Source organism: Streptococcus sp. 22.1 (assembly GCF_016648645.1).
GTDB lineage: Bacteria > Bacillota > Bacilli > Lactobacillales > Streptococcaceae > Streptococcus.
The window spans coordinates 1-57,671 of record NZ_JACLQK010000010.1 but is presented as its reverse complement, the minus strand read 5'-3'; the positions used below and the strand labels follow the sequence as shown (position 1 = coordinate 57,671).

The window sequence follows — 57,671 nt, the reverse complement described above, 5'->3', positions numbered from 1 at the left end:
TTATGCTGAGCAAGGTGTTCTTGATGTTATTACGCAAGGCCAAGGGCAAACACAAAGCTCTGAGGTCAACTTCCCTACTGGTAAGAAGATATCTTCAGTAGATATCTACTCTCGTACTTATAAATCACCAAGTCAGGCTGATGCGAGAGATCGTTCTTACTATGGAAATGACCCATACACAGCTACCAAGAGTCGCTACCAATACCCATCAATGGTGACAAGTTCTGCTATTGCAGGTTTGATTGGTTTGGTCTTGTCTTATGCCTTGGCAATTCCATTGGGATCATACATGGCACGCTTTAAAAACACACTCTTTGATAGTGTGTCAACAGGTGTCTTGACTTTCTTGCTTTCACTACCAACCATCGCCTTGGTTTATATCATCCGTTTGATTGGTTCTGAGATTGGTCTTCCAGACTCCTTCCCTATCTTGGGTGCAGGTGACTGGCGTTCATACGTCTTGCCATCTGTTATTCTCGGTCTCTTGTCAACACCAGGTCTTGCTATTTGGATTCGTCGTTATATGATTGACTTGCAATCACAAGACTTCGTTCGTTTTGCACGTGCCAAAGGGTTGTCAGAACAAGAAATTTCGAATAAACACATTTTCAAAAATGCTATGGTTTCCTTGGTTTCAGGGATCCCAGCATCTATCGTTAGTGTTATCACAGGGGCAACCTTGACAGAAACAATCTTTGCCTACCCTGGTATGGGTAAAATGTTGATTGACTCTGTCCGTGCTTCAAATAACGCTATGGTTGTGGGTCTTGTATTTATTTTCACAGCCCTCACCATCTTCTCATTGCTTGTGGGTGATATCCTTATGACTATGATTGACCCACGTATCAAATTGACATCTAAAGGAGGTAAATAATGGCTTCAATTGATAAAAGTAAGTTCCAATTTGTAAAGCGCGATGATTTTGCCTCTGAAACAATTGATGCGCCGGCCTATTCATACTGGAAATCGGTGATGCGTCAGTTCTTCAAGAAAAAGTCAACAACTGTCATGTTGGGAATCTTGATTGCTATCATTTTGATGAGCTTTATCTACCCAATGTTTTCAAAATTTGACTTTAATGACGTGTCTAAGGTTAATGACTTTAGTGTACGTTATGTGCATCCAAATGCTCAATACTGGTTCGGTACGGACAGTAATGGTAAGTCTCTCTTTGACAGTGTTTGGTTTGGAGCTCGTAATTCTATCCTTATTGCTGTTATCGCTACCTTCATTAACGTTGTTATTGGTTTAGTCGTTGGTGCTGTTTGGGGGATTTCTAAGACCTTTGATATGATTATGATGGAAATCTACAACATCATCTCAAACATTCCTGCCCTCCTTGTCGTTATCGTCTTGACTTACTCATTGGGTGCAGGTTTCTGGAACATGATTTTTGCCATGACTGTCACAGGTTGGATTGGTATTGCTTATACTATCCGTATTCAAATCATGCGTTACCGTGATTTGGAGTACAACTTGGCTTCTCGTACTTTGGGAACACCAACTCCTAAGATTGTGGTTAAAAATATCATGCCACAACTTGTATCAGTTATCGTGACTATGGCTAGTCAGCTCTTGCCAGGATTTATCTCTTACGAAGCCTTCCTTTCTTACTTTGGTTTGGGGCTTCCTGTTACAACGCCTAGTCTTGGTCGTTTGATTTCAGACTATGCACAGAACGTTACAGTCAATGCTTATCTCTTCTGGATTCCATTGACTACCTTGATCCTCGTTTCCCTCTCTCTCTTTATTGTCGGTCAAAACTTGGCGGATGCCAGTGACCCACGTACGCATAGATAGGAGTCCAATATGACAGAAAATAAAAATGTAATATTATCGGCTCGCGATATCGTCGTGGAATTTGACGTTCGTGACCGTGTTTTGACAGCCATTCGAGGAGTTTCCCTTGATCTGGTTGAAGGTGAAGTTTTAGCCTTGGTTGGTGAGTCTGGTTCAGGTAAATCAGTTTTGACTAAGACTTTCACAGGGATGCTTGAAGAAAATGGTCGTGTAGCTAGCGGTTCTATTGATTATCGTGGCCAAGATTTGACCAAACTTAAGAGTCACCAAGATTGGGCACCTATTCGTGGAGCTAAGATCGCGACTATCTTCCAAGATCCTATGACCAGTCTTGACCCAATTAAGACTATCGGTAGCCAAATTGTTGAAGTCATTGTCAAACACCAAGGAAAATCAGCTAAAGAAGCTAAAAAAATGGCCATTGATTACATGGACAAGGTTGGTATTCCTGATGCTGAAAAACGTTTCAACGAATATCCTTTCCAATACTCTGGTGGGATGCGTCAACGTATCGTCATTGCCATTGCCTTGGCTTGTCGTCCTGATGTCCTTATCTGTGACGAGCCAACAACTGCCCTTGACGTAACCATTCAAGCTCAAATCATTGACCTCTTGAAATCACTTAAAGAAGAGTACGGTTTCTCAGTGATTTTCATTACCCATGACCTTGGTGTGGTAGCAAGTATCGCTGACAAGGTTGCTGTTATGTATGCTGGTGAAATCATCGAGTACGCAACTGTTGAGGAAATTTTCTATGAGCCTTGTCACCCATACACTTGGAGCTTGCTTTCAAGCTTGCCACAGTTGGCTGACGATAAGGGTGAGCTTTTCTCTATTCCAGGGACACCACCATCACTTTATACACCAGTTGTTGGAGATGCCTTTGCCTTGCGTTCAGACTATGCCATGCAAATTGACTTCGAGGAAAAAGCACCACAATTCCAAGTTTCAGATACTCACTGGGCTAAGACCTGGCTCTTACATGAGGATGCACCAAAAGTTGAAAAACCTGAGGTTATCCAAAATCTACATGAAAAAATCCGTACTAATATGGGATTTGCACATTTAGGAGATGAGGAGGAAGGCAATGCCTGAGAAGTTAGTTGAAGTAAAAGATGTGGAGATTTCCTTCGGTGAAGGAAGCAAGAAATTCGTTGCTGTCCACAATGCTAATTTTTTCATCAACAAGGGTGAAACCTTTTCCCTCGTTGGTGAGTCTGGTAGTGGTAAAACCACTATCGGGCGTGCCATTATTGGTCTAAATGATACAAGTAATGGTGAGATTATTTTTGACGGTAAGAAAATCAATGGACACTTATCTCACTCTGAGAAAAACGACCTTATCCGTCGTATTCAGATGATTTTCCAAGACCCTGCGGCTAGTTTGAATGAACGTGCAACGGTTGATTACATCTTGTCAGAAGGTTTGTATAACTTCCATCTCTATAAAGATGAGGAAGATCGTAAAGCCAAAATCAAGAAAATCATCAAAGAAGTGGGGCTTCTTGAGGAACACTTGACACGTTACCCTCACGAATTTTCTGGGGGACAACGTCAACGTATCGGGATTGCACGTTCCTTGGTTATGCAACCTGACTTGGTTATCGCTGATGAACCAATCTCAGCCCTTGACGTGTCAGTCCGTGCCCAAGTTTTGAACCTGCTTAAGAAATTCCAAAAAGAGTTGGGATTGACTTACCTCTTTATCGCTCACGACTTGTCAGTGGTCCGTTTCATTTCTGACCGTATCGCTGTTATTTACAAGGGGACAATCGTGGAAGTTGCTGAGACAGAAGAACTCTACAACAATCCTATCCACCCTTACACCAAGTCACTCTTGTCTGCTGTTCCTATTCCAGACCCAATCTTGGAACGTAAGAAAGTCTTGAAGGTTTATGATCCAAACCAACACGACTATTCTGTTGATAAACCAGAGATGGTTGAAGTACGTCCAGGACACTTCGTTTGGGGTAACAAGGCCGAGATTGAGACTTATCGTAAAGAACAAAGTAAATAAGTCTTTTCAATGCAAAAAAAAATCGTGTTCCAAAAGGAACACGGTTTTTCTTTAGTCCAAATTTAAGCGTTTGGTCATGATATAGTAGGTACCAAAGTAACTTGCCGCGATGAGAATGAGAGACTGAACTAGACTAATGATATATGACGAGTTATTAATTGCAGTATATGTTGCATCTCCGGTCAAGGCTGCACCGAGTCCAAAGAAGAAACCAATAAAGAATAGGATAGCCTGAATGGCGAAAAAGGCGACAAATCCCATAAGAACTTTGTTAGTGTTGAAGAGGTTTCCGATACTAATACAGAGGTAATAGAAAAGGATACCAGCAATCATTGACAAGATTGTAGAAGGGATGAATAGGTAGAAAGCGCCTATCTCTTTTAGGATTTGGCCAAAGTAGCTGGTAGCTAGGAGGATATCTTTCATATCAAGGCAGAAAGCAGCTATAATTCCAATCGAAAGAAGTATAACGAGTGATGAAATGATATCTAAAATAAAGGCTACCAAGAGTTTAGACAAGATTAATTGGTGGGCAGAAACTGGGAGCGTATTGGTTAGATAGCCTTCTCTTCCAAAGACAGTCTTTGCAAAGCGTCTAATAATAAGGACTATTGTCGCTATATAAATAGTTCCCCAAACAATAATAGTGGCAAAAACCATCAGTGTGAAGAAAGCAAAAAAGAGTAGACTAGGTTCTTGGTGGCTCTGTTCAGTTACAAAAATAAATTTTTGAAGCATTAAACCCAAGGGGATTGAGAGTAGGATGGCAATACCATAGATGCCGAGATACCATTTACGGACCGATTGTAATTCATACTTAACTAATTTCCAAAACATGCTCATACCTCCTAGTTGTGGAACATCTCTCTAAAGAGTTTGTCGATTGATTTGCCATGGGCTTGACGAATATTATCAGCGTCCCCTTGAAGTTCAATCTGACCGTATTTTAAGAAGATAACTTCATCTAGGACGGATTCAATGTCTGCAATCAAATGAGTTGAAATGATAACAGAAGCATCTTCAGAGTATTGGTTGATGATGGTTTTAAGGATGTAGTCACGTGACGCAGGATCGACCCCACCGATAGGTTCATCAAGGAGATAGAGTTTAGCCTCACGACTCATAACCAAAATCAACTGAACTTTTTCTTTGTTACCTTTTGAAAGGTCTTTAAGGCGCAAATCAGGCTGGAGCTTTAAATCCTGCAAGAGTTGCAAGGCAAGAGGATAGCGGAAGTCAGCATAGAAATCTTGGAAGAAGTCCAAGTAGTATTGGATAGTCTTACTCTCATCTAAATAAGTTGTATCAGGTAGATATGCTACTTGAGCTTTGGTGATAGGTGATGGCTGAAATCCATTAATAGTTACTAAACCAGAAGTTGGTTGAAGGAGGCCATTCAAAATCTTGATGAGAGTTGTTTTACCACTACCGTTTGGTCCTAAGAGACCAATGATTTTACCAGACGGGATGGACATGGTTACATCTCTAAGGGCTGGAATACCATTATAGGTCTTGGTGAGATTTGTTAGAGTTACAATATCAGTCATCGGTCTATAAGTCCTTTCCTGTTTGTTCGATGTAGTCAGTAATGATGGCTTTGATTTCAGGTGAGCTAAAACCAATGGCTGCCATCTCAGTGACAAAGTTTTTCATGAGACTTTGGGCAATCTCATGTCGTTTTTGATCAATAAGTTTTTCATCTTCAGTAACAAAGCGACCAGAGGTACGGGCAGAATAGACCAGCCCCTCTTTTTCAAGTTCTTGGAAGGCTCTTTGTACGGTGTTGGGATTGACCCCGGCTTCCTGAGCAAATTCCCTTACAGGTAGGAGTTGTTGTCCCATACTCAATTCCTTGGAAGCTATCTTCAGTTTGACGCGATAGGCGATTTGGAGATAGATTGGCGATTTTTCATCAAATGTCCAAGCCATAAGAGACTCCTTTCTAAAAGTATAATAGTATTATTCTTGTACTATCGTAATGATACAACTAAAATGATGAATTTGCAAGTAAAATACCATATTTTCTCTAATTTCTTTGGCTTTTCCCAAACTTATATTCCTATTTTTGGTACAATAGGGGCAAGTATATTCGACCTGAAGGGAGATTATTTTGAAAATTTTAGCAACAGATATGGATGGTACCTTTCTAGACCATCTTGGTGCCTATGACAAAGCACGTTTGGATAACCTTTTGGATGCTTGTGAAGCTAAAGATTATGTTTTTACCGTAGCTTCTGGCCGAGCCCTCTTGGCCTTGGAGGAGCTTTTTGATGGGTTTGTGGACCGTATTGCGATTATTGCGGAAAATGGGGCCTTGGTTCAGTACAAGGGTGAGGTCTTGTTCGAGTCCAAGCTAGAACCTAAGGATTATTTGCAAATTGCAGATACAACTTTATCCCTGCCAACTTGTGAGGGAATTCTTTTGTCAGGCCGTCGTGGTGCCTATGCACCAAATGATGCAGATCCAGCCTATCTTAAGGCCATGGAACGTTACTATGAAAATGTCATGGCAACGGACCTTGAAGCGGTCACAGATGATATTTTCAAGGTAACTGCTAAGTTCCAAGGAGATACCATCATGGAACGTGGTGACTACCTCAACACGATTTTTGAGGATATGACAGCTGTGACAACTGGCTTTGATTCTATGGATATCATCCTTAAAGGTGTGGACAAGGGCTTTGGTCTTTACCATCTTTGCCAAGAGTTGGGGCGTCAGGCTTCAGATGTTGTAGCCTTTGGTGATAATCTCAATGATATGGAGATGTTGACCTTTGCGGGTCGTGCGGTTGCTACGGAAAATGCGCGTGATGAGATTAAGGCAGTAGCAGATGAGGTGATTGGTCACCATAAAGATGGTGCAGTCTTTGACTACATGGAAGGATTGGTGGGCTCAGATGTCTGAGATTAAATTACTAGCCTTGGACCTAGATGGAACCCTCTTTACTAAGGATAAGCAAGTAACAGCTGAAAATAGAGCTGCTCTGAAGGCGGCAGAAGCTAAGGGAGTTCATGTGGTCATTACGACTGGTCGTCCTCTGCCAGCTATTACTCATATCTTGGAAGATTTGGGCTTGTTGGATGATAAGCACTATAGTGTGACCTTCAATGGTGGCTTGGTTCAGCGTAATAATGGGGATATTCTCATAAAGAAAGAGATGAGTCGAGAAGATTTAAAGCAGATTTATGCTGTCTTCGAACCTCTAGGGCTCCCTATGGATGTCATCAGTGATGGCATTGTCTATGGTGTGCCAAGTAAAGGCAATCATTCTCTCTATCGTCAGGCTAACCCTACCTTGACCTTCGTTGATGTGGAGAGTATTGATGACATTCCTGAAAATATCGTCTATAATAAGGTAGTTACGGTCTGTGAGGAGGCATTTTTGAATGCCCAAATTCAAAAACTACCTAAACAGCTATACCAGAATTTTGAAGTTTTTAAGTCTCGTGAGATTATCCTTGAAGTCATGCCGAAAGGGGTTCATAAAGCTGTAGGCTTGAAACTTTTGTCTGATTATCTTGCCCTTGATAAAAGTCAGGTTATGGCTATGGGAGATGAGGAAAATGACTTGACCATGTTGGAGTGGGCTGGTCTTGGTGTAGCTATGGCAAATGCTGTTCCTAAGGTTAAGGCTGTTGCCAAGGCAGTAACGACAAAAACTAATGAGGAATCTGGAGTGGCTGAGGCCATCCACAAATATATTCTAGAGAAATAAGGAGAACCAAATGGGTCTATTTGATCGATTATTTGGACAAGAGGAGAACCAGTCACAGGAAACTGTAGCAAAACAGGAAATTTCAGAAACTGAGGCTCTTGATAATCAAGACTTGTCAACAAGTGAAGAAACAAGTGAAAGTCAAGCAGAACAGCTCAGTGAGTCAGAGACTCAAGTAGAAGAGATTTCGTCTACAGAATCTGTTGAAGAAAGCGAAGTAGCGTCTGATGAAGACCTTTCTGTTGATAATCAGGCATCAAGTGAATCAGAGGGCGTATCAGAGTCAGAAGAAAGCCAAGTCGCTGTGGATAACCACTTCGCAGATGTCATGGCTGATTACTATGCTAAAAAGGCTCAGGTAGCTGCTGCTGCAGAAAAAGGTGAAACGGTTACTTTTGAGGCTGTTCAAACTCGTAAAGTTGAGGAAAAACCTGAAGAAGTTCAGGCTTCAAAAACTGAAACAGAACAAGAAAAATACAATCGTACCCTTAAGAAGACGCGTACAGGTTTTGCTGCTCGCTTGAATGAATTCTTTGCGAATTTCCGTCGTGTTGATGAGGAGTTCTTCGAAGAATTGGAAGAAATGCTGATTCTTTCCGATGTTGGTGTTAATGTTGCAACGCAATTAACGGAAGACTTACGTTATGAAGCCCGCCTTGAAAATGTCAAAAAGACTGAAGATTTGCAACGCTTGATTATCGAAAAACTTGTGGACATTTACGAGAAGGATGACGTCTATAAGGAGCAGATTAATTTCCAAGATGGTTTGACAGTCATGCTTTTCGTTGGTGTCAACGGGGTTGGTAAGACAACGTCTATCGGTAAGTTAGCGCATAAATACAAACAAGAAGGCAAAAAAGTCATGTTGGTAGCTGCCGATACCTTCCGTGCAGGAGCGGTTGCTCAGTTGGTTGAGTGGGGACGTCGTGTTGATGTGCCAGTAGTGACTGGTGCTGAGAAGGCTGACCCAGCTTCAGTGGTCTTTGACGGTATGGAAAAGGCTCTTGCTGAAGGAGTTGATGTCCTTATGATTGATACTGCGGGTCGTTTGCAAAATAAAGACAACCTTATGGCAGAGCTTGAAAAGATTGGTCGTATTATCAAACGTGTGGTTCCAGAAGCACCTCATGAAACCCTCTTGGCCTTGGATGCATCAACAGGTCAAAATGCCCTTAGTCAGGCTAAGGAATTTTCAAAAATCACACCTCTTACAGGCCTTGTCTTGACTAAGTTGGACGGTAGTGCCAAGGGTGGTGTGGTTCTAGCCATTCGCCAAGAGTTGGATATTCCAGTGAAGTTAATTGGTTTTGGTGAGAAAATTGATGATATTGGTGAGTTCCATTCAGAAGAATTCATGCAAGGTCTCTTGACTGGTTTGGTTTAAAAGAGTGTTTAAAAAGAGTGAGTACTGGGAAAAGGGATTCACTCTTTTTAATGGTGTCCTCACCTTGAAAAAAGTCACTTTTATTGGTAAAATAGTAAGGAAAAACGCATGCTTTGAAAAGTGAGCTGTAACTTAATCACTGAACAACCCCTAAGCCGTGGAAAGAAACTCCTAGTTCCTGTTTTTACGGTGAGTTATAAGAAGATTTTTAATCTTAGTTTAAGGAGAAGACATGTCTGAACGTGGACTTTTGATTGTTTTTTCAGGACCTTCTGGTGTCGGAAAAGGAACTGTTCGTCAGGAAATTTTTTCAACACCTGACCATAAATTTGAATACTCAGTGTCAATGACCACACGTGCCCAGCGTCCTGGTGAAGTTGATGGGAAGGATTATTTCTTCCGTTCACGTGAGGAATTTGAAGAGCTTATTCGTAATGGTCAAATGTTGGAATATGCTGAGTATGTAGGTAACTACTACGGAACACCTTTGACTTATGTCAATGAAACCTTGGATAAAGGTATTGATGTTTTCCTTGAAATCGAGGTTCAAGGTGCCCTTCAGGTTAAGAAAAAGGTCCCAGATGCTGTCTTCATCTTTTTGACACCACCGGATTTAAACGAGCTTCAAGAACGTTTGGTTGGTCGTGGGACAGATTCTGAGGAAGTTATTGCTCAACGTATCGAGCGTGCGCGTGAAGAAATTGCTCTCATGAGCGAATACGATTATGCCATTGTTAATGACGAAGTGCCTTTGGCTGCTGAGCGTGTCAAACGTGTTATTGAAGCAGAACACTTCCGAGTTGACCGTGTGATTGGTCGCTATCGTAATATGATTTCAGAAAAGAAATTATCAGATAAATAAATTAGAATAGGTATAGAATTATGATGTTGAAACCCTCTATTGACAAACTTTTGGATAAAGTGCCTTCAAAATATTCATTGGTTATTTTGCAAGCCAAACGTGCTCACGAATTAGCCGCTGGTGCTGAACCAACTCAAGAGTTTACGTCAGTAAAACCAACCCTTCAAGCCCTTGAAGAGATTGAATCTGGTAATGTGACTATCCACCCAGATCCAGAATCTAAACGTGAATTGGCACGTTTGAAAGTGATTCAAGCACGTCTTGCTGCTGAGGAAGAAGAACGTAAAATCAAAGAACAAATCGCTAAAGAAAAAGAAGAAGGCGATAAAATCTAAAATCAAAGTCTTGCTTTGGTTTATGAGGAGAGAGGAGCTGAGGCATAGTGTCTCAGCTTCCTTCTTTATGACGATAATAGACAGCTCATATTTTCTTGAGCTTGGAAGATACTGGTCTTAAGGAAGTGACAGGAGGAAATTTATGGTTTTAGTAGCACATATTATTGTCGACGTTCCTCTGATGCAGACGGACAGACCTTATAGTTACCTGGTACCGGAAGCCATGCAAGAACAAATCGCCATCGGTATGCGGGTTCATGTGCCTTTTGGTAAAGGAAATCGTCTACTTCAAGGTTTTATTATTGGCTTGGAAGATCAGGAAAATTTAAGAGATCTTCCTGAACTAAAACCCATCGCTGAGCTTTTAGATTATGAGCCAGTGCTTAATCAGGAACAGCTGGATTTGGCTGATCAGATGCGACATACGGTCTTTTCTTATAAGATTTCCATCTTGAAATCAATGCTACCCGGTCTCCTTAATTCGCAGTACGATAAGGTTATCATGGCAACTGATAAACTGGGTGAAGAGGAAAAAGCGACTCTCCTTCAAGGGCAGAATCATATTCTTTTCTCGCAGTTGTCAGAGGTACAACGTCAAGCCATTCCTCGTCTGGTCCAGTCTGGGCATGTAACGGTTGATTACCTTGCTAAAGATAAGCAGAATATTAAGACTGAGAAGCATTATAGTGTTCAAAAGGGTATTCTCGAGACTTTGGCTATTTCGCAAAGGGCTAAGAAACGATTGGAGTTGCGAGACTTCTTGCTAGAAAAGAGTGGGTCTGGCAAGTTGACGGATCTCCACAAGCTTTTTTCACGAGATGTGGTTAAGTTTTTCATTGAAGCTGGTGCCTTGGTCATCACCGAAGTTGAGGTCAATCGTGCCGATAGCTACTTTGAAAAGGTAGAAAAGACAGATTTTCTTGAGCTCAATGCTCAACAGGCACATGCTGTTGAAAAAATGACGCACCAAATTGGACAAGGTGGCAAACCTTTCTTATTGGAAGGAGTGACGGGATCAGGTAAGACCGAGGTCTACCTGCATCTTATCGAGAGGACCCTGGCTATGGAAAAAACCGCCATTGTCTTGGTGCCAGAGATTTCCCTAACACCCCAAATGACCAATCGCTTCATTTCACGTTTTGGGGACTTGGTGGCGATTATGCATTCAGGCTTGTCAGACGGTGAGAAATTTGACGAGTGGCGTAAGGTTAAATCTGGTCAGGCCAAGGTTGTGGTAGGAGCGCGTTCGGCTATCTTTGCTCCTTTGGACAATATCGGGGCAATCATTATCGATGAGGAACATGAGGCTACTTATAAACAAGAGTCCAATCCTCGCTATCATGCTAGAGATGTTGCCTTGCTTAGGGCTAAGAGTCATGGAGCTGTGCTTGTCCTTGGGTCAGCAACACCCTCTATTGAGACACGGGCGAGAGCTCAGAAAGGGGTTTACCATTTTCTTGAGTTGACACAAAGGGCTAATCCTAATGCTAAAATTCCGCAGGTGGAAGTGGTGGACTTCAAGGATTTTGTGGGCCGTCAAGAGGCGAGTAATTTTACGCCACCTCTTTTGGAAAAAATCAGGGAACGTTTGGCACGTAAGGAACAAGTCGTATTGATGTTGAATCGTCGTGGCTATTCCTCTTTTGTCATGTGTCGAGACTGTGGCTATGTGGATGATTGTCCGAATTGTGATATTTCACTGACCTTGCACATGGATACCAAGACCATGAATTGCCACTATTGTGATTTTCAAAAAGCAATACCACATGTCTGCCCTAACTGTCAGAGTCGTCAGATTCGCTATTATGGGACTGGGACACAAAAGGCTTATGACCAGTTAACGGAACTCTTGCCAGAAGCCAGAGTGATTCGTATGGATGTTGATACGACACGTAAGAAAGGTGCTCACGAGAAACTCTTAGAGACTTTTGGAAATGGTAAGGCTGACATTTTGCTTGGGACTCAGATGATTGCCAAGGGCTTGGATTTCCCAAATGTTACCTTGGTAGGGGTCTTGAATGCAGATACATCGCTTAATTTACCAGATTTTCGTTCGGCTGAGCGTACCTTCCAACTTTTGACTCAGGTGGCTGGTCGTGCTGGTCGTGCTGACAAGGAAGGGGAAGTTATTATTCAAACCTATAATCCTAGTCATTATGCCATTCGGTTTGCGCAACAACAGGATTATGAAGCTTTCTATGCCTATGAGATGGGGATTCGACGTCAGTTGGCCTATCCGCCATATTTTTATACGGTAGGAATCACGCTTTCTCACAAGGATGAAGAGTTTGTCGTCCGCAAGAGCTATGAGGTTATGGCTTATTTAAGAGAGTACTTGTCAGACAAGGTGACCTTCCTGGGGCCAACGCCTAAGCCTATTGCCCGAACACATAACCTTTATCATTATCAGATTATTATCAAATACCGTTTTGAGGATAACTTGGAAGAAACGCTTAATAGGGTCCTTGACATGACTCAGGAACCTGAAAACAAGGACCTGCGTTTGATTATCGATCACGAACCTCAGAATTTTACCTAATCTAGAAAAGGAAGAATATGACAAAATTAGTATTTATGGGAACGCCTGCCTTTTCAGCGACTGTGCTGGAAGGACTTTTGACAGATGAGCGTTACGATATTGTTGCTGTGGTGACGCAACCAGACCGTGCTGTCGGCCGTAAAAAAGAAATTCGCATGACACCGGTCAAGGAAGTAGCCTTGGCGCATGACTTGCCAATTTATCAACCGGAAAAATTGTCAGGGTCAGAAGAAATGGCGCAATTGATGGCGCTTGGTGCTGATGGGATTGTTACTGCAGCTTATGGACAATTTTTACCAAGCAAGTTGCTTAATAGCATGGATTTTGCGGTGAATGTCCACGCTTCTCTCTTGCCAAAATACCGTGGTGGGGCACCTATTCATTATGCCATTATCAATGGGGATGCAGAAGCAGGTGTGACAATTATGGAAATGGTCAAGGAGATGGACGCTGGTGACATGGTTAGCCAAAAGTCCTTGCCAATTCTTGACGAGGATAATGTTGGTAGCATGTTTGAAAAATTGGCCGTCTTGGGTCGTGACCTTTTGCTCGAGACCTTGCCTGCCTACATTGCTGGAGAAATCAAACCTGTTCCTCAAGATGCCAGTCAGGTAACGTTTTCGCCAAATATTAGTCCAGAAGAGGAGCGCCTTGATTGGAACAAGCCGGCTCGTGACATCTTCAATCAAATCCGTGGCATGTATCCATGGCCTGTGGCACATACCTTGCTTGACGGCAAACGTTTCAAGATTTATGAAGCGGACTTGGTAGAAGGCCAAGGACAGGCTGGTCATATCATTGAAAAGACCAAGAAGAGTTTGGTAGTTGCGACTGGTCAGGGAGCCATTTCACTTAAGACAGTTCAGCCTGCTGGAAAGCCTCGTATGGCTATTGCTGATTTCCTTAATGGGGTCGGACGCAATCTTGAAGTAGGTGATGCATTTGGCCAATGATTGGAAAAAAACAGCCCGTGGACAGGCACTTGAAGTCTTAGAAGAAGTCTTCCAGGAAGGAGCTTACTCAAATATTGCTCTCAATGCCCATCTGAGCAAGTCGCATCTGACAGATAAGGACAAGGCCTTGGTGACGGAAATTGTCTATGGGACCGTGGCTCGTAAGATTACTTTGGAGTGGATCCTAGCCCATGTCATCGAGGACCGTGACAAGCTTGAACCTTGGGTCTATGACTTATTACTTTTGAGTCTCTATCAGTTGGCCTATTTAGATAAGATTCCAGCTCATGCGGTGGTTAATGATGCCGTTTCTATTGCCAAAAATCGTGGCAATAAAAAGGGGGCTGAGAAGCTGGTCAATGCGGTTCTTCGTAAACTATCTAGCCAGCCTTTGCCAGATCCAAGCACAATCAAACGTGTCAATAAACGCTATTCTGTTCAGTATTCTCTACCTGTATGGTTGGTTAAAAAACTTATCGACCAGTATGGAGAGGATCGTGCCCTTGCTATTTTCCAAAGCCTTTTTGTGAGAAACAAGGCTAGTGTGCGTGTAACGGATGCGTCACGTTTGGAAGAGATTGCGGAGGCCACTGGGGCTGAGTGTTCAGTATTATCCCCAGTCGGGCTTGTTAAGTCTTCAGGTTACTTTGCTGGGACAGATTATTTTAAAGAGGGCTTGTTGACCATTCAGGATGAGACCAGTCAACTGGTTGCACCAACTTTAGGGATTCAAGGTGAGGAAGAAATCCTGGATGCCTGTGCGGCACCTGGTGGTAAGACGGTACATATGGCCTCATATTTGACGAGTGGACATGTGACGGCGCTTGACCTCTATGATCATAAGCTTGCTCTTATCGAAGAAAATGCTCAACGTCTTGGATTAGCTGACAAGGTTAAGACTCAGAAATTGGATGCTAGTCAGGTACATCAAGTCTTCGCCGCTGATAGTTTTGACAAGATATTAGTGGATGCACCTTGTTCGGGAATTGGGCTCATTCGTCGGAAACCCGATATCAAATATAACAAGGATCTCCAAGACTTTGAGTCCCTTAAGGCTGTGCAGTTGGATATCCTATCCAGCGTTTGTCAAACCCTACGAAAAGGTGGTATAATAACATATAGTACTTGCACCATCATAGCAGAAGAAAATCAAGAGGTGATTCAAGCCTTTCTTGAGAGCCATCCTGATTTTGAGCAAGTTGCCTTAGACCATCCATGTAAAGACATCGTGGTCAATGGCTGTTTGGCAATTACCCCCGAACAGTATCTAACTGATGGTTTTTTCATCGCACAGTTGCGTAAAAAAGCTTAGGGTTACAGAGGAGGAAATGCTGACGCAAGTCAGAAAGAAAACTATGGAAATATCATTATTAACGGACATTGGCCAAAAACGGTCAAATAACCAAGATTTTGTTAATAAATTTGTCAACCAAGCTGGTGTTACCCTTGTCGTTGTTGCAGATGGGATGGGCGGACACCGTGCTGGAAATATTGCCAGTGAGATGTCAGTGACTGATCTTGGTCGAGACTGGATTAACACTGATTTTCGTGAGTTGAGTCAGATTCGTGATTGGATGATTGCTGCCATTGATGCAGAAAATCGTAAAATTTATGAACTTGGCCAAAACGAAGAATATAAGGGAATGGGAACAACTATCGAGGTTCTTGCCTTTGTTGATAATGCTGTGATTTTCGCCCATGTTGGGGATTCACGTATTGCCCTTATCCGTAATGGTGAGTATAAGCAATTGACGAATGACCATTCTTTGGTCAATGCTCTTATCAAGGCTGGTCAGTTGACCGAAGAAGAAGCAGCGGTTCACCCACAACGTAATATCATTACGCAATCTATTGGGCAAGCTGCTCCGATTGAGGCTGACCTTGGTGTTCAACAATTGGAACCAGGGGACTATATTTTGGCCAATTCAGATGGTTTGACCAACATGATTTCAGTCGAACAGATTGTTCATATTGTCAACAGCCCTGGTTTCGTCGAAGAAAAAACGAGTCGTTTGGTAGCTGCAGCCAATGAGGCAGGTGGACTTGATAATATTACCGTTGCTCTCATTAAGATAGAAAGTGAGGAAGGATAATGATCCAAGTTGGCAAATTATTTGCTGGACGTTATCGAATCCTTAAATCTATCGGACGTGGTGGTATGGCGGATGTTTATCTGGCTAATGACCTGATTCTGGATAATGAAAAAGTGGCTATTAAGGTACTTCGTACCAATTACCAAACTGATCAGGTGGCTGTGGCCCGTTTCCAACGTGAAGCGCGTGCCATGGCAGAACTCAGTCATCCTAATATCGTTGCTATCCGAGATATTGGCGAAGAAGACGGCCAGCAGTTCTTGGTGATGGAGTATGTGGACGGTTCGGACTTGAAGAAATACATTCAAGACCATGCGCCACTTTCTAACCAAGATGTTGTGCGTATCATGGGGGAGGTCCTTTCCGCCATGACTCTTGCCCATCAAAAGGGCATTATCCACCGTGACCTTAAGCCACAAAACGTTCTTTTAACTAAGGACGGTACAGCCAAGGTCACAGACTTCGGAATTGCGGTTGCCTTTGCAGAGACCAGTCTAACTCAAACGAACTCTATGTTGGGTTCTGTCCACTACCTCTCACCAGAGCAGGCTCGTGGATCTAAAGCGACTATCCAAAGTGACATCTATGCTATGGGTATTATGCTTTTTGAAATGTTGACAGGTCATATTCCTTATGATGGCGATAGTGCAGTAACCATTGCACTCCAACATTTCCAAAAACCACTACCATCGATTTTGGCAGAGAACCGTAACGTTCCCCAAGCTTTGGAAAATGTGGTTATTCGAGCAACAGCCAAAAAACTAGAAAATCGTTACAATAGTACTTTGGAAATGAGCCGTGACTTGGTAACGAGTTTGCATCCTAGTCATCGACGTGATGCCAAGGTAGTCTTTGATGATATGACGGATACCAAGACCTTGCCGAAGGTTGATCCAGTTCCATCAGCAAGTCTTGAGAAAAAGGCGGTTGCTGCTGAACCATCAGAGCCTACACCTGCTCCAAGTAAACAACCAAGGAAAAAAACGACACCAGCTAAGAAGAAAAAGAAGAAGAACTTCTTCTCAACCTTACTCAAGGTTTTTCTAGGACTTGTCTTTATTGGTATTATCATCTTTGCCTATTTAGTCTTTACCAATCCTGATAATGTCCAAGTACCTAATGTGGTCGGTCAGGAGTTGTCCATAGCTCAGACTAAAATTGAGGGTGCTGGATTTAAGGTAGGAGAAGTCAAAGAAGTGGAAGATGACTCTGTCGATACGGGTAAGGTCATCAAGACCGATCCTATAGCTGGAACCACACGAAAAGAAGGATCAAGCATTGATGTCTATGTTTCTTCTGGTAGTAAAGGTTTCGCTTTGAAAGACTACAAGGGTAAAAACTATAAGGATGCCATTGAGGACTTAACTTCGAATTATGGTGTTTCTGAGGACCAAATTGATATTCAGCATGTCGAAGACGACAGTGCTGAAGAGGGAGAAATCCTATCTCAAAGTCCAGGGAAAAACAAGTCTTTCAATCCTAAGGATAGTAAGGCTAAGATTAAGTTCCGTGTGGCAACTCCTAAGACAGTTACCATGCCTGATGTGACTGGTTTAACGGTTTCAACAGCAGTTCAAACCTTGAATCGTAAGAATATCTCAAGTAGTAGCATAGAGTACCACGACTATAATACTGGTGCTAAATTAGATAAGGATAAGATTCCTAGCAGTACGGAGGTCCTTTATCAAGATCCACAAGCTGGTACAAGTGTTGATGGTACAGTGATTCTCTATGTTTCGGTTGCAACAGCAAGTTCAAACCTTCAGTCTAGCTCAAGTAGTACGACACATTCGTCATCAACAAGCTCAAGTACTGACAGTACAACTTCAAGCACTGAAACCTCGACAGAGGCTACTCACACAGAACTACAATAGATTAAAAAACTTAGACATAATGAAGAGAGGTTATTTAATCTCTCTTTTTTGCTACCTAGAGATCTTGTCGATAGCCTAAAAAGCCTGCTTGCCAGAGGTCAGAGATTCTTTTATAATGAAGACATCACATAATAGGAGAGACGCTATGAGAAACCGTAGAAAACTGAGAAGGTATATCATTACCTACGATATTGTCATGACGGTCCTAGCCCTGATTTCCATTGGCTTGGTTATCTTTGATTTAGTTGGCTTAATTTCAATTGGAAGGCGACCTTTTAGAGTGATAGATCAGTCTATAACGCTCATATTTGCCATTGATTATGCGATTCGTTTCTCCTTAGCACCTCGTAAGCGAATCTTTGTTAAAGCACATGTGTTGGACTTGTTGGCTATTATTCCCTATAATGAAGTCTTTACCTTCCTCCGTTTTTCAAGAGTGGGACGCTTTGCCAGGTTGGCTAAACTCTCACGTTTAATTGGTTTGAGTAGCAAGCTCAAGCATATTTCCAATCGTATCAATCGCAGAAATGGCTTTTATTTTCTACTTTCGGTTAATAGTATTATCATTCTTATCAGTAGTGCTGTTATTGCCCGAGTAGAACACCATAATTTTATAGATGCTATTTGGTGGTCTGTAGCAACGGTGACTACGGTTGGTTATGGAGATATCGTCCCTAAAACGCTTGTAGGTAAGGCAGTCGCTGTTATTCTCATGTTTAGTGGGATTGCCACTCTAGGGTTGTTAACTAGCTCTCTTAATAATATTTTTGTGCGGTCAGGTCGTCAGACTGAACGAAAATTAGCCGAGCTTAAGAAAGAATTAGCAGAGCAGCGTGTCATACTGGAGGAAATCAGAAGTACAGTGCTAATGATAAGAAGCAAAATGGACGATACTGACGATTAAGATTTTTGAATGAAAGACTGTGTTTCCTGTAATGGAGGCACTTTTTTGCTTTCTTCTGCCCCTTTTCTATCTTGGTTACTCAGTGCTCAAACTGGGTCTTTTTGTCAATTACCTTAAAATTTGATAGAATGAAGCCTGTATACTTTTATTTGAGAGGTCCTTATGACCAAATTTAATTTTTTCTTAGTGGTGGAAGCCCTGCTTTTGACTCTGGGCCTGATTACCATTTTTAATAATGATATTACTAGTTTTATTTTCATATTGGTTTTAACCTTGTTAGCGGTTCGCTTTTTTAATAAAGAATCCAAAAGTGACTTTGTCTTGACCATCTGTTTGATCTCACTTTTTCTGGTTTCCATGTGGAATATCTATGTGGTGCTTGCGATTTTAGTGGGTGTGGCCTATGTCATGATTAACCATTTTTCACAGGTCAAGAAAAAGAATCGCTACGCTCTCATTCAATTCAAGGAAGACGACTTGGATCCTCAGGCTGTGCGAAATCAGTGGATTGGAACTCGGATGGAACCTGTCAGTGATCGCTATGACTTTGATGATATCAATATCATTCGTTTCTTTGGGACAGATGTGATTGATTTGACCCAGGTTATCGTCTCGGGGCGAGATAATGTTGTGATTTTGCAGAAACTTTATGGTCCGACGACTATCTTGGTACCAATCGATGTTTCCGTCAAGCTCAATATATCAGCGATTTATAGCTCTGTCACCTTCTTCAATGAAGATGAGTACGACCTCCGTTACGAAAGATTGACCTTGCAGGGGACGGAGTATGAACATGCTCATCGAACAGTGAAATTGATTCTCAATGTGGGAGCTGGACCAGTGGAGGTACGTCGCAAATGAAGAAACAGTACCTATTTTTGATTCTGATTTATTCAGTTGTCGTTCTGGTTGGCGTCACCCTAGTGGTTATGGATAGCTTTAACCTTAACTTTTCATTGGTTTTTGGTAATCTGTCTCAGGTCTTCCATTTCCTTTTTAACATGTTTTTTGTAGTTCTGAGTTTGCTCATTTTGCTTTATATTCTTTGGGCCATTGCCAATGATAACAGTATGCGATCAGTCAATCAGGATTTGCGCCGCATTATCAATAATCAACCAGTCAAACGTCAGGGAGATATTGAGTTAGACAAGAATATGATGCGTTTATCTCATAAGATGCGTAAATTGACTAAGGACTTGCAGAAAACTGAGAATGCCCAAGCTCTTCAAAGCCGTGATATTATTAAGAAGGAGCGAGGACGTATTGCTCGTGACCTTCACGATACCGTTAGTCAGGAGCTTTTTGCGGCTAGTATGATCCTATCTGGTGTTTCTCAGATGGCGGACCAGCTAAGTAAAGAAGATTTGCATAATCAAATTCAGGCGGTTGAGGCCATGCTGACGGACGCTCAAAACGATATGCGTGTCTTGCTTTTGCATCTTCGTCCGACAGAGCTTGAGAACAAGACCTTGCAAGAAGGCTTGCAGATGATTCTTAAGGAATTAACCGATAAATCCAATATCCATGTCGTCTACAAGGATATGGTTAAGAAAGTGCCTAAGCGTATTGAAAATAATCTCTTTAGGATTGCCCAAGAGTTTATCTCTAATACTCTTAAACACGCCAAGGCTAGCCAGATAGAGGTTTATCTCTATCAAAATAGTCAGGAAATTCAATTGAAAATGTTGGATAATGGTGTTGGTTATGATTTAAATGCGTCGACTGACGAGATGAGTTATGGACTGAAAAATATCCAGGAGCGTGTCGATGAAATGGCGGGAACTGTGCAGTTCCTATCTGCTACAGGTAAAGGAACATCTATTGATGTTCGTGTGCCGATATTAAGAGGAGAAGACAATGTCGAATAAGATAAATGTGATTTTGGTCGATGACCATGAGATGGTCCGTTTAGGCCTTAAGAGTTTCCTGAATCTCCAAGGAGATGTCGAAGTGGTTGGAGAAGCGAGCAATGGCCGAGAAGGTGTTGACCTTGCCCTGGAACTTCGTCCAGATGTCGTCGTAATGGACCTTGTCATGCCTGAATTAGATGGTGTTCAAGCGACTTTGGAATTGCTCAAAGAATGGCCAGAGGCCAAGATCTTGGTTTTGACTAGCTATTTGGACAATGAAAAAATTTATCCAGTCATTGAAGCTGGTGCTAAAGGTTATATGCTTAAAACTAGCAGTGCGGCAGAAATTCTCAATAGTATCCGTAAGGTTTACCGTGGTGAAGAAGCTATCGAAACAGAGGTGGACAATAAGATTAAATACCACGATAGCCACCCGGACCTACACGACGACTTGACGGCACGTGAACGTGATATCCTGGCACTTTTGGCTAAGGGGTATGACAATCAGACCATTGCTAACGAGCTATTCATTTCATTGAAAACCGTTAAAACTCACGTGTCTAATATCCTAGGAAAACTTAATGTTGATGACCGTACTCAGGCTGTCGTTTATGCCTTTAGACATCATTTGGTTTCACAGGATGATGAATAAAGTTATCAACTAACCTTGTTATTTAGAGGCTAGGGAGAGTTATCATAATTCTTACCCCTTACTCGGATTTTGCAAGTCAAATCTTTTGACTTTATTTCTAGTAAAACATATAATGAAGTCATCCTAAAACTTTTCTTTTTTCATATGAGGTTGAAGCGACCTCATATCATCTATCTAAGTTCGCTTAGATGATGAAATCTCCTAACTCCTAGCAATCGGTATTTCCGGTTGCTTTTTTTGAAAAAAGTTAAAAAAAGTGTTGACAGCCAACTAGTTTTTCTGTAGAATAATAAGAGTCTTTTGGGGTATAGCCAAGCGGTAAGGCAAGGGACTTTGACTCCCTCATGCGTTGGTTCGAATCCAGCTACCCCAGTTCTACTTGAGGGTAGAGACACAGATTATGGTCCGTTGGTCAAGGGGTTAAGACACCGCCTTTTCACGGCGGTAACACGGGTTCGAATCCCGTACGGACTATAAGTGCCAGCTAGAGAAAGCTGGTTTTTTTGTGTCCTTTTTGATAAAATAGAGGGGTTGACTGGCCTAGGCCAGACATTTTATACCACTTTAAAATCATAAATGACAAGACCTTGACCTGATGTAAAATGTTTGTTTTGTGATGGTTATCAGACGATGCCAAGCAGTTGGTCGAGTCGTGGTTTCATTTGAATAAGAAAACATATAATAAGGAAATTCAATGACATACTATAACGTTGGAAAGATTGTGAATACACAGGGCTTGCAGGGGGAACTTCGTGTTTTGTCTGTAACAGATTTTGCGGATGAGCGTTTTAAGAAGAAGAGTGTCTTAGCCCTTTTTGATGACAAAGACAATTACATCATGGATGTTGAGATTGCGAGTCACCGTAAACATAAAAACTTTGATATCGTTAAGTTTAAGGGGCTTTACCATATCAATGATGTGGAGAAGTATAAGGGTTGTAACCTCAAGATTGCTGAGGAAAACCTAACAGACCTTGATGATGGGGAATTTTACTACCATGAAATCATTGGCCTTGATGTTTACGAAGGTGATACTTTGATTGGTCAGGTCAAAGAGATTCTCCAACCGGGTGCTAATGATGTTTGGGTAGTAAAACGTAAAGGTAAGAAAGATTTGCTCTTGCCATACATCCCACCTGTAGTTCTCGATGTTGATGTTGCAGCTGGTCGTATTGAGGTTGAGCTCATGGAAGGATTAGACGATGAAGATTGATATCTTGACCCTATTTCCAGATATGTTTGCTCCCTTAGAGCATTCCATTGTTGGTAAGGCAAAGGATAAGGGCCTTCTAGAAATCAACTATCACAATTTTCGTGAAAATGCTGAGAAGGCTCGTCACGTAGATGATGAACCTTACGGTGGCGGTCAAGGTATGTTGCTACGTGCCCAGCCAATTTTTGATACCTTTGACAAGTTAGACGTCACAAAACCTCGCGTTATTCTCTTAGATCCTGCGGGTCGTACCTTTGATCAGGCCTATGCAGAAGAATTGGCGCAAGAAGAGGAATTGGTCTTTATCTGTGGTCACTATGAGGGCTATGATGAGCGCATCAAAACCTTAGTGACGGATGAGATTTCCTTGGGAGATTTTGTCTTAACTGGGGGAGAGTTGGCTGCAATGACTATTGTAGATGCGACTGTCCGCTTGATTCCTGAAGTTTTAGGTAAGGAAGCTAGTCATAAGGATGATAGTTTCTCATCAGGGCTTTTGGAATTTCCACAGTACACGCGCCCAGCTGAGTTTCGTGGCATGAAGGTGCCAGATGTTCTCTTGTCAGGGCACCACGTCAATATTCGACGTTGGCGTATGGAACAGAGTTTGCGTAAGACCTGGGAGCGTCGACCAGACCTCTTGGAAAACTATGACTTTACGGATGAAGAACGTCAGATTTTAGAAGATATAAAAGCAGAAGGGAAATAAAATGTCAGAAGAAAAGATTTACGATATTACCATTATCGGTGGTGGGCCAGTAGGACTTTGGGCTGCCTTTTACGCCGGTCTACGTGGTATGACTGTTAATATTATTGAGAGTCTGTCAGAGCTTGGTGGACAACCTGCCGTTCTCTATCCAGAGAAGAAGATCTACGATATTCCAGCCTTTCCGCAAACGACAGGTGCGGAATTGACAGAAAATCTCTTGACTCAACTTAAGCGTTTTGAAGATCGTGTCAGCATTCATTTGAAAGAAGAAGTGCAAACCTTTGAAAAGAAAGAAGGCATCTTCACAATTGCTACTAGTAAGGGCCAACACTTGTCTAAGGCTATCGTCATTGCTTGTGGGAATGGTGCCTTCGCTCCCCGTCCTTTGGGTGTGGACAATGAAGAAGATTATGCGGACAATAACTTGTTCTATAATGTGCATAGTCTTGACCAATTTGCCGGCAAGAAGGTTGTGATTGCTGGTGGTGGAGATTCAGCTGTTGACTGGGCTAATCACTTGGATGGGATTGCTGAGAGCGTGACTTTGATTCACCGTCGTGATGCCTTTCGTGCCCATGAGCATAGTGTAGAGCTTCTTCATCAATCGTCAGTTAATGTGATGACGCCTTATGTGCCACTTGAAATTAAGGGTGAAAATGGTCTTGCCCAAAGTTTGACCGTTCAAAAAGTTAAGTCAGATGAGTTTGTGGAATTACCACTTGATGCCCTTATTGTTAGCTTTGGCTTCTCAACCAACAATAAAAACCTTCGTAACTGGAATGTTGATTACAAACGCTCTAGCGTTACTGTTAATGCGCAGTTTGAAACCTCACAAGAAGGTGTTTATGCTATTGGTGATGCGGCAGAATATGAGGGTAAGATTGATTTGATTGCTGTGGGAATGGGTGAAGCTCCTATCGCTATCAACCAAGCTATCCAATATATTGATCCGGATGGTAAGAATCGTCCGGTTCACTCAACATCATTAATTGAAGAATAATGTCAAAAGAAGGAAAGTCTCAAAAGAATACTTTGTCTTCAAACTAAGGAGAGACCTGTCTCTCTTTTTTCATGTCTAAAAACGTGGTATAATACACCTATGGCTACAACGAAAAAAACGAAAAAAGGGACTGCTTCTAAGAACAGTAAGAAGCGGCTTACAAAAGCAGAATTAGACAGACAGAAGGCGATTAAGCGAATGCTATGGACCTTCTTTTTTGCCTTTGTTTTAATTTTCCCAGTCTTTCGATTGGGTTTCTTTGGGGTTACCCTCTATAATCTCTTTCGAGTATTTGTGGGGAGTATGGCTTATCCTTTAATTTTTGCTATCTATGTTTATCTCTTTGGCTTTAAATGGTTACGTAAACATAGTAACTACGTAACAGGATTTTGGATGATCTTCGCGGGTCTCTTGTTGGAGTTTCACGCCTATCTCTTTAGTCTAGAACGCATGAGTGGTTTGGATATTTTCCCTGGTACCAAGGACTTGCTTTTTGGGGAACTGGTCAGTGTGCAAGTAGCTCGTTTTGCGGGTGGTGGTATGTTAGGGGCTCTCCTATACCAACCGATTTCCTTCCTCTTTTCAAATATCGGTAGCTTCATGATTGGCGTATTGATCATTCTCTTGGGTGCTTTCATTCTTAGCCCTTGGGATGTCTTGGATATCATGGAGTATACTAAGGAAGCTTGGCAGAAAGGGGCTGAGAAGCGTTTGGAACGGACGGCTCAACGTCAGGAAAAGAAGGCAGAACGTCAGGCTCAGAAAGAACGTGAGGCGGAAGAACGTGCCGAAGCTGAGCGTCTGGCTGATTTAACTGTTGACGAGGAGACGGGAGAAATCTTAGATGATGCCGCAGAGGAGTTACCACAAGAAACTGAGATTTTTGCACCTGAACCTGAAATCAGTGATTATGCCTCTGAGGACTACTATGATAATCTCCCTCCAGAGGATTATGAGGATTTCCAAGAAGATTATGCACCTTATCCAGAGGATGTGCCAACCGAGGAGTTTCCGCCATCTATGGTTGTTGAGGGAGATGATGCACCTGTCGAGGTTGATTTCACACCGAAGGAGCTCTTACAGTATAAATTACCTCAGATAGACCTCTTTGCACCTGATAAGCCTAAGAGTCAATCTAAAGAGAAAAACATCGTTCGTAAGAATATTCGAATCTTAGAGGATACTTTCAAGAGTTTCAATATTGACGTCAAGGTTGAGCGAGCCGAAATTGGACCGTCAGTGACCAAGTACGAGGTCAAGCCTGCTGTCGGGGTTCGTGTTAACCGCATTTCAAATCTAGCGGATGACTTGGCTCTGGCTCTAGCTGCGAAAGATGTCCGTATTGAGGCCCCTATTCCTGGAAAATCTTTGGTTGGGATCGAAGTGCCTAACTCTGAGATTGCGACGGTTTCTTTCCGTGAACTTTGGGAACAGTCCAAGACGGATCCTAATAAGCTCTTGGAAGTTCCTCTCGGTAAGGCAGTTGATGGCTCGGCTCGTAGCTTTGATTTGGGACGGATGCCTCACTTGTTGGTGGCTGGGTCAACAGGTTCTGGTAAATCGGTTGCGGTTAACGGAATTATCTCTAGTATTCTTATGAAGGCTCGTCCTGACCAGGTTAAGTTCCTCATGGTCGATCCTAAGATGGTTGAGCTCTCTGTTTACAATGATATTCCTCATCTCCTTATCCCTGTGGTAACTAACCCACGTAAGGCTGCCAAGGCTCTTCAAAAAGTGGTAGATGAGATGGAAAATCGTTACGAACTCTTTAGTAAGTTTGGCGTACGTAACATTGCTGGCTACAATGCCAAGGTTGAAGATTGGAATGCCCAATCCCAAGAAAAACAGATTCCCCTGCCTTTAATTGTGGTTATCGTTGATGAGCTGGCTGACTTGATGATGGTAGCCAGTAAGGAAGTGGAAGATGCCATCATTCGTCTGGGACAAAAAGCGCGTGCTGCGGGAATTCACATGATTCTCGCCACTCAACGTCCGTCGGTTGATGTTATCTCTGGTTTAATTAAGGCCAATGTGCCTTCTCGTGTGGCCTTTGCGGTGTCTTCGGGAACAGATAGTCGTACCATTTTAGATGAAAATGGGGCAGAAAAGCTACTCGGACGTGGGGATATGCTTTTCAAACCGATTGATGAGAACCACCCTGTTCGTCTACAAGGTTCCTTTATTTCTGATGATGACGTGGAACGTATTGTGACCTTTATCAAGGATCAGGCTTCTGCTGACTACGATGAGAGCTTTGACCCTGGTGAAGTTTCTGAGAATGATTTTGGTGGAGGTTCGTCTGCCAATGGTGGTAGCTCAGAAGGAGACCCTCTCTTTGAAGAAGCTAAGGCTTTGGTCCTTGAAACACAAAAAGCCAGTGCTTCCATGATTCAGCGACGTCTGTCAGTTGGTTTCAACCGTGCCACTCGTTTAATGGAAGAATTGGAAGAAGCCGGTGTTATCGGACCGGCTGAAGGCACCAAACCCCGTAAGGTTTTGATGACTCAAGAATAATGAACTGAAAAGAGTCATAAGACTGGTTTTGAAAGGAATTAGAACAGACAAAAGAAATGAGAAAAATGAGTATTTTGCTATTTGTTTTCTCATTCTTTTTTATGTTCAAAATAGACCAAAAAATTGCAAAATATTCCATAAGAACGCTTACAAAACGAACTTTTTCTGCTATAATAGGAGAAAAAGTGAGTAATAAAAACTAAGGAGTTAAAAAATGGACAATTTATTAACCGTTCATTTTCATAGTATGCATGGCGACTATTCCCGATATAGTATGTGGAAGTGGCTAGATGGTTATTGGGGCGAAGAGGCCCATTTTTCACGTGAGGATGATTTTGGCCTTGTTGGTCAGGTTACTTCTCCCTCCAATCGTTTTATTGATTCTGTCAATCTTTTGGTCAAAACGGAAGACTGGTCGAGGCAAACACATGATTATCGTGTCCGACGCTTCCTAGGGGATGCTCCCAATGCTATTTGGATAGTTGAAGGTGATCCAACGGTTTATTATTCTAAACAGGCAGCCTTGACTAGCCATAGTTTTGAAGGTCGCGACCAGCATGCCTTTGATATGGCTCTTCGTAGACAGGAATTTGATCAAAAGTGGGGTTTTCAAGGTTGGTTAGGGCATAAGTATGAAAAAGGGGCTACAGAGTTTCGCCTTTGGTCACCACTAGCTCGTCGTGTGCAGCTCTTACTTTTTAAAAAGGGCAGTAAAAATCCTAAGGTCATTAAGATGAGCCGAGGAACCAGTGTCAATAAGGATCGTCATGAGATGAATACTCACGGTGTTTGGAGTACCACTGTCAAAAAGGATTTGGATGGGGTAGCCTACCAGTTTCGTGTTTATCATGAGGAAAGCTTCTATCAGGATACGAGAGACCCTTATAGCATCGCCCTTAGCTTAGATAATAAAAAAAGTTTAGTGGTCGATCCTAAGCGACTTGTACCAAGAGGGTATGAAAAGGTTACGAAGCAAAAAGCGAGCTGGCGTAATGAAAATGCTTGCTCATCCGTTATCTGTGAAATGCACCTCCGTGATTTCTCAATCTCAGAGACGTCTGGTGTTAAGAAGTCCTATAGAGGGACATACCTGGGTGCCTGTCAGAAAGGGACTAAAAATGCCCAAGGAGATGTGACTGGTTTTGATTACCTCAAACGCATGGGTTACAATTATGTCCAGTTGCAACCGGTCTTTGATCACCATAAAACCTACGATAAAGATGGGAAGCTTCTCTATAACTGGGGGTATGATCCTGAGAATTATAATGTCCCAGATCGTCAATTTGCTGCTGATCAAAAGAATCCCGTGGCACCAATTTTAGAGCTTAAGAAGATGATTCAGGCCTACCATGAGGCAGGCATTGGGGTCATCATGGATGTGGTTTATAACCATACTTACTCTTCTTACAGCTCTCCCTTCCAACTGTCTGTGCCGGCCTATTACTACCGTATGCATGACAATGGGTCTTTCCAAGACGGGTCAGGATGTGGAAATGAAACAGCCAGTGAAAAGGAAATGTACCGTAAGTATATGATTGATTCTTTGACCTATTGGGCAGAAGAATTTGGAGTGGATGGTTTCCGTTTTGACCTTATGGGTTTGCATGATGTTGCTACTATGAATGCCATTCGTTCGGCCATGGATGATATTGATCCTAGGATTCTTCTATATGGTGAAGGATGGGATATGGGAATTGGTCTTCCTGTGGATCAAAAGGGCAAGAAGGATAATGCAGCCTTGATGCCTAGAATCGGATTTTTCAATGACAATGCGCGTGACGCCGTTAAAGGGGCAGAAGTCTATGGACACATCAGTAACGGTTATGTGTCTGGAGCCCCATTGGAAGACCAGATCGCCAAGAGTCTGCTTGGTAGCCGTGGTTTTGTAAACTACCTCATGCCGGGTCAGGTTCTCAACTATATTGAAGCTCATGACAATTACAATTTGAATGATCTTATGCATCATTTGCATCCACATGATTCGCCAGAAGATATTGAAAAACGTATCTACTTGGCAAATGCTCTTAATCTAAGTATGCAAGGGATGTGTTTCATGCAGTTGGGACAAGAATTCCAGCGTAGTAAGATGGTTGCAACAGGTGAAGACGGAAACTACACGGAATCGGATGTTAAGCGTGCCATGAATAGCTACAATGCTCCTGATGCCGTTAATCAGGTGGATTGGAATCAAGTGACCCTTAAGAAAGACTTGGTTGCTAAAGTTGCCAAATTAATTGAGCGTAAGCAAACCGTACCAGAATTGTCATATCGTTCATATGCAGATATTTACGATAATCTCTATGTCGCAAAAGCGGAGTACGATTCAGGTATTGTTGAATTGCACATTTCTGGAAAATTACGTAAGACTTTTGTGTTCAATAATATGAAAAAAGATTTGGAGATTTACTGACAAGGCAGTCAAAAAATGTTATAATACAGGAAACGCTTACACAAGCAGTTTTATTCGCTTGTGAGCCCTATCAATCTGAAGGGTTTTCTAGTGTATTTACATATATTTCAATGTTTTAATTTCTTGATAGTTAGATCTATCAAGGCTAGTTTTAGAAAGGAGTGATGGTATGAATCTCGATGAAGCCATGTACACGTTTGGAACAGGTGAGAACTTCCACCTTCAGAATTATCTGGGTGTGCATGAATTGGAGGGAGAAGAAGGATTTGTCTTCCGTGTGTGGGCCCCTCATGCTGAGCAGATTCAGGTAATTGGAGATTTCACAGGTTGGTTTGATGAACCTCTGGATATGACCAAAAACCATATCGGTGTTTGGGAGGTAAGTTCAGCCCTCCCTCAAGAAGGACAACTCTATAAGTTCTTGGTGAAACGTAAGGGAGGTCAAGTCGTCGAAAAGATGGATCCTTTCGCTACTTACTTGGAACCACGTCCAGGAACAGGAGCTGTGATTCGTAAGAAGAAAACTAAGAAGTGGAAGGATGGCCTTTGGATGGGTCGTCGTAAACGCTTTGGTTTCCAAAAACGTCCGGTTAATATCTATGAAGCTCATGCATCATCTTGGAAACTAAAAGAGGATGGTCAACCTTATACTTTCAAAGAATTGAAAGAAGAGTTGATTCCATATTTGGTTGAGATGAACTATACCCACGTGGAATTCATGCCACTCATGGCTCACCCTCTTGGGATGAGTTGGGGTTACCAGCTCATGGGTTACTTTGCTTTTGAGCATACCTATGGTACACCAGAAGATTTTCAAGATTTTGTTGAAGCATGTCACCAGAATAATATCGGTGTCTTGGTAGACTGGGTCCCAGGTCACTATACACAGAATGACGATGCTTTAGCCTACTTTGATGGTACACCAACTTTCGAATATCAGGATCACGATCGAGCTCATAACTATCGTTGGGGAGCGTTGAACTTTGACTTAGGAAAAAATCAAGTACAGTCTTTCCTTATTTCAAGTGCTCTTTACTGGATTGAAAATTATCATATCGATGGTATCCGAGTGGATGCAGTTTCAAACATGCTCTATTTGGACTATGATGAGGGTCCATGGATGCCAAACAAGGACGGTGGTAACCGTAACTTGGAAGGCTATGGCTTCCTTCAAAAACTCAATCGTGAGATTAAAAAACGCTATCCAGATGTCATGATGGTTGCGGAAGAATCAACTGCAGCAACACCAATTACACAACCGATTGAAGAGGGTGGACTAGGTTTCGACTTCAAATGGAATATGGGTTGGATGAACGATATCCTCAAATTCTACGAAGAAGATCCAGTTTACCGTCAGTATGATTTCAATCTGATGACCTTTAGTTTCATGTATTGCTTCAATGAAAACTATGTTCTGCCATTCTCACATGATGAAGTAGTTCATGGTAAGAAGAGTATGATGCATAAGATGTGGGGGGATCGCTACAATCAGTTTGCTGGCCTACGTAACCTCTATACTTATCAACTCTGTCACCCAGGTAAGAAATTGCTCTTCATGGGATCTGAATTTGGTCAGTTCTTAGAGTGGAAATTTGATTACCAACTTGAATGGAATAATCTTGAAGATGAGATGAACCAGAAGATGCAGGCTTTCACTAGCCATATGAATGGTTTCTACAAGGACCATAAATCTCTCTGGCAGATTGATGATTCTTACGATGGTATTGAAATCATTGACGCGGATAACCGTGCTGAAAGTGTGCTTTCCTTCATTCGTAAGGATGACAAAGGCGATAAGGGTGACTTTCTTGTCTGTGTCTTCAACCTAGCTCCAGTGGAACGTCAAGACTTCACTATTGGATTGCCAGTCGCTGGTATTTATCAAGAAGTGCTTAACACTGAGATGGAAGAATTCGGTGGTGTCTGGAAAAAAGGAAATCCTGAAACTCGTACCCAAAAGGCGAAATGGAAGGATTATGAAAATACCCTTAGCTTCACATTGCCAGCTCTTGGAGCAAGTATCTGGCGTGTTAAACGTCGCTTGAAATAAAGGGTAGACTTAAACGTGTACACGATTTGTTTTTCAGTGGTGATAGCAAGGAAATCACGGTTGAAAGAAGCTGTTTGATGCCCAAACTATTGCCACACTGAGGAACTTACTTTAATTGTCATAATCAGTTTCGACTGATTGTTTCACATCCTTTTGAGGATGGAACTAAAAATCATGAGGGGGACTATTCATGAAAAATGAAATGTTGGCTTTGATCCTTGCTGGTGGGCAAGGAACTCGTCTTGGAAAATTGACCCAAAGTATTGCCAAACCAGCTGTTCAATTTGGTGGACGCTATCGTATTATTGATTTTGGTTTGTCAAATTGTGCCAATTCAGGAATTAACAATGTAGGTGTCATTACACAGTATCAGCCACTTGCTTTGAACAATCATATCGGTAATGGTTCAAGTTGGGGCTTGGATGGTGTTAACTCTGGTGTATCAATTCTTCAACCTTACTCAGCTAGTGAAGGTAATCGTTGGTTTGAAGGTACTAGCCACGCTATTTATCAAAACATTGACTATATCGATAGCATCAATCCTGAATATGTTTTGATTTTATCTGGTGACCATATTTACAAGATGGACTATGACGATATGCTCCAATCTCACAAGGACAACAACGCAAGTCTTACTGTCGCCGTTCTTGATGTGCCACTTAAAGAAGCTAGCCGTTTCGGTATCATGAACACTGATGCTAATAACCGTATTGTTGAGTTCGAAGAAAAACCTGAAAATCCTAAATCTACGAAAGCATCAATGGGTATTTACATCTTTGACTGGAAACGTCTTCGCAATATGTTAGTTTCAGCTGAAAAGAGCGCAGTTGATATGTCAGACTTTGGTAAGAACGTTATCCCAGCTTATCTTGAAACAGGTGAAAGCGTCTTTGCTTATGAATTTGAAGGCTATTGGAAAGACGTAGGTACTATCGAATCCCTTTGGGAAGCAAATATGGAGTATATCTCTCCTGAAAATGCTTTGGATAGCCGTAACCGTCAATGGAAAATTTATTCACGTAACATGATTGCTCCACCAAACTTCTTGGGTGAGCATGCTCATGTTGAAGATTCACTTGTTGTTGATGGTTGTTTGGTTGATGGAACTGTTAAACATTCTGTGCTTGCAACAAATACACAAATTCGTGAGGGGGCAGTCGTTGAAGATTCAGTGATTATGAGTGGTGCAGTTATTGGTAAAGGCGCAAAAATTAAACGTGCTATTATCGGTGAAGGGGCACACGTTTCCGATGGTGTGGAAATTGACGGTACAGAAGAAGTGCAAGTCGTAGGATACAATGAAGTAGTGGGGGTACCAAAAGATGAAGATTGATAAATATTCTGCAATTCTAGGAAATACCGTAGGGTTCCATGACATGGATGGTTTGACTGAACACCGTCCTATTGCCAGCCTACCATTTGGTGGAAAATATCGCCTCATCGACTTCCCATTGTCTAACTTGGCTAACGCTGGTATCCGTAGCGTCTTCGGTATCTTCCAAAACGAAAACATCAGTTCTGTCTTCGACCACATTCGTTCAGGTCGTGAGTGGGGCTTGTCAACACTCCTCAGCCACTACTACCTTGGTATTTACAACACCCCAGTTGAAAGTTCAACGGTTGATAAAGAATACTATAGTCAAATCTTGACTTACCTTAAACGTTCAGGGTCAGACCAAACGGTAGCGCTTAACAGTGATGTTTTGGTCAACATTGATCTTAACCAAGTCTTGCACCTTCACAATTCAACAAGACAAAAAATTACTGTTGTCTACAAAAAACTTCCTAAAGAACAAATCTCAGATGTAAACAGTGTTTTAGAAATTGATGAATCTGACAAAGTGCTTAGCCATGAGCTCTTCCAAGGTGGAGACAAAGAAGCCTACAACATGTCAACAGACATCTTCGTTGTGGATACTCCATATTTGATTGAAAAATTGGAAGAAGAAGCAGCTAAAGAAGAACCACGTAAACTTCGTTATGTGCTTCGTGATTTGGCAGTTTCTGAAAATGGTTTTGCCTACGAATACACTGGTTACCTTTCAAATATTCACTCAGTTAAAGCATACTTTGATGCTAACTTGGATATGTTGGAATCAGAAAAATTCTATAAACTTTTTGCACCAAACCAAAAAGTTTATACAAAAGTTAAAAATGAAGAGCCAACATACTATGCAGCTTCTTCTGAAGTTAAAGTGTCTCAGTTTGCATCAGGTTCTATTGTACGTGGTAAAGTGGAACACTCAGTGGTTTCACGTAATGTAGATTTGGCAGAGGGTTCAAGCGTGAGCTACTCAGTTCTCTTCCCACGTGTTACAGTTGGTAAAGGCGCTACAGTTGAGTATGCGATTGTGGATAAAGGTGTTGAAATCGCTGAAGGTGTTACTATTCGCGGTACAGAAAACAACCCAGTTGTCATCAAAAAAGGTAGCGTTGTAACAGAGGATATTGTACGATGAAAATTTTATTTGTAGCTGCTGAAGGTGCACCTTTCGCTAAGACTGGTGGTTTGGGTGACGTTATCGGTGCTCTTCCTAAATCTCTAGTCAAAAATGGTCACGAAGTTGCCGTCATTCTCCCATATTATGATGTGGTATCGGCTAAGTTTGGCGATCAGGTTGAAGACCTTGGCTTCTTCTATACAAATGTTGGTTGGCGTCGTCAATATGTCGGCATCAAGAAAATTGTACGTGATGGTGTGACCTTCTTCTTCATTGATAATGAACAGTATTTCAAACGTGGTACGGTATACGGTGAGTGGGATGATGGTGAGCGTTTTGGCTTCTTCCAAATGGCTGCCCTTGAGTTGATGGAAAAAGTGGACTTTATTCCAGATATTCTCCATGTTCATGACTACCACACAGCCATGATTCCATTCCTTCTTAAGGAAAAATACCATTGGATTCAAGCTTACCAAGGTATTAAGACAGTCTTCACTATCCATAATATTGAGTTCCAAGGTCAATTTGACAGTGGTATGCTTTGGGAAATCTTTGGTGTTGGTTACGAGCGTTATGCTGATGGTACTCTCCGTTGGAATGACTGCCTCAACTGGATGAAAGCAGCTGTTCTTTACGCAGACCGTGTAACAACAGTTTCTCCATCATACGCTAGTGAAATTCAAACACCTGAATTTGGTAAAGGTCTTGATCAAATCATGCGCATGGAATCTGGTAAGTTGTCTGGTATTGTTAATGGTATCGATACGGACCTCCTTGATCCAGAAACAGATGCTCACATTCCTTATCATTTCTCAGTGGATGATTTGTCAGGTAAAGCCAAAGACAAGGCAGCTCTTCAAGAACGTGTTGGTCTCCCAGTTCGTGAAGACGTTCCATTGATTGGTATTGTGTCACGTTTGACTGACCAAAAAGGTTTCGATTTGGTTGTCAACGAACTTCACAACATCTTGCAACATGATGTTCAGATTGTTCTTTTGGGTACTGGTTACAGCGACTATGAGAATTCTTTCTCTTGGTTCGGTCACGCTTACCCAGAAAAAATGTCTGCCAACATTACTTTCAACCTAGAGTTGGCTCAACAAATTTATGCTGGTTGTGACATTTTCCTTATGCCTTCAGCCTTTGAACCATGTGGCCTCTCTCAAATGATGTCTATGCGTTATGGTACCTTGCCAGTGGTTAGCGAGGTTGGTGGTCTTCGTGATACTGTTGAACCATACAACCCTGTGACAGGCTCAGGTACAGGATTCTCATTTGGTAACTTCTCAGGTTACTGGATGGTTCAAACCCTTGAAAAAGCTCTCGATGTTTACGAAAAGAATGCTGATGCTTGGAAACAACTCCAGCACAATGCTATGACACGTGACTTCTCATGGGATACAGCAAGTTTGGCATATGTTGATTTGTACAAACAATTAGTATAATTGCAAAGATAACTTTTCTCGCAAGGGAAAAGTTATCTTCGTGTAAAGCGTTTGAAAACGCTTCTATATAATCTTGACAAAAGTCAGGATAGCATCTCTCAATCTTGCTGATAAAGCAATGAAAGAGAAGATATCTAAAAATCTGAATAGAAGACTAACTCTAATCATGTTATAATAAACCTGACTGTTTTGACAGTTTTGTAAATAAAGATTTTGAAATATCTGTTTCGAATCTTGATTGGCAAGGTTTGGAAGTTTGAGGAAAATTTCCAATTCCCTCTTATCTGAATATTCACTCTATAAGATGTGTATCAAAGGTATAGAAGTATAAGAAAGGATTTCTATGCAAGTCGAAAATTTAACAAAAGAACAATTTATCCGTGATTTTAAAGACACGCTCCATCATGAGCAGTTGATTAAAGTGGCTAAGGCTACACCAACTGAAATTTTCACAGCCTTGGCTGGTTTGATTCGTAAGTATTACACTGACACATGGATTGAACGTAACCATGCGCTTTCAGACAATCAAGAAAAGATTGCTTTCTACTTCTCAATCGAATTCCTTCCAGGTCGTATGTTGGAAACTAACCTCCTCAACCTTGGTATTCTTGACCTTGTTAAAGAAGGTTTCGCAGAACTTGACATCGACTTCCGTGAAGTAGTAGAAGCTGAGCATGATATGGCACTTGGTAACGGCGGTCTTGGTCGTTTGGCTGCTGCCTTCATGGATTCGCTTGCAACTACTGGTTATCCAGGTTTTGGTAATGGTCTTCGTTACCGTTATGGACTGTTCAAACAACGTATTGTTGACGGTTACCAAGTAGAGCTACCAGATGGTTGGTTTGGTTCAACAGGAAATGTTTGGGAAACGCGTAAAGACCATGATATTGTCTATGTAAAACTCTTTGGTGATGTTGTCCTTGAAAGTGACGAAGATGGTCGTTTTGTTCCAACTTATAAGAATGCTCAAGTTCTTCGTGCTGTGCCTTACGATGTGCCACAAATCGGTTATCAAAATGGTGTGATTAACAACCTTCGTCTTTGGGATGTTGAAATTCCTGAAGAATACGAATTGGATTACCCTACTCTTGAAGCTCGACGTCGTGTGAAAGATATTACAGCCATTCTTTATCCAGATGATACAACGATTGAAGGTAAAGAATTGCGTTTGGTTCAGGAATACTTCATGACAAGTGCAGGTCTCCAAACCATTATCAAATCATACCTCAAGATGGGCTTGCCATTGAAAGATATCCACGAAAAGGTATCTGTTCACATCAATGATACTCACCCTGCGGTTGCACCAGCTGAATTCATGCGTCTCCTCCTTGATGAATACGGTCTTTCATGGGAAGATGCTTGGAATGCGACTGTTAAGACCATGAGCTACACTAACCACACTATTCTTCAAGAAGCCCTTGAAAAATGGGATCAACAGCTCTTCAAACGTGTTCTTCCACGTGTTTACCAAATCATCTTGGAAATAGATAACCGTTATGTAGCTGCAATGGCTGGACGTGGTGTTGCTGCAGATGTTATCGAACGCACTCGTATCGTGAAGGATAACCAAGTGCATATGGCTAACTTGGCGATTATTGGTGGTCACTCAGTCAACGGGGTTGCCAAACTCCACACAGAACTTCTTAAAGAAGATACCCTTCACGATTTCTATACTATTTATCCTGAAAAATTCAATAACAAGACAAATGGTATCGTTCAACGTCGTTGGACACAAATTGCAGCTCCAGAACTTTCAGCAGCAATTGATGACGTGATTGGTGACGGTTGGCGTAACGATATCCATGAGCTTGAAAACCTTACAACTTACTTGGATGACAAGGAAGTCTTGAACCAGTTCTATCAAGTTAAGAAGACTGCTAAACAACGTTTGGCAGACTATATCAAGGAAACAACAGGTGTAGAAGTGTCTACAGATGCTATCTTTGATGTTCAAGTAAAACGTCTTCACGCTTACAAACGTCAATTGCTTAACCTTCTTCACATCATCAAGCTTTATTGGGATCTTAAAGATAATCCAGATAAAGACATGGTACCTCGTGTATTCATCTTTGGTGCCAAAGCTGCCCCTGGTTATCACTTCGCAAAATCAGTTATTAAACTCATCAACGAAGTTGCCAATCTTGTTAACAATGATGAAAGCCTTCAAGGAAAACTTAAAGTTGTCTTCCTTGAAAACTACCGTGTCAGTCTTGCGGAACTTATCATTCCAGCAGCTGATGTCTCTGAGCAAATCTCATTGGCTTCTAAAGAAGCATCTGGTACATCAAACATGAAATTCATGATGACTGGTGCTATTACCTTGGCAACACTTGACGGTGCCAACATTGAAATCAAGGATGAAGTAGGCGATGAGAATGTTGTCATCTTTGGTATGGACAAGGACGAAGTTTATGAACACTATGCACGTCACGATTACTACTCTCGTGCAGTTTATGAGAATAACCAAGTCGTTCGTCGTGTCGTTGATACCTTTGTTAACGGTACGATTCCAAATGCTCAAGCTGAAGGTACTGAAATCTATGAAGCCCTCATCACCCACAACGATGAGTACTTCCTCTTGGAAGACTTCGCCGCTTATGTAGAAGCTCAAGAGAAAATCGATGCGCTTTATCGTGATCATGACAAGTGGGCACGCATGAGCTTGGCAAATATTGCTAAATCTCATAAGTTCACTTCAGATGATACGATTACAGAATACGCTAAAGAAATTTGGGAATTGAAAAAATAAGCGATAGCTTATGAATCACAAAAAGACAAAGGCTAGAAATGGTCGTTGTCTTTTTATTTTTTTAGAAGAGGGGTGTCATAGACAGCAAAAAAGCATTTATAAATGGCAGGAGAAGTTTATCTGTAGATCTATCATATCCCTTGAAACTTGAACTTGCTTATCAAGGTGTTATAATAACCTATAGGTATAAGCATCAAAAAGGGGGAAAATACATGGCTTTACGCAGCCAATTAATTACTAAGGAGTTTCCAGAATTAGATAGGGTAGAGCGCTTAAATAACGAGGCCTTCCCAGAAGAAGAACGTATTCCATTAAGTGAGTTTTTACAATTGGATGGTCGTGATGATTATCATTTCTTTGCCTTTTATGACGAGGATGATTTTGTTGGATTTGCCTCAGTTCTCTACAATGCCAAAGTTTTTTATGTGAGTTTCTTTGCCATCGTTCCTCAAATGCGGAGTCATGGCTACGGAAGTGAGATTATTGATAAACTGGTGGACTTTTATGGACCATCTCGGTCTATGGTCTTGGAAGTAGAGCGCTTGGATGAACCAAATGACAATCCTGAGCAACGTGAGGCACGTTGGGATTTCTATAAGCGTAATGGGTTCAAGACTTCCAATGCTTTCTTGGAATATGAAGGTTTGAGTTTTGAGATTCTCTATCGTGGAGATCACTTTGACGAAGAAGCCTACAGAGAGATATTCCGCAAACTTCAGGAAAATGCTTATTTTGACTTCAGTATTAAACATCGTCGCTTGAGTGATTTATAAACAATCAAACCAAACAGGTCTTAGTCGACCTGTTTTTTCATTTGTTTTCAGCGTTTGCCAATCGTTTTCAGAATATTTTGTCGTCCTATGCTATAATGGAAGTATTATGAAGAAAGTAATTTTACAGTATCTGGCAAGTGCTCTGACTGTAATCCTTATACTTGGTCTTGTGGTTTTCAACAGACAGCGAAATCACTCTCTGGTAAAGAAGGTCAAAAACCCTGAGATTTCCTATATCTATAAGGATTCTTTGGAAAATCTAGATAGACTGGCCCTTAGTCAGGCTGGGATTATACAATCCTATCAACTCGATTCTTTGTCTGTTAGGAAGGAAGATGGAAAGATTCACCTCGTTCTCCATATCAATCATTCCTATGATATGCAGGTAAATCTTGTCCTAAAGTCTGATATCTATGGTGATTTATCTGTGGTTCAAGCGACGCCATCAAAGGCTTTGAAGCTCGCCTTGGAGGACGAATCTTATCAGAAACGGTTGACCTTGATTTCACAAAAAGCAGATGCTATTATATCTCGTGATCACTGGGATCAAGGCATTAAACCGGCCTATGTGGCTCAGGTCAGAAGTAAGATGAAGAAGACTTCTTTGAACCAGTTGGAAAAGGTTCTGCAAGAAATTGATCAAGAAAGTAAGGAAGTGGGCTCCGATACCTATACGGCCTTTTTCCAAGCTTCTCAACTGCCTAATCATGACAAGCTCAATTTGGTTATGGAGCACATGCAGGTTTATGTGGATAAGTACCAGTTTCTCCAGTTAGGGAAGTCAGGTTATAAATTTTCCAAAAAGCTAGAGCCAACCAGCGCTTTTTACAGTTACTTCCGTGAGGCTATTATGGAGACCTATCAGACGGATCTAGGGCTTGGAGTAGATGAGTTAGGTATCAAGCTCCACCTTTTTAGGTCTTGGATTGATAAGCAGTCCATGGACTATATTAGGACCAACTACAAGGGCAAGACGGATTTTGACAAGCTTCTGGCTTACAGCAAGGACAAGAAGATTAAGTTGGATTATACTACAGGTGCTTCTTACCATAATCGAAGCTTGGGAGACTTTACCTATCCAGAGAACATGAAAATTCAGCTACCTCAGACCAGTGTCATGGGACCTTACGGTGTCAGCAATTCCCGCTTTATTGAATTTATTGTCAATATGGATACAGGGAAATTTGTTTCTGAGTGGAATGTCTACAAGAAAAGGAAAGACGGTAGTATCGACTCTAATCCTAAGCATTACAAGATTGAAGATGGTGCTGACATTGCTGATACGGACTCTGCTAACTACGGCCTATCTAAGGGATTAAATGCTGACTTACCAGCCTATCTCAATAATAGCCATACCTATCTCGATGTTCGTCACCCTGCGGATAATGCGATTAGACGCAAGATGGTTAGAAAGTGGAAAAATGCCAAGAATGTCTTAAATGGTGGGCGCTATGCTGATATTGTTAAAAAAGGAGGCTTGAAAGACCTTGAAACATGGAAACAAGTTAAAGCTGAAGACCGTCTCCAGGTCTACAATGCTTACCTTGATTATATTCGCTCTCATCTTGTGCTTAATGGGTTTGACAGCTTTTACCAAGAAACCTACAACCCCCAAGGTGGAGACAAAAAAGACTGAAACCCTTGATAGTGTTCTTGTCGCTAAAAATTTCTATCGTGTAAGGGATGCCTATGCCATCAAACTCTACGGGCAGGATGAGGGGATGTCCTTTGATGTGGCTGGTCAGAGACTCTTTGGGTCAAATGTTGCTATTAAAGATGGTCTGTTATACGGCTCCAGTCTTGGAGATTTGACCATTGAGGCTTATTTTCAGGGGGAGGTGTCCTACCTTTTAGAGGCCACCCAGAAGCTCCCAGTGGACAAAAATCGTATCAAGGCTAATCACTATAGTCAGGACATCGTTCTGAATAACGTTTGGTCTAGTCTGGAAGGTCAAGAAACCTCCAACAGTATCATCACTCAGTTTCAGGATAAGACCTTGCTTAAGATGCGGATCAGCTACAACAAGGATTTCCTTCCGACTAAGATTCAAGGTTTTTACAATAGCCAAACCTTTAATGGCTGGCGGGACCTATTTTATATAGATTACCCATATAGTGATCAGGAAGCCTTCAATCAGGCTCAAGATGCCTATATACAACACATCCAGTACATGGAAACGCATCCTGAGGAAGAAGCAGGAGAGTTTGGTTAATAAAGCAAAATCACCTTTATCTCGAGATAAAGGTGATTTGTTTGTTCCTAAGAATTAGGTTTTAGGTTTGACTTGTGGTAACTTCTGGAAAAAGCTTGTCTAGGATTTTTGGAGTGATAGCTTGTCCAGGACCTTCAGCACAATAGGTGTGCATATACATAGAGGGATTGAAGTTGAGCTCGATACAAGTGCAATGAGGTTTTTCCTTGCTAGCAGGCTGAGTTTTATCTGGAATGATGAGGTCAACCCCGCAAGCCCAGGCCCCCATGCTAGTCGCCATAGCTGCAGCTAATTCTTGATAGGATGAATCCATGGTCTCAGTGACATCAATAGAGTCACCGCCCGTAGAGATGTTGGAGTTACGGCGGAGATTGACCTTTTTCCCTTCTGGGAGAATATCATCAGGTGCATAACCTTGCTGATTCAACATCAATTGTTCGATTTCTCCTAGCTCAATGATTTCCAGCGGTGAGCGGTGGTCACGGCCTCGCAATGGGTTGGCATTTTTCTGAGCGACTAATTCACGAATAGTGTGTTTGCCATCACCGACAACATTAGCAGCGACACGAAGGAGGACGGCCTCACAACGCCCGTCCAGAATGAAGAAACGGTATTCGGTTCCTGTGATAAATTCTTCAACAAGAACAGCTGTATCTTCTGCAAAGGCAATCTCGAGGGCTTTCTTATAGTTATCAAGGCTGGCAGGCTCTTGGAAAATGGAAATGCCCAGACCGAAGTTGGTTGATTTTGGTTTAACCACAATTTGCTTGCCCTTGATAAGAGGATAGTAGGCTAGACCTTGTTCTAGATTGGTAAATTCGTCGCCGGCAGGGACAGGGAAGCCAGCATCAGCTAGGATTTTTTTGGTTACGGTTTTATTAGCCATGGCAAGAGGAACTACATAGTTGTCTTTTGAGGTCATGTTACCATTTTTGACGTACTCAACATGATCTTTATGCCAGAGTTTAAGGAATTGATCCTGCTCATCTAGGATTTCAAAATGAAGCCCTTTTTGAATGGCGTCAAAGAGCAGCATCTGGGTAGAAAGTTCCATCTCCTCATAACCCTTAAGGGCATAGTGGGCAGTCCAGTCGTAATCATGATAGGCAAGAGCCTTGTCAAGGGCAAAGTCAGCAAGGGACTTGTCTTTGATATGAGGAAGAAGTTGAGCAGCTAGTGTCTGACTAGGATCTGCAAAGGCATCTTTAACTTGTTTGACCAGACCTTGATGATAGTCACCAAGCCCAAAATGTTGCACCAGTTGGTCTAGAGCTGTCGTAATGTTCTGAGTTTCAGCTTCAGAAGGTAGAGGTTCTAAAGGATGAGAGAGGGCAATTTTTTCATTCAGCGCGTGAGCTTGAGCCAGAGCCTGATCAACATTTTCAGGGGCATCCATCCAGAGGAAGGCTAGAAGGAGTAGGTGTACGGTATCCATGGTAGTTTGGCTAATACCGATACGCTCAAAGGGGTTGAGGTCGAAGTTACGGAATTCCAGGTAGGTGATTCCCTTGTCAAGGAAGGAGCGATTAACCTTTTGTCCACGGAAACGAACAGCCGAGTAAAATTCCTTCTCCGCAATCAAATCACCTTGTTCGATATAGTTTTCGATGGCAGAGACATAGTCTTCTAGGCTTGCAAAAGATACTTGGATTTCTTCCTTATTGACATAACCATGGTCGCTGTTTCGGAAGGAACGCACGGGTTCTGGCACTTCTTGGTCGAAGAAGCCTTGCTCAGCAACAGGTGCAGCACCAAAGAGATAGGTGGTCACCCAACGATAGCGCAAATAGTTCTGAGCCAGCTTAAGATAGAGGGCGTTTTTGAAAGCAATTATATCAATCTGGTCACTTTCTTGGAATAGGGCCTCAACCAAATCTTTCCCTAGTTCCATATTATAGTGGATACCTGAGATAGCTTGTAGTTTAGTTCCGTATTTTTCGGCCAGGTAGTTACGATAATAGCGTTCAAATTCATTTTCCAGTTGGGCAACTTGGATTTCTTGGGCCTTGATACGAGGAGGCATGGACAAGGGCCAGAGAAGTTCATCTTTACTGATGGAACGTCCAGCTACATCGGTAATGGCTCCAAGAAATCGACGAGCCTCAGTGGTAGATTTAGCAACTGGTGTGATGAGTTCCATCTGAAACTCACAAAAATCTGTTTGAATATAAGGGTGGAAACTTCGAGCTCCTAGGCAGGAAGGGTGAGGTGTATGTGCTAATTTTCCTTGTCTATCGACACGAAGACTTTCGCGTTCAATTCCAAAGTTAGCTTGAAGGATAGGGCTAGTAGGCTCCAGCTTTTGAAGCAGTTGATTTATAGTCATAGAGTCACCTTTTCATCTAATGTTAGTGATAGTCTATTATAAATAGGAGAAGAAAACAACTTTCTGCTACGGTTAAGGGCAATTTCCGAATGTTTTAGATAAGAATCCTTAAAACCAGTTGCTTTTTAGCTCTATTATATGCAAAAATTGTAAAATATTCACTGATTTTTATGTAAAATGTTATTTCTCTTGCAATTTAAATCAAATTAGCCTATACTAATGACGTATATATAAGAATGAAAGAATCCCTAGGGTCTGCCCTCAGGGGCTTTTGTATGCTCTCAAAAGGGTATAACCGTTCTTTTATAGATAAAGGATGAGCGTTAAGAGTAGCTTTCAGACAGTATGCTCTGCTCAAAAATGATGCTTTCTCGTGATGGATTACAGGACTAGCTTATATCTATCAATGCCTGAAACACGCTCTGCTCAGGGCAGGTGATATTTTTAGCTGTGGTAGGGGCCATCCTTAACCTATTTGCACTTGTTCGAAGTTGCTCACGATTCGACAGCTCGCTCTGTCCAAAAGCGATGCTTTCGTCGTGATGGATTACAGGACTAGCTTATATCTATCAATGCCTGAAACACACTCTGCTCAGGGCAGGTGATATTTTTCGCCGTGGCAATAGTTATAGAAGTCAAGAGACTTCTATAACTCGGAAGTTTTGAGACTTTGGCTCAAAGCTTAGCTATGAGATTCCGAAGGAAGCTGCTAGCGTCCGAAGCCACTTAAGAAAAATATCAAAAAAGAAAACAAATTAAACGGAGGTAACTATGTTTCAAACCCTTATCCCCCAGATAAAGGAATACAAGAAACCCTCAATCCTAGCGTCCGTCTTTATGACACTAGAAGTCATGTTTGAGATTTCCATTCCCTTTGTCATGGCTAATCTTTTGGACAAAGGTGTCCAGCAATCCAACATGTCTAACATTTGGCTCTACGGTGGCCTCATGCTAGTCTGCGCCTTTCTATCACTATTCTGCGGCATGCAGTCGGCTCGCTATGCAGCTTTTGCCTCTGCTGGATTTGCCAAGAATCTACGTCAGGCCATTTTCAAAAAGGTTCAAACTTTCTCTTTTGAAAATATCGATAAGTTCTCAGCTGGTGGTTTGGTGACACGTATGATGACAGATGTTACCAACGTGCAGAACTCTTATCAGATGATTATCCGTGTCTGTGTGCGTGCACCACTTAACCTGATTTTTGCTATTGCAGCAAGTTTCTTGATTAATGCTGAAATGGCTTGGATTTTTGTTGGTGTAACGATCTTCCTTGGTGTGGTTTTGGCCATTATTACCAAAATCGTATATCCTCTTTTTACTCAAGTATTTGAGGCTTATGACAACCTTAACAACAGTATCAAGGAAAATATCACCAACATGCGTGTGGTGAAATCCTATGTTAAAGAGCAGGAAGAGACTGACAAATTTAAGAAGGCCTCACGTCGTATTTACAAGATGTTCATGCGTGCCATTCGTGTAGTTATCATGTCTAACCCAGCTATGATGTTGTCTATGTATGCATCCTTCCTTATGATTTCCTGGTTTGGTGCCCATCTCATCGTTGGTGGTAGCTTAACTACAGGAGAATTGACTTCGATGTTCAGTTACACCATGACCATCCTCATGTCACTCATGATGTTCATGATGATCTTTGTCATGTTGTCTATCTCTACAGCATCTGTTGAACGTATTGATGAAGTTCTTAGCACTGAAGCCACCATTGTTTCACCTGAAAATGGTTTAACAGAAGTTGCAGATGGTTCCATCAGCTTTGATCATGTGGATTTCTCATACACAGATGAAAATGGTGACAAGACCCATGTCCTCAAAGATATCACTTTGGATATTAAGTCTGGTGAAGTTATTGGTATCCTTGGTGGAACGGGTTCGGGTAAATCAAGCTTGGTTCAGCTGATTCCTCGCCTTTATGATGTGGAAGAAGGTCAGGTTAGGGTTGCCGGCCATGATGTTAAGGACTATGATTTGGATAGCTTACGTAAGCAAGTTGCCATGGTCCTTCAAACCAATGTCCTTTTCTCAGGAACCATTAAAGAAAATATGCGTTGGGGCAATAAGCAGGCAACAGATGAAGAAATCATTGAAGCTTGTAAGATTGCCCAAGCTGATGAATTTATCCAAGAGTTTAAGGATGGCTATGATACCAAGATTGAACGTGGTGGAGCCAATGTCTCAGGGGGACAACGTCAACGTCTTTGTATCGCACGTGCCCTTCTCATGAATCCGAAAATTTTGATTCTGGATGATTCAACATCAGCGGTTGATACGAAGACAGATAGTTTGATTCGTCAAGGTTTGGCATCAAGTCTTAAGGACACCACTAAGATTATCATTGGTCAACGTATTTCATCCATCCAAGATGCAGACCGCATCGTTGTTATGGATGATGGCCGTATCGATGCTATTGGTACGCATGATGAATTGGTGGCTAACAATGCGATCTACCGTGAGGTTTACAAGATGCAAACACAAGGGAAAGGAGTAGCAGATGCAGAATAAGAAAAAAGCTAATTGGGGCTCTCTAGCACGTCTTCTACGCTTTTTGTGGCAAGACTACAAACTTTCACTTAGTATTGCCTTTGTCCTCATTGTTGTTGCTTCTTTGGCAACGGTTAATTTGACGGCTTCGATTCAGTCCTTGGTGGACGTTTACGTTCAACCCATGCTCAAATCTGGTAGTCATGATTTTGGGCCACTGTTACGTTTCTTGACGTCAGTTGGGGTCTTTTGTCTTATCGGTGTGGTTGCCAACTATGTGGCCTCCCTCCTCATGGCGACGATTTCACAAGATTCCCTGCGTTCCCTTCGTAATCAGCTTTTTGCTCGTATGCAAAAGCTTCCGATTCGCTACTTTGACACTCACCAACACGGGGACATCATGTCTATCTATACCAATGACATCGATGCCCTTCGTCAGGCTGTTGAGCAGTCTATTCCGCAGTTGTTACAAACGGCCATTACCCTTATCGGGGTGACTGTAACCATGCTTACGGTTAGTCCCCTTCTCTTTATCGTGGTTCTAATCATGGTAGGCATCATGTTTATGGTCATCAAAAATGTATCAGCTAAATCAGGTCGTTACTTCGGTGAACAACAAAAGAACCTAGGGATTGAGAATGGTTTTATCGAAGAAATGATGTCAGGTCAAAAGGTCGTCAAGGCCTTCGTCCACGAAGAAGAAAGTATGGATGACTTTGACAAGATTAATGAACAACTCTTTGAATCGTCATATTTAGCCAATCGCTATGCCAATGTTCTCATGCCAATTCTTGGGAACTTAGGAAATGTTTCCTTTGTTTTGACTGCCTTGGTCGGTGGGATATTTGCTCTAAAAGGTGTCGGTAGCTTGACTATCGGTGGTCTCATGGCCTTCCTACAATTGAACCGTTCCTTCAACGGCCCAATTACTCAGGTTTCTCAACAACTTAACTTTGTCCTTATGGCCCTTGCTGGTGCTGACCGTATCTTTGACCTTTTGGATGAAGCAGAAGAAGTTGACCAAGGTAAGGTCACTTTGGTCAACTACGAATTGGTAGACGGTCAGATGGTTGTGACAGACAAGAAAACCAACCACTGGGCTTGGAAGCACCCACGTCCAAATGGTGACTACGAGTTGGCCGAGTTGGTCGGAAATGTGGTCTTCCAAGACGTTGATTTCTCTTACGATGGTAAGAAACAAATTCTTCATGGCGTTAACCTCTATGCAGACAAGGGGCAAAAGGTAGCCTTTGTCGGTGCGACAGGTGCTGGTAAGACGACGATTACCAATTTGATTAACCGTTTTTACGATATCCAATCTGGTGTGATTACTTATGATGGTATCGATGTGAAGCTGATTGAAAAAGATTCTCTTCGCCGATCACTTGGTATCGTGCTTCAGGATACCCATCTCTTCACAGGGACTATCGCTGAAAATATTGCCTACGGCCGTTCGGATGCGACCCGTGAAGAAATTCTTGAAGCTGCTCGTATTGCTAACGTGGATTCCTTTGTTCAACATCTGGACAATGGTTACGACACTGTTCTGACAGACGATGGTGCAGGCTTGTCTAATGGACAACGTCAGCTGATTGCCATTGCGCGTGCTGCCCTTGCTAATGCACCAGTTCTGATCCTTGATGAAGCGACATCCTCTATTGACTCTCGTACCGAAAAAATGGTGCAAGAGGGGATGGACAGACTCATGGAAGGACGCACGGTCTTTGTTATCGCCCACCGTCTTTCAACCATCGTTAACTCTGACGTTATCATGGTTATGGACCACGGACGTATCATTGAACGTGGTGACCATGACAGCCTTATGGAACAAGGTGGTACTTACTACCGACTCTATACTGGTGGTCTTGAAATTGATTAAGATTAAAAGAACTCAGGCTTTGCCTGAGTTCTTTTGTATCTGAAGAAAATGTTTCTTTTGAGACTTTTCTTGTAAAAACGATAGATTTGATATCTTAAATCTCAACTTCTTTTAAACCGTGTGAGTCCAGGCGATAAATCTTTTGGCAGACTTGTCTGAGGTAGTTGACATCATGTGAGACTGTCAGAATGGCACCTGGATAGTTCTCGAAGAGCTGTCGGACTTGGGGTTGTGAGGTGGGTGAAAAATTTCTGGTTGGTTCATCTAAGATAAGGAGCTGAGGGCTTTCTAAGACCAGGTGTAGCAGGAGTAGTTTTCCTTTCTGTCCTCCAGATAAATCAGAAATGGCATGGCTCATTTCATCATGACTAAAGTTGAGGTTGGCGAGATGGGAGCTTATAACCTCTCGTTCAGACTTGTCGCCTGTCTTACTTAAAAACGCTATCGGTGACAAATCATTTTGCAAGATAGTATTGTAATGTTGAGGCATGTAGCCAATAGTCAGGTCTGTCTTCTTGCTAAGTTCTTGGTAGAGAAAGTGTAAGAGAGTGGATTTACCACAGCCGTTATCTCCAACAATACCAATTTTTTCTTGCCCTTTCAAAGAAAGTTTGAGATGGTCAATGGTCAGGTGAGGAGCGATGTTTATCTGCTTTTTATCCAGATTTAAGAGATATTTTCCCTGAGGTAGAGGAGTGATATGAGAGAAGAATAGTTCAATACTGTCTTCTTTATCAGGCATTTGTGTCATATCTTGGGCAAGGCGGTCGTAGCGTTTTTCTTGCGAGAGGACTGCTTTCATCTTTTTGGCAACCAATCGTCCTTGCGTGCTATCATGCGTATTACGTAGGGTAGTTTGAACATTTTGTTTGATACGGAGATGCTTGGCCATGGCTTTGTCATAGGCTTTTTTCTCGGTCTTCGCTTGCTGCATTTGTTGCTGGAAGGCATCAGTGCGTTGCTGGCTATAGTTATCATAGTCGAGGTGCTCCACACTAGTCCTTGCCTGACGGCGACGTTTAAGGAGTTCCAGATGGATAATGGTATCTGCTGTCTGGCTTAGTAGGTCTTCGTCATGTGAGATATAGATTATGGTTTGATCAGAATGTTTGATAAAATTTTTTAGCCAAGTCATAGTAGTCAAGTCCATATCGTTTGAGGGCTCATCAAGAAAAATGATGTCGTGGGGACGGGCTAATTCTCGGATGAGTTGAATTTTGAGTTTCTCGCCACCTGACAGAGAGGAGATAAGCTGACTGCTAGCAAAACGATCACTATCAAAATGAAGTTCATCAGCCAGACGATAGAGGGTAGCATAGTCTAGGTCATAAGTATCCGCAAAGAAGTAGTCGTTAAGGGTTAGGGATTGTAAGTCATCCGAAATCTGCTGGGGAATATAGACCTGTGGGCTATCTGGTTTATTAATAGTTCCCTCGTAAGAAAGATGGTCAAAATGTGCTTTAGGATTGACAAGAAGGGTAAGGAGACTTGACTTTCCATTGCCTTCTTCCCCAATGATAGCGACTTTTTCACCAGTAGCTATCGTTAGATTTAAGTCATGAACGAGTTCACGCAAATCTTTGGTATGGGTAATAGTTAGATGTTGAATCTGTATCATAGGACCTCCTAGGTCTGAGTGCTTGTTGATAGTGTTTCATGGAAAATATGGTTCTTACTTCAAACAATATCAAAGGTCAAAAAACAGTCCTACCTTATAAGATAGAACCGTCTTGAATCTAGCTAAAAAGCCCTCTAGGAGATAGTGATGGTGTGGATGCAAAAAAACGCAGATACCACCAATAAATTTTCTATAGAAAAAGAGCGCAAAAAAGACATGAAAACAATCTATCAAATAAAGTAGGTTTATTGTGAATAGACTTAGTTGTTCATGTCTCCATTTACCTCCGAATGTTACTTGCCTTGATTGTACGCTGTCCGAGAGATTTTGTCAAATGAAAATAAAATATCCAGTCCTATTAGACCGCCAATCTACCTTATCAATAGTCTCCACCTATGCTATACTAAAAGCAATACTAAAAATGGAGATTATTTATGGAAAATAAGTTTGTAAAGAAACCAACACCTAAGGGGGATAAGTCCACAAGAATTGTTTTTATAGGTCTCTTAGTGGCATTGCTTTTTATAATCGCAGGGACGGCTATCTTCTTTGCTGTGAATAGTAGCAGTAAGGCTACCAAAGGTTCAGCTGCATCCAGTAAGTCGAGTACGACTGTCTATTCCGGCAGCAATGCAGAAGACCCCTTGTTCAAAATTACCCTGAAAACCTTCGGAGATAATAAAGAATTTTTACTCGTGACACCAAATCCTGGTCATGATAGAAACATGTTTAACATTGTGGGGGTAGCTGGTCAATACTTAGTCACTCAAGAGTACAAGGGGGATGAATCTGGTAAGAAAAATGCCAAGGGTGAGACACTTTATAAGTATGACTACTTTAATATCTATATGTATGACACGGAAAAACCAAATCAAAAACCTAAACAAATTGACCTCTTGAAATTGGCTAAAAAAGCTGGGGATGAAGATTATTTAAATCAGGTAAGTCTAAGGCTTTTCATGCTTAATGAACAAGCTTACTTACAAATGCCTTTTGGTGCGTCATCAGCTGATTTTGCTTCTAATAAAAAATACCTCAATCTCAAAACGCAAAAGATTGAGGAAATGAATATTTCAGCTAACTCGAATACTTTGTACTCGGAATTGGATTACGCCAATGTTGATATGCGTAAGACTTTAGAGCCTTTGGGTCTTGAAATGTGGCCGGGTGCAACTAATGGTAAGGATCTAGATCATCCAACAGAAACACCAATTGCGAGTCTGCCTGCTCTTTATTACATTTCTGAAAAAGACAGAAGCCTCAATATGGATAATAGCAACTTTGCCAAAGAGCATAAGGATGCTTATGAAGCGATTAAGACCAAACATGCTAGGATCTACACCATTCCAAGCAAGATTAACAATGAAACCTGGTTCAATACCTTACTCCATTGGATGGCATCTGAAGGCCAGGATGCCTACGAGTTACCGGTTAGGGCATTTAGACCGACTCAGGAAGAAGGGAAAGTCAAGTCCTACCAAGAATTGCAGACTTGGAATGACAACCATATCAGAAAAAAATAGGGGAACTTACCTCTGAAACCCATAAGATTATGAACCCAAGTTTATGATACTTGGTTTTTTTAGTTTTTTGAAATGCTAATGGGAGACTTTAGTCGTGAAAGAGGATTATTAAATTGTATATCAATGGTTTATCGAGGGTGTTACAGAATCGGATGGTTTGTAATAAGAAGGTGAAAATTAGAATCAAAGTGAGAATATCGGCCAATAAAATGAGTTAAACTCTCTCATAACTCTGACATCTTACTTGAATAATATGAGAAAGTTAGGAATGAAAAGAAAATAAAATAGAAATTTGAAAACGGTATAAAGCAAATAAAATCAAGGTTTTTACACTTGTAAGAATAAAAAATGAGCGAAAGTTGTTGGTTGAATTGTCAGACAACTTGATTTTTTTTAAAAAAGTTAACTTAATCACTTGACCATGAATTGTCAGAATGTTAGAATGTAATAGAATCATGAGTTCAAGTATAGGATTCTTGTATACTCGTGACCTATAACTAACTATTTCATACAGAGGGAGACTTGAAATGAAAGACATTTTTAACAGACGTCAACGATTTTCATTGCGTAAATATTCGTTTGGTGTCGCTTCAGTCTTGCTAGGAACGGCACTCTTTGCTGCTCATACTGCACAGGCTGATGAAGTAACAGCGCCTGACGCTTCTTCATCAAATCCTGGTTCATCAGTTGAGGGCGAGAGTTCTTCAGACCTGGTTGAGACGTCAACAGCATCAACAGCTCAAGCAGATCCTACTGCAGCTGTATCTTCAACTGAGGCAACTGCGTCAACATTTAACTTGACGCCAGAAGCTTCAACAACAGATAAGGCTGCCGCAGAGACAACTGACAAACAAGCTACAGAAACTGCAAAACCTGAAGCAGCTAAACCAGCTTCAGAGACTGCAAAACCAACTGAAAAAGCTACGTCAGAAACAGCTAAACCAGCTACAGCGGCATCTTCAAATGCAGCTAGCAACAACGTTGAAACAACAGCTTCAGCGACAGCCGCTGCAGCAACTCCAGCTGCAACAGCGGCTAATCGTACTGCAGCAACAGCAGCTCCAGTAGCTGAAGAAACAGCAGCAGCCGAAACTGCGGCAGCAGCAACAAGTGTTAAGCCAAATGTCACAGCACGTGCTTACTCAGTTAGAGCAGCAGCTGAAGATCGCAGTGCAACACTTGATCGCGCTGCTAGTGAAGTGACAAGTGCAGGTGCTTTGGAAACAAGCCGTCGTAGTCGTAGTCGTAACCGCCGTGCTGTTACAGACCACAATAACGAGCCGGTTGCTGTAGCAACTTTCCTAAAAGACGGTGAAGTTGCTACACCTGAGATGACGGATCCAAATGGTGCAAGTGTTGCATCTCAAACTGTACCAGCTGGATACCAAGCTAAAGAAGGCGACTTCTATACTTATGCTATTTGGGATCTTACTAAGTTCAATGAACGTTATGGTACAACATATTATGCGCGTGCCTATAAGAGATTTGATGACTCTACCGATACAACTGTTGAATTGATCAACAAAAATACTGGTGCTGTAGTTGAAACAAGAACGATTACCGCTTCTAGTGGGGTTCAAAAGTTCACGACTACTACAGCAGCGTCTAATAGCCAATTAACTTTCCAAGTAGATTATAAAGCTGGGACTGCCCCAACTGGTAAAAAAGCAGAACCATTTATTCAAAATGGTTATGCAGTTGGAAAGAGTATCACAGACTTAGTAGCTAGTGGACACCAACTTACACCAGCTGAGCAAGCACTTTATACTGCGGTTTATAACGCTCGTACTACAACAGATATTTTAAACGTTGTTGAACCAGCTTACAATGGTCGTACAATTACTGATTCAAACGCTAAAATACCAGTAACAATTAATAAAACAACTTACTATAAAGTAGTTGATAAAAACAATCCAACATTTAACGCCAATAAAACAGATAAAACTGTTCAAGATTATAAAGAAAATGGTAATGAAGTTGAGTTAGCTAGATACACTCTTAAAGCTGAAGAAGGACAACGTTTCACAGCATCTGGCGAACGTCAATTTGATGGCTACAAACTTTATCAAGCAGCTGATGCAAATGATCAATCAGGTACTGTAAGTCGTCCTTACACCGTTGGTACGAAATTCATGGATGCGGACCGTTACGGTATCAAACGTATCAAAGAAATTGTTGGAGAAGATGGTTCAGTCGTTATTCGTGTTTACTTGCTAGATCCAAGACAACAAAGTAAACGTTCTGATGGTTCATTAAGTACCGATGGCTATATGTTGCTAGCAGAAACTAAGCCGATTAAACCAGGTGAATGGAATTCACAGGATTTAGTTGTTAAGAAAACACCTCTTAGAACAATTTCATATACAGAAACTAATCCAAAAACTGGAGCAGTCACACAATATCCTAATGGTAAAGAAGTTCCATTTGACTTCCAAAAAGCTTCTGGATATGAACCATATCATACTGTATTCGTACCATTCTTAGGAGATGGAATTGGACACGGCTCAGCTAACTCACAATTGGAACGTGGGGTAGAAGGTATCGGTACCAACGTTGACTTGCTCAACACTTTGACACCGTACAAACAACCTGTTTATTACTATGTAAAACAAGAACCAGTTGAAGTCACTCCAGAAGTTGAAAAACAATTGGCAGGACGTACCCTTGTAGATGGTGAATTCAGCTTTAAGATTAAGGAAAACTCTTCTGCACCTGGTGTGGAAGAAACTGTCACAAATAAAAATGGTAAGGCAACCTTCTCTAAATTAACATTTAATAAAGTAGGTACTTATACTTATACTATTACCGAATTACCAGGTGCAGATAAGGATGTCGACTATGATGCTATGAAAGTAACCATGACTGTTACGGTTACTGAAAATGCAACAGGTGATTTGCAAGCTTCTGTTAAATACAGTGGTGCTGGCGGTTTTGCTTCAAGCGCAGATGACAAAGTCTTTAACAACTACGTTGTAGCTCCTGTTAAGACTAAGTTTGACTTTAGCAAGGCTCTCGCAGGTCGTGAGTTGAAAGCCGGTGAATTTAGCTTCGTATTGAAAGATTCAACTGGTAAAGTTCTTCAAACTAAAACAAATACTAAAGCAGGTGTTGTAGCCTTTGATGATTTGACCTTTGACAATACTCAAGTTGGTACTCACAAGTACACTGTAGAAGAAGTTATCCCAGAAAACAAAGAAGCTGGTATGACTTACGATACAATGAAAGCTGAAGTAACAATCACTGTTACTAAGGAAGGTCACGTTCTTAAAGCAACAAACACTCTTCCATCAGATACAGAGTTCAACAATACATTCACACCTGCTGCAACACAAGCACAATTCCGCTTCACAAAACGTTTGGAAGGTAAGACTCTTGAAGCAAATGCCTTCACCTTCGAATTGCTTGAAAACGGCAATGTGATCCAAACTAAGAAGAATGCGGCTGATGGTTCAATCCAATTTGATCCAATCTCATATGCAACTGTAGGTACACACACTTACACTGTACGTGAAGTAGCTGGAACAGATACCAACATTGATTACGATGATATGAATGCAGTTGTAACTGTAAATGTCACAAAAGACGCTCAAACAGGTCTTTTGAACGCTGCAGTTACAATGCCAGCTGATACTGAGTTCAATAACTTTGCTGTTGCACCAGTTAAGACTCGTTTTGACTTCACTAAAGCTCTTGCAGGTCGTGCTCTTAAAGATGGTGAATTTAGCTTCGTATTGAAAGATGCCAACGGAACTGTTCTTCAAACTAAGACTAACAATGCTAATGGTGTTATCGCCTTTGACGATTTGACATTCACAAACGCACAAGTTGGTACTCACAAGTACACTGTTGAAGAAGTTCAAGGTTCTGAAGCTGGCATTCAATATGACACAATGAAAGCTGAAGTAACAATTACTGTTACTAAAGATGGTCATGTTCTTAAAGCTGTTAATACACTTCCAGCCGACAAAGAATTCAACAATACATTCACTTCATCTCCAACACAAGCACAATTCCGCTTCACAAAACGTTTGGAAGGTAAGACTCTTGAAGCAAATGCCTTCACCTTCGAATTACTTGAAAACGGCAATGTGATCCAAACTAAGAAGAATGCGGCTGATGGTTCAATCCAATTTGATTCAATCTCATATGCAACTGAAGGTACACACACTTACACTGTACGTGAAGTAGCTGGAACAGATACCAACATTGATTATGATTCAATGAACGCAGTTGTAACTGTCAATGTCACAAAAGACGCTCAAACAGGTCTTTTGAACGCTGCAGTTACAATGCCTGAAGACACTGAGTTCAACAACTATGTAGTTGCTCCAGTTGTAACTAAGTTCGACTTTACTAAGAAATTGGCAGGTCGTGAACTTAAAGCAGGTGAATTCAGCTTCGTATTGAAAGATTCTACAGGTGCAGTAGTTGAAACAGTTAAAAATGATGCTGCTGGTAATGTTTCATTCTCTAACTTGTCATTCGACAACACTAAAGTAGGTACTCATACTTATACAGTAGAAGAAGTTATCCCAGCCAACAAAGAGTTTGGTATGACTTACGATAAGATGAAAGCTACTGTTACAGTTGAAGTTGCTAAGAACGGTCATTCATTGACTACGGTTACAAACGTATCTTCAACTGGTGGGGTTGATGCCAACGGTAATGCTACTGACGGTACTGCCGATAAAGAATTCAACAACAAAGTAACTCCTCCAACACCTCCTGAATTCCAACCAGAAAAATTTGTCGTTTCTAAAGAGAAATATGACATTACTGGTGACAAGTTGATGGATGACGACGATGATGTACCTGGTAACGAGTACACAGCAACAAATGCAAATCCATATGTTGATGGTGTTAAAAACAACGAACCAGAAAACTTGAATACTAAGACTGTTGAACGCGGTTCTAAATTGGTATACCAAGTATGGCTTGATACTACTAAATTCACAGAAGCTAACAACATCCAATACGTTGGTGTATCTGATAAATACGATGCAGAAAAATTGGACGTTAACGCTGCTGACATCAAAGCATACGATTCAGTAACTGGTGCAGACGTGACTGCTAAATTCGACATCAAAGTTGAAAATGGTACAATCACTGCAACTTCTAAAGATGAATTTATCAAAGATAAAGTAAACAACCCTGTTATCGATACTACTAAATTCGCATTTGGACGTTACTATAAATTTGATATCCCAGCAACTGTTAAAGAATCTGTTAAAGCTGGTGCTGATATTGAAAATACAGCCAACCAAACAGTTCACGTTTACAACCCAGTAAGCAAGACAGTTGAAAAACCTGAAAAACCAACACAAAAACGTGTTAACAGCGTTCCAGTTCCAGTGGAAATGAACTTCACAAAACGTTTGGAAGGTCGTGAACTTCAAGCTAACGAATTCGAATTTGTATTGAAGAAAGACGGCGTTGAAGTTGAACGCGTGAAGAACGACGCTGCTGGTAAGATTGTCTTCGAGACTCTTAAATTTGGTCGCGATGATCTTGGTAAGACTTACAACTACACAGTAGAAGAAACTCCTGGTACAGATACAACTGTCAAATACGACACAATGGTTGCCACTGTTAAAGTTGTTGTTTCACACGACGGTACAGCTAAAGCAATCGTTGCCAACGTAACAGATGCTGCTGATAAAGAATTCAACAACCGTGTAACACCTCCAGAAGAACCTAAGTTCCAACCAGAGAAATACGTTGTTTCTAAAGCGAAATTCGATATCACTGGTACTAAACTCGTTGATGATGATTCTGAATTGACAGATAAATATGGTGAAACAAACACCAATCCATATGTCGATACAACTGACAACAACGAATTGGAAAACTTGAATACCAAGACAGTTGAACGTGGTCAAAAACTTTACTACCAAGTATGGTTGGATACAACTAAATTTGATGCAGCTAACAAAGACAACATCCAAACAGTAGGAATCACAGATAACTACGATAAGGATAAATTGACTGTTAATGCTTCAGACATCAAGGTTTACGATTCAGTAACTGGTGCAGATGTTACTAACAAGTTCGATATCACTGATAACAACGGTGTTCTTACAGCTAACCTTAAAGCTGGCTTCACTAAGTCACTTGGTGACGCTGAAAATACACAAATCATCGATACAACTAAGTTTGAATTTGGACGCTACTATAAATTTGATATTCCAGCAACAGTGAAAGACGATGTTGTAGCTGGTGCAGATATCGAAAACAAAGCAGCTCAAGTTGTTAACTACTACAACCCAGTAAGCAAGACAGTTGAAAAACCAAACAAACCAACTGAAAAACGTGTCAACAGTGTTCCAATCTCAGTAGAATTCAACTTCACTAAGAAATTGGAAGGTCGTGACCTTAAAGCTGGCGAATTCACATTCGAGTTGAAAGATAGCGACAATGTTGTGATTGCAACTGCAACCAACGATGCAGCTGGTAAGATTAAATTCTCTCCAGTAGAGTACACAAATAAAGCTGGTAAAACTGTTACAGCCCTTAAATACCAGAAGGGTCAAGAAGGTACTTACAAGTACACTGTAACAGAGGTTAAGGGTACAGATGCAACTGTCACTTACGATGAAATGGCTGCTGTTGTAACCGTTACTGTATCTCATGATGGTACAGCGAAAGCCTTGATCACAAACGTGACAGACCCTGCTGATAAAGAATTTAACAACCGTGTGACTCCACCAGAAGAACCTAAGTTTCAACCAGAGAAATATGTTGTTTCTGAAGAGAAATTCGATATCACTGGTGACAAACTCGTTGATGATGATAAAGAGTTGGCAGACAAGTACGCAGACACAAATGCGAACCCATATGCGGACGATGCATCAAACAACGAAAAACAAAACTTAAATACTAAGACTGTTAACCGTGGCGACAAGTTGGTTTACCAAGTATGGTTGGATACAACTAAATTCGACGCATCTAACAAGGACAACATCCAATCAGTAGGAATCTCAGATGACTACGATGAAACTAAATTGGAACTTGATTCTACTAAGATCAAAGCTTACGATTCAGTAACAGGCGCAGAAGTCACAGATAAATTCGATATCACTGTTAACAACGGTGTGATTACTGCAACTCTTAAAGCTGGCTTCACTAAGTCACTTGGCGATGCAGAAAACACACAAGTTATCGACACAACTAAATTCGCCTTTGGACGTTACTACAAGTTCGACATCCCAACAACAGTTAAAGCTGATGTACCTGGCGGTGTAGATATTGAAAATACTGCGGCTCAAGTAGTTAACTACTACAACCCAACAACTAAGAAAGTTGAAAAACCAAACAAACCAACTGAAAAACGTGT

40 protein-coding genes and 2 tRNA genes (1 of these 42 running past the window's edge) are annotated in these 57,671 nt (G+C 41.5%); 37 read left to right on the top strand and 5 right to left on the bottom strand.

Annotated features, from left to right (window positions below):
- The 4 genes in view from H7U04_RS06580 to H7U04_RS06565 are tightly spaced (at most 9 nt apart) and all read left to right on the top strand, a layout consistent with a single transcriptional unit that may run on beyond the window.
- Positions 1-874: the 3' portion of an ABC transporter permease gene (locus tag H7U04_RS06580; RefSeq protein WP_060971834.1), read on the top strand. 620 nt of this gene lie to the left of the window's left edge; 874 of the gene's 1,494 nt are visible here — the last part of the coding sequence; the start codon falls outside the window, past its left edge; it ends in the stop codon at positions 872-874.
- Entirely contained in the window at positions 874-1,800 is a 927-nt protein-coding gene (gene oppC, locus H7U04_RS06575; RefSeq protein WP_022496729.1) for an oligopeptide ABC transporter permease OppC, read from the top strand. The genes H7U04_RS06580 and oppC overlap by 1 nt, the downstream gene beginning before the upstream one ends.
- 9 nt (positions 1,801-1,809) lie before the next feature.
- Positions 1,810-2,895, top strand: a complete 1,086-nt coding sequence (locus H7U04_RS06570; protein ID WP_013990226.1) for an ABC transporter ATP-binding protein — start codon at positions 1,810-1,812, stop codon at positions 2,893-2,895.
- The gene (locus H7U04_RS06565) at positions 2,888-3,817 is read left to right on the top strand and encodes an ATP-binding cassette domain-containing protein (RefSeq protein ID WP_064519003.1); all 930 of its coding nucleotides are present in this window, start codon (positions 2,888-2,890) and stop codon (positions 3,815-3,817) included. The genes H7U04_RS06570 and H7U04_RS06565 overlap by 8 nt, the downstream gene beginning before the upstream one ends.
- Positions 3,818-3,868: 51 nt before the next feature.
- Here the strand turns inward: H7U04_RS06565 and H7U04_RS06560 are convergent, their stop codons facing one another.
- The 3 genes from H7U04_RS06560 to H7U04_RS06550 are packed head-to-tail and all read right to left on the bottom strand — an operon-like array spanning position 3,869 to position 5,746.
- Positions 3,869-4,654: a hypothetical protein gene (locus H7U04_RS06560; protein ID WP_045772228.1), complete on the bottom strand. Its 786-nt coding sequence runs from the start codon at positions 4,652-4,654 to the stop codon at positions 3,869-3,871.
- A gap of 11 nt (positions 4,655-4,665) precedes the next feature.
- Positions 4,666-5,364: an ABC transporter ATP-binding protein gene (locus tag H7U04_RS06555; RefSeq protein ID WP_064519005.1), complete on the bottom strand. Its 699-nt coding sequence runs from the start codon at positions 5,362-5,364 to the stop codon at positions 4,666-4,668.
- Positions 5,365-5,368: 4 nt separating this feature from the next.
- Positions 5,369-5,746 (bottom strand): GntR family transcriptional regulator, encoded by a 378-nt coding sequence (locus H7U04_RS06550; RefSeq protein ID WP_002884206.1) that lies wholly within the window; start codon positions 5,744-5,746, stop codon positions 5,369-5,371.
- A 181-nt stretch (positions 5,747-5,927) separates the two neighbouring features.
- Here H7U04_RS06550 and H7U04_RS06545 point away from each other — a divergent pair, with 181 nt between their 5' ends.
- From H7U04_RS06545 to H7U04_RS06405, 29 genes are all read left to right on the top strand, one after another.
- Positions 5,928-6,722 carry an HAD-IIB family hydrolase gene (locus tag H7U04_RS06545; protein ID WP_002884689.1) on the top strand — a complete coding sequence of 265 codons (795 nt, stop codon included), beginning with the start codon at positions 5,928-5,930 and terminating at the stop codon, positions 6,720-6,722.
- Positions 6,715-7,533, top strand: a complete 819-nt coding sequence (locus tag H7U04_RS06540; protein ID WP_002884514.1) for a Cof-type HAD-IIB family hydrolase — start codon at positions 6,715-6,717, stop codon at positions 7,531-7,533. The genes H7U04_RS06545 and H7U04_RS06540 overlap by 8 nt, the downstream gene beginning before the upstream one ends.
- Before the next feature lie 10 nt (positions 7,534-7,543).
- The gene (ftsY, locus tag H7U04_RS06535) at positions 7,544-8,917 is read left to right on the top strand and encodes a signal recognition particle-docking protein FtsY (protein ID WP_060971840.1); all 1,374 of its coding nucleotides are present in this window, start codon (positions 7,544-7,546) and stop codon (positions 8,915-8,917) included.
- A gap of 232 nt (positions 8,918-9,149) precedes the next feature.
- The gene (gmk, locus tag H7U04_RS06530; protein WP_002884259.1) at positions 9,150-9,779 is read left to right on the top strand and encodes a guanylate kinase; all 630 of its coding nucleotides are present in this window, start codon (positions 9,150-9,152) and stop codon (positions 9,777-9,779) included.
- Positions 9,780-9,799: 20 nt separating this feature from the next.
- A complete protein-coding gene (rpoZ, locus tag H7U04_RS06525; protein WP_002886855.1) occupies positions 9,800-10,114 on the top strand; it encodes a DNA-directed RNA polymerase subunit omega in 315 nt (104 codons plus the stop codon).
- A gap of 142 nt (positions 10,115-10,256) precedes the next feature.
- Positions 10,257-12,653 carry a primosomal protein N' gene (locus H7U04_RS06520; protein ID WP_201059437.1) on the top strand — a complete coding sequence of 799 codons (2,397 nt, stop codon included), beginning with the start codon at positions 10,257-10,259 and terminating at the stop codon, positions 12,651-12,653.
- 17 nt (positions 12,654-12,670) lie between these two features.
- A complete protein-coding gene (fmt, locus tag H7U04_RS06515) occupies positions 12,671-13,606 on the top strand; it encodes a methionyl-tRNA formyltransferase (RefSeq protein ID WP_073685671.1) in 936 nt (311 codons plus the stop codon).
- A complete protein-coding gene (gene rsmB, locus H7U04_RS06510) occupies positions 13,596-14,918 on the top strand; it encodes a 16S rRNA (cytosine(967)-C(5))-methyltransferase RsmB (RefSeq protein WP_073685670.1) in 1,323 nt (440 codons plus the stop codon). The genes fmt and rsmB overlap by 11 nt, the downstream gene beginning before the upstream one ends.
- Before the next feature lie 43 nt (positions 14,919-14,961).
- Positions 14,962-15,699, top strand: coding sequence for a Stp1/IreP family PP2C-type Ser/Thr phosphatase (locus H7U04_RS06505; protein WP_037603112.1), 738 nt, complete (start codon positions 14,962-14,964; stop codon positions 15,697-15,699).
- Complete coding sequence (pknB, locus tag H7U04_RS06500) at positions 15,699-17,573, top strand: Stk1 family PASTA domain-containing Ser/Thr kinase (protein ID WP_073685669.1); 1,875 nt, start codon at positions 15,699-15,701, stop codon at positions 17,571-17,573. The genes H7U04_RS06505 and pknB overlap by 1 nt, the downstream gene beginning before the upstream one ends.
- A 145-nt stretch (positions 17,574-17,718) precedes the next feature.
- Positions 17,719-18,477, top strand: a complete 759-nt coding sequence (locus tag H7U04_RS06495; protein WP_198463717.1) for a potassium channel family protein — start codon at positions 17,719-17,721, stop codon at positions 18,475-18,477.
- Positions 18,478-18,639: 162 nt separating this feature from the next.
- Complete coding sequence (gene liaF / locus H7U04_RS06490; RefSeq protein WP_073685667.1) at positions 18,640-19,338, top strand: cell wall-active antibiotics response protein LiaF; 699 nt, start codon at positions 18,640-18,642, stop codon at positions 19,336-19,338.
- Positions 19,335-20,345, top strand: a complete 1,011-nt coding sequence (locus H7U04_RS06485) for a sensor histidine kinase (protein WP_002891418.1) — start codon at positions 19,335-19,337, stop codon at positions 20,343-20,345. The genes liaF and H7U04_RS06485 overlap by 4 nt, the downstream gene beginning before the upstream one ends.
- A complete protein-coding gene (locus tag H7U04_RS06480) occupies positions 20,335-20,979 on the top strand; it encodes a response regulator transcription factor (RefSeq protein ID WP_002891417.1) in 645 nt (214 codons plus the stop codon). Before H7U04_RS06485 ends, H7U04_RS06480 begins: the two co-directional genes overlap by 11 nt.
- A 301-nt stretch (positions 20,980-21,280) precedes the next feature.
- A tRNA-Gln gene (locus H7U04_RS06475) sits at positions 21,281-21,352 on the top strand.
- Between the two features lie 29 nt (positions 21,353-21,381).
- Positions 21,382-21,453, top strand: a tRNA-Glu gene (locus H7U04_RS06470).
- A 220-nt stretch (positions 21,454-21,673) separates the two neighbouring features.
- Positions 21,674-22,192 (top strand): ribosome maturation factor RimM, encoded by a 519-nt coding sequence (gene rimM / locus H7U04_RS06465; protein ID WP_060972851.1) that lies wholly within the window; start codon positions 21,674-21,676, stop codon positions 22,190-22,192.
- A complete protein-coding gene (gene trmD / locus H7U04_RS06460; RefSeq protein ID WP_064524105.1) occupies positions 22,182-22,901 on the top strand; it encodes a tRNA (guanosine(37)-N1)-methyltransferase TrmD in 720 nt (239 codons plus the stop codon). Before rimM ends, trmD begins: the two co-directional genes overlap by 11 nt.
- A 1-nt stretch (position 22,902) precedes the next feature.
- A complete protein-coding gene (locus H7U04_RS06455; protein ID WP_064524103.1) occupies positions 22,903-23,901 on the top strand; it encodes an NAD(P)/FAD-dependent oxidoreductase in 999 nt (332 codons plus the stop codon).
- Positions 23,902-24,000: 99 nt separating this feature from the next.
- A complete protein-coding gene (locus H7U04_RS06450; protein ID WP_064524101.1) occupies positions 24,001-26,415 on the top strand; it encodes a DNA translocase FtsK in 2,415 nt (804 codons plus the stop codon).
- 214 nt (positions 26,416-26,629) lie between these two features.
- Entirely contained in the window at positions 26,630-28,825 is a 2,196-nt protein-coding gene (gene pulA / locus H7U04_RS06445) for a type I pullulanase (RefSeq protein WP_110981102.1), read from the top strand.
- A gap of 169 nt (positions 28,826-28,994) precedes the next feature.
- Positions 28,995-30,875, top strand: coding sequence for a 1,4-alpha-glucan branching protein GlgB (glgB, locus tag H7U04_RS06440; protein ID WP_049545333.1), 1,881 nt, complete (start codon positions 28,995-28,997; stop codon positions 30,873-30,875).
- Between the two features lie 190 nt (positions 30,876-31,065).
- Positions 31,066-32,208, top strand: a complete 1,143-nt coding sequence (locus H7U04_RS06435) for a glucose-1-phosphate adenylyltransferase (protein ID WP_060972856.1) — start codon at positions 31,066-31,068, stop codon at positions 32,206-32,208.
- Positions 32,198-33,334, top strand: a complete 1,137-nt coding sequence (glgD, locus tag H7U04_RS06430) for a glucose-1-phosphate adenylyltransferase subunit GlgD (protein ID WP_060972857.1) — start codon at positions 32,198-32,200, stop codon at positions 33,332-33,334. Before H7U04_RS06435 ends, glgD begins: the two co-directional genes overlap by 11 nt.
- Complete coding sequence (gene glgA / locus H7U04_RS06425) at positions 33,331-34,761, top strand: glycogen synthase GlgA (protein ID WP_201059434.1); 1,431 nt, start codon at positions 33,331-33,333, stop codon at positions 34,759-34,761. Before glgD ends, glgA begins: the two co-directional genes overlap by 4 nt.
- 343 nt (positions 34,762-35,104) lie before the next feature.
- Complete coding sequence (locus H7U04_RS06420) at positions 35,105-37,510, top strand: glycogen/starch/alpha-glucan phosphorylase (protein WP_060972859.1); 2,406 nt, start codon at positions 35,105-35,107, stop codon at positions 37,508-37,510.
- Positions 37,511-37,722: 212 nt separating this feature from the next.
- Positions 37,723-38,283 carry a GNAT family N-acetyltransferase gene (locus H7U04_RS06415; protein WP_022496317.1) on the top strand — a complete coding sequence of 187 codons (561 nt, stop codon included), beginning with the start codon at positions 37,723-37,725 and terminating at the stop codon, positions 38,281-38,283.
- Positions 38,284-38,389: 106 nt separating this feature from the next.
- Positions 38,390-39,919 (top strand): DUF1310 family protein, encoded by a 1,530-nt coding sequence (locus H7U04_RS06410; protein ID WP_201043078.1) that lies wholly within the window; start codon positions 38,390-38,392, stop codon positions 39,917-39,919.
- Positions 39,900-40,496 carry a hypothetical protein gene (locus tag H7U04_RS06405; protein WP_060972861.1) on the top strand — a complete coding sequence of 199 codons (597 nt, stop codon included), beginning with the start codon at positions 39,900-39,902 and terminating at the stop codon, positions 40,494-40,496. Before H7U04_RS06410 ends, H7U04_RS06405 begins: the two co-directional genes overlap by 20 nt.
- A gap of 61 nt (positions 40,497-40,557) precedes the next feature.
- Here H7U04_RS06405 and gshAB read toward each other — a convergent pair whose 3' ends face one another.
- The gene (gshAB, locus tag H7U04_RS06400) at positions 40,558-42,822 is read right to left on the bottom strand and encodes a bifunctional glutamate--cysteine ligase GshA/glutathione synthetase GshB (protein WP_201043079.1); all 2,265 of its coding nucleotides are present in this window, start codon (positions 42,820-42,822) and stop codon (positions 40,558-40,560) included.
- Between the two features lie 771 nt (positions 42,823-43,593).
- Between gshAB and H7U04_RS06395 the strand changes: the two genes are divergently transcribed.
- A complete protein-coding gene (locus H7U04_RS06395; protein WP_201059432.1) occupies positions 43,594-45,339 on the top strand; it encodes an ABC transporter ATP-binding protein in 1,746 nt (581 codons plus the stop codon).
- Positions 45,329-47,197: an ABC transporter ATP-binding protein gene (locus H7U04_RS06390; protein WP_201059430.1), complete on the top strand. Its 1,869-nt coding sequence runs from the start codon at positions 45,329-45,331 to the stop codon at positions 47,195-47,197. The genes H7U04_RS06395 and H7U04_RS06390 overlap by 11 nt, the downstream gene beginning before the upstream one ends.
- 94 nt (positions 47,198-47,291) lie before the next feature.
- Here the strand turns inward: H7U04_RS06390 and H7U04_RS06385 are convergent, their stop codons facing one another.
- Positions 47,292-48,815 carry an ATP-binding cassette domain-containing protein gene (locus H7U04_RS06385; protein ID WP_201043083.1) on the bottom strand — a complete coding sequence of 508 codons (1,524 nt, stop codon included), beginning with the start codon at positions 48,813-48,815 and terminating at the stop codon, positions 47,292-47,294.
- 434 nt (positions 48,816-49,249) lie between these two features.
- Here H7U04_RS06385 and H7U04_RS06380 point away from each other — a divergent pair, with 434 nt between their 5' ends.
- Both H7U04_RS06380 and H7U04_RS06375 read left to right on the top strand, forming a co-directional pair.
- A complete protein-coding gene (locus tag H7U04_RS06380) occupies positions 49,250-50,338 on the top strand; it encodes a hypothetical protein (protein ID WP_201043085.1) in 1,089 nt (362 codons plus the stop codon).
- A 527-nt stretch (positions 50,339-50,865) separates the two neighbouring features.
- On the top strand, positions 50,866-57,671 hold a 6,806-nt coding region (locus H7U04_RS06375), incomplete at its 3' end, for a Spy0128 family protein (protein WP_201043092.1).

Coding starts and splice junctions, on each gene's coding strand:
- H7U04_RS06385 (WP_201043083.1), bottom strand. CDS start 48,815: ATGATACAGATTCAACATCTAACTATTACCCATACCAAAGATTTGCGT.
- H7U04_RS06540 (WP_002884514.1), top strand. CDS start 6,715: ATGTCTGAGATTAAATTACTAGCCTTGGACCTAGATGGAACCCTCTTT.
- gmk (WP_002884259.1), top strand. CDS start 9,150: ATGTCTGAACGTGGACTTTTGATTGTTTTTTCAGGACCTTCTGGTGTC.
- oppC (WP_022496729.1), top strand. CDS start 874: ATGGCTTCAATTGATAAAAGTAAGTTCCAATTTGTAAAGCGCGATGAT.
- H7U04_RS06420 (WP_060972859.1), top strand. CDS start 35,105: ATGCAAGTCGAAAATTTAACAAAAGAACAATTTATCCGTGATTTTAAA.
- H7U04_RS06505 (WP_037603112.1), top strand. CDS start 14,962: ATGGAAATATCATTATTAACGGACATTGGCCAAAAACGGTCAAATAAC.
- glgA (WP_201059434.1), top strand. CDS start 33,331: ATGAAAATTTTATTTGTAGCTGCTGAAGGTGCACCTTTCGCTAAGACT.
- H7U04_RS06415 (WP_022496317.1), top strand. CDS start 37,723: ATGGCTTTACGCAGCCAATTAATTACTAAGGAGTTTCCAGAATTAGAT.
- pulA (WP_110981102.1), top strand. CDS start 26,630: ATGGACAATTTATTAACCGTTCATTTTCATAGTATGCATGGCGACTAT.
- H7U04_RS06550 (WP_002884206.1), bottom strand. CDS start 5,746: ATGGCTTGGACATTTGATGAAAAATCGCCAATCTATCTCCAAATCGCC.
- rpoZ (WP_002886855.1), top strand. CDS start 9,800: ATGATGTTGAAACCCTCTATTGACAAACTTTTGGATAAAGTGCCTTCA.
- H7U04_RS06565 (WP_064519003.1), top strand. CDS start 2,888: ATGCCTGAGAAGTTAGTTGAAGTAAAAGATGTGGAGATTTCCTTCGGT.
- pknB (WP_073685669.1), top strand. CDS start 15,699: ATGATCCAAGTTGGCAAATTATTTGCTGGACGTTATCGAATCCTTAAA.
- H7U04_RS06560 (WP_045772228.1), bottom strand. CDS start 4,654: ATGTTTTGGAAATTAGTTAAGTATGAATTACAATCGGTCCGTAAATGG.
- H7U04_RS06380 (WP_201043085.1), top strand. CDS start 49,250: ATGGAAAATAAGTTTGTAAAGAAACCAACACCTAAGGGGGATAAGTCC.
- H7U04_RS06570 (WP_013990226.1), top strand. CDS start 1,810: ATGACAGAAAATAAAAATGTAATATTATCGGCTCGCGATATCGTCGTG.
- ftsY (WP_060971840.1), top strand. CDS start 7,544: ATGGGTCTATTTGATCGATTATTTGGACAAGAGGAGAACCAGTCACAG.
- H7U04_RS06485 (WP_002891418.1), top strand. CDS start 19,335: ATGAAGAAACAGTACCTATTTTTGATTCTGATTTATTCAGTTGTCGTT.
- glgB (WP_049545333.1), top strand. CDS start 28,995: ATGAATCTCGATGAAGCCATGTACACGTTTGGAACAGGTGAGAACTTC.
- H7U04_RS06455 (WP_064524103.1), top strand. CDS start 22,903: ATGTCAGAAGAAAAGATTTACGATATTACCATTATCGGTGGTGGGCCA.
- H7U04_RS06410 (WP_201043078.1), top strand. CDS start 38,390: ATGAAGAAAGTAATTTTACAGTATCTGGCAAGTGCTCTGACTGTAATC.
- H7U04_RS06520 (WP_201059437.1), top strand. CDS start 10,257: ATGGTTTTAGTAGCACATATTATTGTCGACGTTCCTCTGATGCAGACG.
- trmD (WP_064524105.1), top strand. CDS start 22,182: ATGAAGATTGATATCTTGACCCTATTTCCAGATATGTTTGCTCCCTTA.
- H7U04_RS06435 (WP_060972856.1), top strand. CDS start 31,066: ATGAAAAATGAAATGTTGGCTTTGATCCTTGCTGGTGGGCAAGGAACT.
- rimM (WP_060972851.1), top strand. CDS start 21,674: ATGACATACTATAACGTTGGAAAGATTGTGAATACACAGGGCTTGCAG.
- H7U04_RS06450 (WP_064524101.1), top strand. CDS start 24,001: ATGGCTACAACGAAAAAAACGAAAAAAGGGACTGCTTCTAAGAACAGT.
- H7U04_RS06395 (WP_201059432.1), top strand. CDS start 43,594: ATGTTTCAAACCCTTATCCCCCAGATAAAGGAATACAAGAAACCCTCA.
- gshAB (WP_201043079.1), bottom strand. CDS start 42,822: ATGACTATAAATCAACTGCTTCAAAAGCTGGAGCCTACTAGCCCTATC.
- H7U04_RS06480 (WP_002891417.1), top strand. CDS start 20,335: ATGTCGAATAAGATAAATGTGATTTTGGTCGATGACCATGAGATGGTC.
- H7U04_RS06495 (WP_198463717.1), top strand. CDS start 17,719: ATGAGAAACCGTAGAAAACTGAGAAGGTATATCATTACCTACGATATT.
- H7U04_RS06555 (WP_064519005.1), bottom strand. CDS start 5,364: ATGACTGATATTGTAACTCTAACAAATCTCACCAAGACCTATAATGGT.
- fmt (WP_073685671.1), top strand. CDS start 12,671: ATGACAAAATTAGTATTTATGGGAACGCCTGCCTTTTCAGCGACTGTG.
- liaF (WP_073685667.1), top strand. CDS start 18,640: ATGACCAAATTTAATTTTTTCTTAGTGGTGGAAGCCCTGCTTTTGACT.
- glgD (WP_060972857.1), top strand. CDS start 32,198: ATGAAGATTGATAAATATTCTGCAATTCTAGGAAATACCGTAGGGTTC.
- H7U04_RS06390 (WP_201059430.1), top strand. CDS start 45,329: ATGCAGAATAAGAAAAAAGCTAATTGGGGCTCTCTAGCACGTCTTCTA.